Here is a 44,039-nt window from a genome sequence, read left to right as displayed (position 1 = left end):
CCTCGACACCCCCCCCCCCCCCCCCCACCCCCCACCCCCCCCCCCCCCCCCCTCCCCCCCCCACCCCCCCCCCCCCCCCCCCCCCCGGGCGTGTGTGCTCAGGACGGTGTCAGAACGTCAGCTTCCAGCTGTTGATGTAGCCGGTGTCCTGCGCCGCCACATCCTGCACGCGGAGCTTCCACGCTCCGTTCGCCGCTTCGCTCGACGCGTTGACCGTGTACGTCGCGATGACGTTGTCCGCCGAGTCGTTGCTGCTGGAGTTCTTCAGGCGGTACGCCGTGCCGTCGGGGGCGAGCAGGTCGATGACCACGTCACCGCGCCAGGTGTGCCGGACGTCGACGTCCACCTTGAGGGTGGCCGGGGCGTTGCCCGTGCGGCCGGTCACGTTCACCGTCGAGGTCACGGCCGCGCCGTTGTCCGGGATGGTGACGTCCGCGGTGTTCTCGTACGAGTCACCGGGCGGGACGGTGGTGCCCGTGCCGAGGGTCCAGACGGCGTAGGCGATGGCGTCGCTGTTGCGGTCCAGGGCGGTGTCGTTGATGTTCGCCGTGGTGTCGCAGGACGAGTGGTAGCAGCGGTCGAAGGCCTGGCCCGCCGTGCCGCCCCACTTCTGGGCCTGCGCGGAGGTCTTGGTGTAGTCGGCGCCTGAGAAGAGGCCGCCGACCGGGATGCCCACGTTCTTGAAGCTGGCGTGGTCGGAGCGGCCGTCGCCCTCGGTCTCGATCTCCGTGGGGAGGTTCAGGCCCGCGTAGTAGTCCTTGAAGGTCTTCTCGATCGTGGGGTCGTCGTCATAGACGAAGTAGCCCGGGTTCGGGGAGCCGATCATGTCGAAGTTCAGATACCCGGAGACCTTCGAACGCTCTGTGGTGGGGAGGTTGTTGACGTAGTACTTCGAGCCGATCATGCCCAGCTCTTCCGCGCCCCACCAGGCGAATCGCAGATGCTTCGTCGGCTGCAGCTGGGCGCGCGAGACGGCGAGCGCGGTCTCCAGGATGCCGGCCGAGCCCGAGCCGTTGTCGTTGATGCCGGGTCCCGCGGTGACGCTGTCGAGGTGGGCGCCCGACATCAGGACCTTGTTCGGGTCGCCGCCCGGCCAGTCGGCTATGAGGTTGTAGCCGGTGGCGCCGCTGGAGGTGAACTGCTGGACGGTGGTGGTGAATCCGGCGGCGTCCAGCTTGGCCTTCGCGTAGTCGATCGAGGCCTTGTAGCCGGGGCGTCCGTGGGCGCGGTTGCCGCCGTTGGCCGTGGCGATGGACTGGAACTGGGAGAGGTGCGCCTTGACGTTGGCGAGCGGGATGTCGGGGGCCGCGAGTGTCGGCGACGGGGCCGCCAGGGCCGCGGGCGCGGTGGCCGCGATCAGCCCGGCGGCGGCGAGTGCGGCGACGCCCGCGGTGGCCCGTCTCAGGGTGCGGGGCAGGGCAGGTCTGGAGATTCGCATGTGGGGCTCCGTATTCCGAACAGCGAGGGGGACGGAACGTACTGACGCCCTGCGACGCGGATGCCGCAGGGCGCTGGAGCTGCGCTGAGCTTGAGTCAGGTGGGTGGCGCGAAGTGCGTTGCCTGATATTGGGGGTGCGTCGACTCGCCGTCAAGAGAGGAATCCGGTCAGAAACCGGGAAGCAGGGTTCGGATATCGGACGCATGTCGGACGCGTGCCGAACTTCTGTCCGACTTAGGTCGGACTTATGTCGGACGTATGTCGGACATCGTGCTGGGTTCCGCGTGCGGGATCCGGCCGAGCGGCGCGGCTCGGCGGAAACTCAACCGCGCAGCCCAGCCTCCCACTTGCGCCTCTTCAGGACATGGTCGCTGAAGAGGGCCGACATCGGTCGAGCAGCACGCCCACCTCCGGGTCGTACCGGGCGCAGGCACGCACCCGCGCGGACCGGTCGCAGAGGAACAGTTCGGCCCGCTCCGGCTGCCCCGCCCGTCGCAGCGCGGTGACACCGGCGGACCGGACACGCGGCGCATGTGCGGTCCGCAACGGTTCGAGCACGTCGGCGGAGTGAACATCCGCTTCCCGCGCGGTCGCAAGGGCTGCCGTCGCACCTCATGCATGACCGCCCCCGATTCCTCCGGCTGTAGGGAGGCGATCGTAGGGCGGGCAAGCGGTGCGGGGCGCGCGATATACGGGGGGGGCGGAGGCCTACTGTTCCTCGTCCGGCGTCTCGGGGCGCAGCAGCGGGTGCTTCACACCCGGGAACACCGTGGCCCGGATCACCGGCTCGGCGGACGCGCCCTGGATCACCGCCTCGGCGATGCCCCAGGGGCGGTCCGGCAGGTCGACGAGGATCGTGTACGAGTTCGCGCAGCCCATGCACTCGTAGCAGTCCACCCAGGTCTCCACCTCGGTGCGGCTGCCGGGGTAGCGGGCCACGTGGCGGTGGCGGGCGTGGCAGTGGTCGCACTTCTCGCCGGGCTCACAGGTGCCGCCGCAGGGGCACGGCACGTCCAGGGTCTCGGCGGGCTGCCAGCGCTGCGTGACGACGGCCTCGCGGGTGGCGCCCATGTCCTTCATGGCCTTGAGGTTGCGGGCGGCGACGTTGTACGACTCGCCGGTCGACGTCATCCGGTTCCGGATCACGTCCTTGCGTCCGCGGTTCGTCGTCATGCTGGGCCTCCTGGGGTTCACGCAGCCCACCAGGAGGCCCATGAGATCGGTCCCTCTACGGTACCCGCCGTCCGGGCCTTGTCCCGAATCCCGGTCCGCTGTTACTCGATGACGAGCTCGACCTCGATGTTGCCGCGCGTGGCCTTGGAGTACGGGCAGTACGCGTGCGTCGCCTCGACCAGCTTCTGTCCGGTCTCGCCCGCCAGGGAGTCCGGCAGCTCCACGCGCATCACGACCGAGAGCCCGAAGCCCGTGTCGTCCTTGCCGATGGAGACCTCAGCGGTCACCGAGACGTCCTTGACGTCGACCTTCATCTCACGGGAGACCGCCCCCATCGCGCTGGCGAAGCAGGCCGCGTACCCGGCGGCGAAGAGCTGCTCGGGGTTGGTGCCCTGTCCGTCGCCGCCCAGGGCCGGAGGCATGGCGAGCGTGAGGTCGATCTGGCCGTCGGAGCTGACGGCGCGGCCCTCACGGCCGTTGGCGGTGGCGACGGCGGTGTACAGCGCGTTCATGGGATGTCCTCTTCCCTCGGTCGAAGAACGTGAGGAACGGGTTTCGTTCGCTCGAGAGCAATGATTCGCTCGAGAACAATGGTTGCACACGATTTAGTTGTGCACAACTAAATGATGCGTGCCAGGTACCCTGGACCCATGACGTCATCGCCGACCGCCGTACCCCCCGGCACCGACCGACCGGACAAGACCGACCTGCCCGACGCCGACCTCCTGCGCCTCGATCACCAGGTCTGCTTCTCGCTGCATGCCGCCTCGCGCGCCTTCGGCGGCGTCTACCGCGATGCCCTCAAGGACCTGGGGCTCACCTATCCCCAGTACCTGGTCATGCTGGTGCTCTGGGAAGACGGCCCGCAGCCCGTCAAGGCGATAGGCGAGCGGCTGCGCCTCGACTCCGGCACGCTCTCGCCGCTCCTCAAGCGCCTGGAGGCGGCGGGACTCGTGGCGCGTGAGCGCAGCGCCGCCGATGAGCGCTCCGTCACCGTTCAGCTGACGGACGCCGGAGCCGAGCTGCGCGAGCGGGCGCTGCCCGTGCCGCGCCGTATTCTCGCCGCGACCGGTATGACGGTCGAGGAGATTCTCGCCCTGCAAGGACTCCTCGGCCGTCTGACGGGCGCTCTCGACGGGGCTCACTGAGGCACGGTCGAGCCGAGGTCACCGCTTCAGTGATCGCACGTACTTCCCGAACTTCTCCAGGCCGTCGATGTCGCGCGGCCCGCTGATGCCCTCGTTGTAGTCGAGGACGAAGAAGTTGTTCTTCTTCACTGCGGGCAGTTCCTTGGTGTGCGGAGACTTCTTCAGGAAGTCGATCTTCTTCTTGGCGGGCATGTCGCCGTAGTCGAAGATGATGACGACCTCGGGCTCGGCCTTGGCGACGGCCTCCCAGTTCACCTGGGTCCACCGTTCGTCGAGGCCGTCGAAGATGTTCCTGCCGCCGGCGGTCTTGATGATGTCGTTCGGCGGGACCTGGCTGCCCGCCGTGAAGGGCTGGTCGGTGCCGGAGTCGTAGAGGAAGACGGGGACCGGGTCGCCCTTGGGGGCCTTGGACTCGACGGCGGCCACGCGCTTCTTGAGGCCGCCCACGACCTCGTCCGCCTTCTTCTCGACCTGGAAGATCTTGCCCAGGCGTTCAAGGTCCGAGTACAGGGCCTTGAACGGGGTGACCTTCTGCGGGTGGCCGGGATAGTTGAAGCAGCTCTCCGTGTGCATGAAGCTCTGGATGCCGAGCTTGTCCAGGATCTTCGGGGTGATGCCCCGCTGATCGCTGAAGCCCGAGTTCCAGCCCGCGACGACGAAGTCGGACTTGGCCTCCACGACGAGCTCCTTGTTGAGCAGGTCGTCGCTGAGCATCTTCACCTTGGCGTACTCCGACGCCCAAGGGGACTCGCTCACCGGCGGGTTGGCCGGGGGCATCACATAGCCGTGGACGTGCTCGGTCAGGCCCAGGCTGAACATCTTGTCCGCGCTGCCGCCCTCGTAGACCACCGCGCGCCGCGGAGTCCTGTACGTGACCGGCTCACCGCAGCGCTTGACGGTGACCTGCTCGGCCTGCTCGGCCTTCTCGGTCTTTCCGGCCTTTCCGGCTTTCCCGGAGGAGGTCTTGGAGTCCGAGTCGACCTCCGCGCCGCAGCCGCCGAGCAGCAGGGCCGCCGCGAGCGCCGATCCGATGGTGGTACGTGTTCTGGGCATGGCCTGGTGGTGCCTTTCAGAGGGAAGTTCACAGGGGAGTTCACAAGGGAGCCGAGGGGCTCAATGCGTAGAGGAGTTGGGGGTCGCCGGTCAGCGGATGGCTGATCACGCTGGCCTCGACGCCGAAGACCTCGTCGACGAGAGCCGTGGTGAGTACCTCTTCCGGCGTCCCCGCGGCCACCAGCGCGCCCTGGGAGAGCACCCCGATGCGGTCGCACGCGGCCGCCGCGAGATTGAGGTCGTGCAGGACCACGAGGACGGTGAGGCCCGAGCCCTTCAGGAGGGAGAGGAGCTCGATCTGGTGGCGTACGTCGAGGTGGTTGGTCGGCTCGTCGAGGACCAGGATCCGGGGCTCCTGGACCAACGCCCGCGCAAGGCACACGCGTTGGCGTTCTCCGCCCGACAGGGTGAGCACGCCGCGGTCGGCGAGGCGGGTGAGGTCGAGACGGGCCATCGTCCGTGCGCACAGGTCCTGTTCGCGCGCGCTCAGCGCCTGGTTCCCGCGCAGATGGGGCGCGCGGCCCAGGGCGATGACCTCCGCCACGGTGAAGTCGAGGTCCACCGCGCCGTCCTGGGCCATCGCCGCGACGATCCGCGCACTGCGGCGCGGCGTCAGCCGCGAGAGGTCATCGTCGCCCACCCGGACCACGCCGGAGCTCGGACGCAGGGCGCGATAGACGCACTTGAGGGCGGTGGACTTGCCGCTGCCGTTCGGGCCGACCAGGCCCACGATCTGGCCGCTGCCCACCTCGAGGGACAGGTCCCGGACGAGCAGCCTGCCGTCGATCCGCACGGACAGGCCGTCGAGTACGAGTTCCATCTCAACGGCCCCCGAACATATAGCCCTTGCGCCGCATCAGCGCTATGAACACCGGCACCCCGACCAGCGCCGTGATGACTCCGAGCGGCAGCTCGCGCGGCGCCACGAGCGTCCGCGACAAGAGATCGACCCAGACCATGAACACCGCCCCGACCAGCGGCGCGACGGCGAGCACCCGCGCATGCGCGGCGCCGACCACCATGCGTACGAGATGGGGCATGACCAGGCCGACGAAGCTGATCGCGCCACTCACGGCGACCATCACCCCGGTGATCAGCGAGGCGAGCAGGAGCAGACCCTTGCGGTGCCGGTCGGGTCTGATGCCCAGGCTCGTCGCGGTCTCGTCGCCGAGCGCCAGGACATCGAGCGCCCTGCTGTACCGGTGGAGCACGGCGAGACCGAGCAGTACACAGGCGGCGACGACGGGCAGGGCGCCCCAGCTCGCGGCGCCGAAGCCGCCCATCGTCCAGTACAGGATCATGCTGGTCGCCTCGCCGTCCGGCGCGAAGTAGATGATCACGCTCATCACCGCCTGGAAGCCGAGCGCCATGGCCACGCCCGTCAGGACGAGCCGCAGCGGCGAGAGCCCGCCACCGCGGCTCGCCGAGGCGACGTACACGAGAAGGGAGGCGACGAGCGCGCCGATGAACGCCCCCGCCGACACCGCGTAGACGCCGAGCGCCGCGAGTCCGCCCGTGACCGTGACGCCGACCGCGCCGGCCGACGCCCCGGACGAGACGCCCAGGACGAAGGGGTCGGCGAGCGCGTTGCGCACAAGTGCCTGGATGGCGACGCCGACCGCGCTCAGGCCCGCACCCACAAGTGCCGCGAGGAGCACGCGCGGTGTGCGGATCTGCCAGATGATCTGATACGTCGTCACCTCGTCGGCGTCGATGCTCCCGCCGCTCAGTGCCGCCCACAGCAACCGTGCCGTGTCGCCCGGCGTGACCACCGCGGAGCCCAGGCCGATGGCCACGACGACGGAGACGAGAAGGATGAGGAGGAGCGCGGCACAGGTCGCCGCCAGACCCGCGCGGGAGGCGGCAACCCGGCTCCGTACGCCTTTGGGCGGTGGCTCCGGGGGAGGCGCTTCGGACGCCGGGGCAGCGGTGGCCGCAGGGGGCGGAGGCATGGGCGGTCGGGCCTTTCGAGTCTCTACGGGGCAAGTCGCCTCGACGGCAGGTGTGTTGGTACTCCAGGGAGTCGCTATGCGGCGGGCTCCGTCTCCTCCGGCCGATCCCCGTTCGCCGCCGTATCCCCGTCCACCGGCCCCGCCCGCAGCACGAGAACCCCGGCCACGAGCGCCACGACCACCAGCGCCCCGAAGGCCACGGCGATCCCCGGATACCCGGCGAGCCCGAGCCCGAGCCCGCCGAGGCCCGCGCCCACGAAGACCCCGAGGCTCATCCCCGCGGCGTTCACGCTCAGGGCCGCGCCGCGCCGGGTCCCGCAGCGACGGACGAGCAGGCTGATCACGCACGCGGCCACGACGGCGTGGCTTGCCGCGTGCAGGGACGTCATCGCGAGCGCGAGCGGCAGCCAGTGCGTGAAGTAGAAGCCCACGACCGAGACGAGCGCGGCGACCAGGCCGATGGCCAGCAGCCGCTCGGTGCCGATCCGCGGCTCGGCGGAGTTCGTGATCCGTCCCGTGAGGAGGTTGCTCACGAAGAACGACGCGCCGCTGAGCGTCCACACGAACGCGAAGAGCCCGGGGTTCAGCGCGAACCGGTCGTCGTAGTAGGCCGCCAGATAGGAGAGGTACCCCATGAACACGGCGGTGCGCAGCAGGGCGATGAGCAGCAGCGGAACGACACCGGGAATCGCCCCGAGCGCCTTGAACGAGGCTATGTAGCCCAGGCGTTGGGCGTCCTCCTGCTCCTGGACCGGCTTGTCCTTGCCGCGCACGAAGAAGACGGCGGCCAGGAGCAGCGACACCCCGGTCACGGCGAACAGGTCGCCCTGCCAGCCCCAGAACAGCGCGGGCAGCGCGATGACCGGCGCCGCGAGCATCGCCGTCATCGACTGGGTCGCCGTGACGAGCGTGGCCGCGCGCCCGGCGGCCTTGCCGGAGCCGAAGCGGTCGGCGGCGGCCGCGGTGAGCGCCGGGTTGAGCACCGACGTACTGGCGCCGACGAGCAGGCAGAACACGGCGAGCAGGATGAAGTCCCCGCTCGCGCCGAGTGCGGCGGACGCGCCGAGCGCCGCGAGACCGCCCGCCGCGGCCCACTCCTTGCGCACCCGGTCGATCAGCGGGGCGAGCGCGGTGCCCACCAACAGGGCGGCGAGACCGCCGAGTCCGCGCAGGCCACCCAGCGTGGCGACGCTGCTTTCGGCGTCCTTGGCCATGGGCACCAGGTACGTGCTGAAGATGGTGAACGGCAGCAGGCCCACCGCGGACGCGACCAGGACGGGCCACAGTGTGCGGGCCATCCGCAGGTCGCCGGGCAACTCCTCGTCGGCGGCGGAGGGCCGGGAGGGCCCGGGATCCACCGCAGGGCCCTTGGAGTCGACGCTCACGCCGCCTCCCGGTAGCGGTAGAGGGGCGTCTCGTCGGCGCTGAACTGCGAGAACGCGAAGGGTTCGGCGGAGAGTCCGGTGACCCCGGCGGACAGGAACGCGCGGGCCACGGCGCTGCCGCTCTGCGCGTACACCACCAGCGGTACCTCGTGCTCGCGGCAGTGCGCGAGGATCAGGTCGAAGGTGCCGTTGCTCAGCGTCATGCCGGTGGCGACCACGGCGTCGGCTTCCTTCAGGACCTCGGTCATGTCGTCGGTGATCCGGTCGCCCCACTGGGTCGTACGGAGATTCAGGTCGCACGGCAGGCAGACGCCGCCCCGCTCACGTATCGCCGCGACGAGGGGATTGACCACGCCGATCAGCGCCACCTTCGCGCCCGGCTCGATGTCGAGCAGCCCGGCGATGGCGGCGTCGCGGGCCTTCGCCCGTACTTCCGGGGTGCCGGTGGGCAGCGTGACGCGCTCGGCTTCGGCGGCGTCCCGGTGCGGGCTCACCCGCGCGAGATAGGCGTCGAGTGCGGCGATGCGGACGGGCGTGGACTCGGCGCGCAGCAGCTTGTCGAGGGTGTGGCCCGATGCGTTCTCACAGAATTCCGGGGCGAGTTCACCGGCCTCGAAGGAACAGGCGCCGAAGGCTGTGCCGACCCTGAGCAGCAAGTAGTGGTTGTGGTAAGTGACATGGCTGCCGGCGAGGCGGGTGGTGTTGTACAGCCAGAACGCGCTGGTGACGGAGAGGTCCTTGGGGGCGGGGCCGTAGTCGCCCGCCAGGACGGCGTCGATGAGCTCCGCGACGTCGAGGGGCGTGCGCGGCTCGGGGTGTGACATGGGGAGTTCCCTCAGAGTGGTGGAGGAGGTGGTGATGCTGGAGGCGGTGGTGAAGCGGTCAGGGGAGGGCGGGCCAGGAAGTGGTCGACCAGGGATGCCTCAGCTCGTCGAGCGAGGTGATTTCATGCGGCTTCAACGTGCCGATGTCCGGGGCGTCCGCGTGTTTCGCGTAGGCGCTCTCGACATAGCGGTGACCGGTGTCCGCCGCGATGAACACGTACGTACGGGAAGGGGCGCGACGCTGTTCCCAGAGAGTGGTCAGATAGGCGGCTCCGGTGGAGAGACCGGCGAAGATGCCGCTCGTCCTGAGGAGCGAGACCGCGCCGGACACCGCACAGTCGAAATTCACCCAGTGCACGCGGTCGTACGCCTCGTGCCGGACATTCTTGAATTCGATGGCGCTGCCGATCCCGGCGATGATCATGTCCGGGTCGGCGACATGCTCCGAGCCGAAGGTGACGCTGCCGAAGGGCTGCACGCCGACGAGTGACACGTCCCGGCCCGCGTCACGCAGATAGCGGGCGATGGCGCCGGTCGACGCCCCCGATCCGACCCCGCCCACCAGGGCGAGCGGCCCCTCGGGGACCTCGGCGTCGACCGTCTCGGCCACGTCGCGGTAGCCGTGGTAATGAATGGCGTCGTGGTACTGACGCATCCAGTGGTACGACGGATTCGCCTCGAGTATCTCGGCGATGCGCCGCACCCGCAGCTCCTGATCGAGCCGGAGATTCTTCGACGGCCGCACCTGTTCCAGCGTGGCGCCGAGTATGTCGAGCTGGACGCGCAGGGTGTGGTCCACGGTCGTGGAACCCACGATGTGGCACTTCATCCCATAGCGATGACAGGCGAGTGCCAGGGCCTGCGCGTAGATACCGCTGGAACTGTCGATGAGCGTGTCGCCGGGTTTCACGGCACCCGAATCAAGAAGGTGACGGACCGCCCCCAGAGCCGAATAGATCTTCATCGTCTCGAACCGGAGGCAGACCAAGTCCGGCTCCAGGGAGATGAGATCGGGTTTCTTCACCGCTTCGGCTATGTGGTCGTGCATGTCTGCTTCTGCCCCCTGCGTCGTCACCTGGATCGGTCGCCGAGCCGAGAGCATCACACTAGATGAAAATGATTGTCAAGACGGTTAGTGCTGTGGCAGCCTGTGGACCCGGAGGCGTCGGAATGTCGAGAGGAGACCTGTGAGGCTGTCCCAGGAGGTCGGGTCGCGGCCCCGCCCGGTGGGGGGTGCGGGATTGATCGGGACCGAAGTGGTCGCGGGACCGGCCGCAACCGGAGTGGGCGCGGGAGCCGGAACCGGAGTGGGCAGCGCCTTCGGGACCTTCGGTGAGCTGCTTCAGGGCGTACTGCCGGAGGAGGACGGGGACTTCCTGGTCACGCTGCCCGTCGCCCGGTGGACGATGGCCACGTTCCGTCAGGCTCGGCCGCGACTCCGGGGATGTGGTGGTCCGGCCCGCCAGGAAAACCAAGGCGCTGCGACTGGCGCGTACGATCAGCGAGTTGGCGGAGCTGCGGACCGGCGTGCCGACCGGGGGAACCCTCCACGTCAACAGCGTCATCCCCGAGGGCAAGGGCCTGGCGAGCTCGTCCGCCGACCTCGTCGCGACCGCGCGTGCGGTCGGGCAGGCGCTGCGGGTCGACATGCCGCCCTCCCGGATCGAACGGCTGCTCGCCGACATCGAGCCCACGGACGGGGTGCTCTATCCGGCGATCGTCGCCTTCCACCACCGCGCCGTGCGCCTTCGTGGTGTCCTCGGCTCACTCCCGGTCATGGCCGTGGTGGGGATCGACGAGGGTGGTTCGGTCGACACCGTCGACTTCAACCGCATCCCCAAGCCGTTCACCCTGGCCGACCGCCACGCGTACGCGCGCCTGCTCGACCGCCTCACCCGCGCCGTACGCCGACGCGACCTCGCGGAGGTCGGCCGGGTCGCGACCCGCAGTGCGCAGATGAATCAACTCCTGCGCCACAAGTGGTCGTTGGAGCCGATGCGGGAGATCTGTCGAGAGGTGGGAGGTCTGGGCGTCGCCGTCGCGCACAGCGGCACGACGCTGGGCATCCTGCTCGACACCGGCGACCCCTCGTACACGCGGCGCGTCAGTGCGGCGGCGCGGGCGTGCGAAGAGCTGGCGGGCGGGGTGACGGTGTACCGGACGCTGAGTTTCCCCCGAGGGGCCGGAGTCGCGAGCCCGGCCTGATCCGAACGAGAGGCCCTAGAAGAACACCCCGCACCGCAGCAGCACATTCGCGTACGGCGTGGCCTCGCCCGTGCGTACCACCAGGCGGGCCGTCGCCGTGCGGCGCTTGAGCTCCTCGTGCGGGATCAGGGTGAGGGGCGCGACGCGGGACGCCAGGAGTCCGGCCGTCGCCGGGTTCGCCTCCTGGACCTCCGTCGCCGCCGTCCCGCCCTCCGTCACCAGCTCCGCGAGCAGCCCGTCGAGGACCTCGGCGAAGGACGGGACCCCGGCCCTGAAGGCCAGGTCGACGACCCGGGGGCCCGGCGGTACGGGCATGCCCGCGTCGCAGATCAGGACCGTGTCCCCGTGGCCCAACTCGGCCAGGGCGCCGGAGAGATGGCGGTTGAGGATGCCGGTCTTCTTCATGCGGAGGCCGCCTCTTCCGGTACCGGCACCTCACTGGACGTCGGGTACGACTCCTGCGCCCCCTGCCGGGTGACCGACGCCGCCCCGACGCGCACCGCGTACGCCGCTGCCGTCGGGAGGTCGTCGCCCAGACCGAGGCGCCAGGCCAGGGCCGCCGTGAACGCGTCGCCCGCGCCGGTCGTGTCCACCGCGTCGACCTTCGGGCTGGGGACGGAGACGGGGGCGCCGCTGCCGTCCGCCGTCAGCGCTCCGTCCGCGCCCAGGGTGATGACCACCGAGCGGGGGCCGAGGGCGAGCAGCGCCCGCGCCCAGTCCGCGGGGGAGTCCGAGGCGGCGGCGGAGCTCGCGTCATCGCCCAGGATGTAGCGCGCCTCGTGCTCGTTCACCACCAACGGGTCGCATGCCGCGAGGACTTCGGACGGCAGCGGGGCCGGAGGCGAGGGGTTCAGGACGAAACGGGCGGCGGACGGCAGCGTACGTACGAGCTCGATGACCGTTGCGACGGGGATCTCCAGCTGGGTCGAGATCACCCGGGACGCGGCGAGCAGGCTGCCCGCCGCGCGGATGTCCTCGGGGGCCAGCCGGGCGTTGGCGCCCGGCGAGACCACGATGCTGTTGTCGCCCGACGGGTCGACGGTGATCAGCGCGACGCCCGTGGGCGCCCCGCCGACCAGGACGCCGACCGTGTCCGCGCCCGCCGCGCGCTGCGAGTCGAGCAGGAGCCGCCCGTGGGCGTCGTCGCCGACCCGCGCGAGCAGGGCGGTACGGGCGCCCAGACGGGCCGCCGCGACCGACTGGTTGGCGCCCTTGCCACCGGGATGCGTGGCGAGGTCGGAGCCGAGGACCGTCTCGCCGGGGGCGGGGCGGCGCTCGACGCCGATCACCAGGTCGGCGTTGGCCGACCCGACGACCAGGAGGTCGTACGTGGCGTCGTCGTGGTCGTGGTCGCGGTCCTGCATCTGGGGATCCAGCTCCTGTGGTCGTTCATCCGGCGGGTGGGCGTGCGATGGAGTCCGGGGTGCCATGGAATCCGGAGGTGCCATGGAAATCCGGAGGTGCCATGGAGTCCGAAGGCGCCATGGAGTCAGGAGAAGTCGGCCACGTTCTTCTTCGTGACCACCTTCACCGGCACCTTCACCATCGTCTCGACGTCCTTGCCCCGCGCCGCGTTCACCGCGTTCCGCACGGCGATCTTGCCCAGTTCCTTCGGCTGCTGCGCCACGGACGAGTACAGCGTGCCCGCCTCGACCGCCTTGAGCCCGTCGGGGGTTCCGTCGAAGCCCACCACCGAGACCGACTTGCCGGCCTTGCCGCCGAGTGCCTTGGCGGCGCCGAGGGCCATCTCGTCGTTCTCGGCGAAGACGCCGTCGATGCCGGGGTTGGACTGCATGAGGTTCGTCATGACGTCCAGGCCCTTGGTGCGGTCGAAGTCCGCGGGCTGGGAGGCGACGACCTTGATGCCGGGGTACTCCTTGATGCCCTCGGCGAAGCCCTTGCCGCGCTCGCGGCTCGCCGACGTGCCCGCGACGCCCTGCAAGGTGACGATCTTGCCCTTGCCGCCCAGCTTCTCCGCGAGGGTCTTCGCGGCCAGCTTGCCGCCCGCGACGTTGTCGGAGGCGACGAGCGCCGCCGCCTTCGCCTTGTTCACACCGCGGTCGGCGGCGATCACCGGGATGTCCGACTTGTTGGCGCCGCGCACCGCCGGGCCCACCGCGTCCGAGTCGACCGGGTTGACGATGATCGACTTCATGCCTTCACCGGTGAAGTTCTGCAGCTGGTTGGTCTGCTGCGACGCGTCGTTCTGCGCGTCCGTGACGGTGAGGTCGATGCCGGCCTTCTTGGCCTCCGCCTGCGCACCCTCCTTCATCTGTACGAAGAAGGGGTTGTTGAGGGTGGAGAGCGACATGCCGACCTTCGTCGTCGTGCCGGAGGAGGAGTCCTTGTTGAAGAAGGAGACGCCGCCGACGACGGCCGCCACCAGCACGGCCGCGACAGCGAACTTCAGGACCTGCGGCCCCTTCTTCCCGCCACCGGCCGCGGCGCCCGTCGAGGCCCCGGGAGTCGCCCCCGCCTTGCGGCGCAACGTGTCGAGCAGCACGGCGAGGGCGATGACGACGCCGATCACGACCTGCTGCCAGAAGGCTGACACGGAGAGGAGGTTGAGGCCGTTGCGCAGGACCGCCAGGATCAGCGCGCCGATCAGGGTGCCGGACGCCTTGCCGACACCGCCCGCCAGGCTCGCGCCGCCGATGACGACAGCGGCGATCGCGTCCAGCTCGTAACCCTGTGCGGCCTGCGGCTGCGCGGAGACCAGACGGGACGCGAGGACGATGCCCGCGACGGCGGCGAAGAGCCCCGCGAGGCCGTAGATGACGAGCTTCTGCCGCTTGACGCGCAGGCCGGAGAGGCGGGCGGCCTCTTCGTTGCCGCCGATCGCGTACATGGAGCGGCCGATGTACGTACGGGCCAGGATGAGGGCCGTGAGCAGACCCATCGCGATCATCACGATGACCGGGACCGGCAGCCAGCCGCCGATCGTGTCACCGAGGTTGGAGACCGAGTCGGGGAACGGGATCGGGCTGCCCTGCGAGATGACCAGGGAGAGGCCGCGGGCCACCGACAGCATCGCCAACGTCGCGATGAACGGCGGGAGTTTGCCGTAGGAGACGAGCAGTCCGTTGACGAAGCCGCACGCCATGCCGGTGCCGACGGCGAAGACGACCGCGAGCCAGACCGGCAGGCCCTGTGAAGTCGCCGTCCAGGCGAGGACGGTGGCCGAGAGCGCGGCCACCGAGCCGACCGACAGGTCGATGCCCGCCGAGACGATGACGAAGGTGACACCGAACGCGAGGATCGCCGTGACGGCGGCCTGTACGCCCACATTGAGCAGGTTCTGGGTGGTGAGGAAGTCGCCGGAAAGCAGCGACATCGCCACGAGCAGGACGACCAGGGCGCTCAGCGCGCCGTTGTCGAGCAGTACGCGGCGCAGACCGGTGGCGCCACCCGCGTTGCTCTTCAGCGTTTCAGTGGCCACGGGAGGCCTCCCCTTCGGTTGTTCCGTTCTGACCTGCTGCTGATGGTGTGTCTGCCGCCGCTGTGCTGACGGCGAGTGCCATCACCGCGTCCTGCGTCGCCTCGTCCGCCGCGAGTTCGCCCGCGATGCGGCCCTGCGCCATGACGAGCACGCGGTCGCTCATGCCGAGGACCTCGGGCAGATCGCTGGAGATCATCAGGACCGCGTGACCGGAGGCCGTCAGTTCGTTGATGAGCTGGTAGATCTCGACCTTCGCGCCCACGTCGATGCCGCGCGTCGGCTCGTCGAGGATCAGGACTTTCGTATCGGCAAGCAGCCATTTGCCAATGACGACCTTCTGCTGGTTGCCGCCGGACAGCGTGCGCACGTGCTGGCCGATCCCGGCCATCCGCACGCCGAGCTGCTCGGCGATCCTGGCCGCCGCGACACGCTGCCCCTTGAGGTCCACGAGCCCGGAGCGCGTCGCCGAACGCAGCGTCACCAGACCGAGGTTCTCCTGTACGGAGGCGTCGAGCAGGAGCCCCTGGCCCTTGCGGTCCTCCGGTACGAGGCCGATTCCCGCGCCCATCGCGGCGATCACGTCATGCCGGGGCAGCCGCTCACCACGTACGTCCACGGAGCCCGCGTCGTACGGATCGGCGCCGAAGACGGCGCGCGCCACCTCGGTCCTGCCCGCCCCGACGAGTCCCGCGAGGCCGACGACCTCACCTGCCCGCACCTCGAAGCTGACGTCGTGGAAGACGCCGTCGCGGGTGAGGCCGTCGACGGTGAGCAACGCGCCGCCGGTGTCCGGGCGTTCGCGCGGATACTGCTGCTCGATGCTCCGGCCCACCATCAGCCGTACGAGCTCGTCCTCGGCGGTCGACGCGGGCACCTGGTCGACGCTGCGGCCGTCGCGCAGGACGGTCACGCGGTCGCCGAGCGCGGCGATCTCCTCCAGGTGGTGGGTGATGAAGACGACGCCGACGCCGTCCGCGCGCAACTGCCGCACGATCACGAAGAGTTTGTCGACCTCCTCGCTCGTCAGGACGGCCGTCGGCTCGTCCATGATCAGGACGCGGGCCTCCAGGCTCAGCGCCTTGGCGATCTCCACCATCTGGAGCCGTGCGATGCCCAGTTCGCGCACCTTGGCGCGTGGCGACACCTGTACGCCGACCCGCTTCAGGAGCTTCTCGGCGGCCGACTCCATCGCCTTCCGGTCGATCATCCCGAAGCGGCGCGGCTGGCGGCCGAGGAAGATGTTCTCGGCGACGGTGAGGTCGGGGACGAGGTTGAACTCCTGGTAGATCGTGGCGATGCCGAGCCGTTCGGCGTCCTGCGCGCCGTGGATGCGGGCTTCCTTGCCGTCCACGAGGATGCGGCCGCTGTCGGGGCGGTAGGCGCCGGAGAGCATCTTGATGAGCGTGCTCTTGCCCGCGCCGTTCTCACCGAGCAGGACGTGCACCTCGCCGCGGCGGAGGTCGAAGTCGACGGAGTCGAGCGCGACGACGCCGGGGAAGGTCTTGCGCATGCCCTCGATCCGCAGCAGTTCGACCGGCCGCGGCGGTTCGGCCGCGTCGTGGCCGGGTTCCGGGCCGCGGTCGGCGGTGCGCGGCAACTCGTCCGGGTCGCTCACGTGGTGCTCCTCTGGTCGTTGGGGGACTCGCCGCAGGAGCGGCGTACGACGAGACGTGCGGGCAGGGTGACGGACCGGGGGCTTCTGCCCTCGATCCGGTCGACCAGGGCCTGCACGGCGGCTCGCCCCAGATCGCCGGTCGGCTGGGCGATGGCGGTGATCGGCGGATCGGTGTGCACGAACCACGGGATGTCGTCGAAGGCGGCGAGCGCGATGTCGTGCGGGACGCGCAGGCCGCGCGCCCGGATCGCGTCGAGCGCGCCGAGTGCCATGAGGTTGTCGGCGGCGAAGACGGCGTGGGGCGGCTCGGGCAGCGCGAGGAACCGCTCGGTGGCCCGACGCCCGCTGTCGGCCTGGAAGTCGCCTTGCCCGATGTACGCGTCGGGCAGCGGGAGCCCGTAGGCGCCGAGCGCCGTACGGAAGGCGTCGACGCGCTCGCTGCCGGTCGTGGTGGCGGCGGGCCCCGCGATGATCGCGAGCCTGCGGTGGCCGATGGCGTGCAGGTGGGCGACCAGGTCACGGACGGCTTCGCGGCCGTCGGCGCGGACGACGGGGACGTCCACGCCCGGGATCCAGCGGTCCACGAACACCATCGGCGTGCTGGAGCGCGCGGTGTCGAGCATCAGCGGGGAGCCCCCGTCGGTGGGGGAGACCAGGAGCCCGTCGATCCTGCGGTCCAGGAGCGTACGCACATGGTGGTCCTGCAGCTCGGGCCGTTCGTCGGCGTTGCCGATGATCACGCTGTAGCCGAGTTCGCGGGCCGCCTCCTCGACGGAGCGGGCCAGGGCCGTGAAGTACGGGTTCAGTACGTCGCTGATGACCAGGCCGAGCGTGCGGGTCTGGGCGGTGCGCAGTGAGCGGGCGACGGCGTTCGGCCGGTAGCCGAGCCTCTCCGTCGCGGCGATGACGCGGGCCCGGGCCGCCGGGCTGACCGAGGGGTGACTGTTCAGGACGCGCGAGACCGTGGCGACGGACACGCCTGCCTCGGCCGCGACGTCCTTGATGCTCGCCATCGCCGGTCCACCTCCTTGTGGAATCGATTACACGGAGGATTGGAATCGATTACACGGGTGGGTGGCAAGACCCTGGAGGGGCAGCGAGACCAGATTGTGATGCGAGGTGCTCAGGTGAGCGAAGGGGGCGGGAGGGCGTGGAGTGGGCGGGGCGAGCGGAGTGGGCAGAGTGACCGGAGTGGTCGAGAATTCTCCCCGGGCCGCTACCGGATCACTTGAACGGCACCGTCAGCCACGGGCTGGCTGTCCGGATGCGAGACCGGCTCGCGGTGGGCCTGGAACACCGTCGTGCACCGGTCGCCGAACTGCTCCTCGTCGAAAGTTGAGGCAGCAGTGGCAGCGGCCGAGGGCGTGGCCCACGGATGGGGTGAGTTACGACTCCGCCGCCGTGTCCATGGCCCTGCGCTCCAGCTCGGCGAGGCGTGCGTCGGCCGCCGCGCGGCCGTGGTCGGTGTCCTGGAGCGACAGATGCAGGCGCTGGGCGCGCACCGCCTGGGTGTAGTCGCCGATCAGTGCCAACTCATCGCGCAGTACCGCAAGTTGCGCCGGATCGGGACCCGTGTCGTCCAGCTCGCGGATCAGGTAGGCGCGGGCCGCCTCCACCATCCCCTGATCCCGCGCGAGTTCGAGCCAGGTGGACTCCGGTTCGTCGTCGGGGTCGTCCCCGTAGTTGGATTCGTCGAACGAGCGTGCCCACTCCCGGACTTGACCGGCCTCCTTCGGGAGCCCGGCGAGACCGCACCAGGTGTCGTACGTCGTCTCGTGCACCTCGCGCAGCAGTGGCAGGTCCTCGGCCAGGCAGTGCAGCCCCACCAGGACGACGGCGAGCCGCAGTTCGTCGGACATGGAGGCGTCCGCCTCGTGCTTGAGGAGGTGGCGCAGGAGGGTGCGATCCGTGTTCCGCCGGTCGTACTGCGCGGCGCGCAGTACCGCCACTCTGCGCGCCCGGTCCACGGCCACGCCGTCCCAGACCGTGCGATCGCCCGTCCGCAACAGGGCCAGGTCGGTGCGGCCCTTGGCGAGCACCTGTTCCCACAGGGGCGGGCGCGGATGCGGATCGAGGCGCTTGTACGCCAGGTGCTCGACGGCGTTGAGGAGGAGGTGGTCCGGCTCGGTGCGCAGGAGCGCGGTGTGCAGGCGCGCGACGAGCTGTACGGGGGAGCGCTCCGGGAGTCCGAGCGCGGCGCGCAGCTCGGTGCGGTGCGCGTCGAGGTCGGGTACGCAGTCCTCGCGGAAGTCGCCCTCCGTGTCGGCGATCTCGGCGAGTATCCGCGCCTCGCCGTCGGTCGGCGACAGGGCTACGTAGTCCTGCCAGCCGGGCAGGCCGACGAGGATCTCCAGGGTCTCGTCGACGCTGTCCCCGATGATTCCGGCGGAACCCTCGGAGTCGGCGTACAGAACGGACCCGTCCCCGCACACGAAGTACGTGCCGCCGGAATCGTCCCCCGCGATCGGTTCGAGCGGGCCGCCGGACGCGAGGCGGACCTCTTCGACGTGGTCCGCGCGGGACAGGTCGAATGCGAAAGGGAACGCGGCCAGCTCGGCCAGACGCGGGTCCTGTCGCAGCAAGCGGAGTGCACGTTCGGTCATGCTCCGAAAGTAACAGCGGTCACTGACGCCAGACCCGCAACAGGACTAGTCAATTCCATATGCCGTTTCCGATACTTTTCTAGCGGAATGGGAGATTCGTGGAACTTGGATGAGGTGCGGTGAGTCTCTCTTGATGTGAGGGGCGGCCACTGACCAGGCCGCCCAACGGGCCGCACGACAGCGGCCGTTACGTTTGCGCTGATCAACAGCGTGGAGCGACACGGGGGTGCTCATCAACCTCGCGGTGAACCCGCCGGTGACCCACCCCATGCACATCCACCTCGCCGACTTCCAGCTCCTGGGCCGCGACGCGTACGACGTCTCAGGCTTCGACGTCACCGTGGGCGGCACCCTGGCCCCGATCGCCTTCGACCCGAAGAAGGAGATCCCCCTCGCTCCGAACGAGCGGGGCTGGAAGGACGTCTTCCTGGTCCCCGGCGGTCAACTGCTGCGGGTGATGGGCATGTTCGACGGAGCGTACGGCCGCTTCATGTACCACTGCCACCTCCTGGAACACGAGGACATGGGCATGATGCGCCCCTTCGTGGTCATGCCGAAGGAGGCCCTGAAGTTCGACCACGGGGCGGGGCACGGGGGTCATGACGGGCACGGGAGCGGGCACAGCGGGCACAGCGGGCACGAGGGAGGTCACGCGGGCTGACAGAGCCCGCGGACGGCCTGCCCGTTCCGTGGGTCCTCGGCGGCACGCGGGTCCTCGGCGTCACGCGGTCACGGTGTGTGTGGCCGCGTCGGCCGCACACCTGGATGTCACTCGTTCGTGAATCGTCGCGCCGGGTCACGCCGGGTAGGGCTGTGGCCGGAGGCGAGCCATGGAACAGACAGCGTTGCGGCCCAAGCCGATGCCCGGACAGGAGCACGGCAGGGGAGGGAAGTTCGGTACGGAAGGCAAGTTCGGAATCCGTCACAAGTTCGGCATCGGGCGGAAGGCCGGTGCGGGGCGGACACCCGGCACGGGCTGCAGGCCCGGTCCCGGCCACCGTCCGCATGCCGCGCGGCGGCGCGGACGGCGTGTGGCCACTCTGCTCTTCGGAGTGCTCTTCTCGATCGTCCTCGTGCTGTCGGGGGTGGGACTCGGCACGGTGAGCACCACCGTCATCGGCATGAGCAAGCTCGCCGACATGCAGAAGGAGGCGAAGGCCCAGGCGGGCACGGCCGCGCAGGCGCAGGCGGGCGCGGCGGCCAAACCCTCCGCCCCGCCGAAGCCTCCACCGGACCCGTCCCAGAAGACCGACCCGTCCCAGAAGGCCGATGGGAGGACCGGCGCACGCCCCACCCTCGGCGTGGAGGCCGTCGACGCCCCCAGGAGTTCCGGCGCCCTGCTCGTCGGCGTGCACAGCCCAGGGCCCGGCCACAGCGCCGGTCTCGTACGCGGCGACGTACTGCTCGCCTTCGGCAAGACCCGTATCGCATCGGCGAAGGCCCTGGCGGCCGCGGTCGCCGCCGCGGACCCGGGAAGGAACGTCACTGTGACCGTCCGGCACGTGAGCGGGCAGCGGCAGTCCCTGCCGGTGACGCCGGGCTTCGTGACGTGAGGTGGCCCGGCTCGACACGATGCGGCGGGGGCCGCCGTAACCCGGTCGCGCACGCGCGGCGATGCGGGCAGGATCGGCTTCATCGGCAGCGCGCCGTACGCGCAGCAGCGAGCAGCCCTGGAGGCCCCCATGACCGGCACCCCCGCGGGCACCCCCGCGCCCTTCACCGCCGACGACTACAAGGCGCGCATGGACCGCGCCGCGGCCTGTGCGGCGGACGCCGGGCTCGCCGGGCTGCTCGTCGCGCCGGGCCCCGACCTGATCTGGCTCACCGGATACCAGCCGGTCGCCACCGAGCGCCTCACCGTCCTCGTGCTCGCCGCGGGCCAGGAACCGGTGCTCGTGGTGCCCACCCTGGAGGCCCCGGACGCGGAACGCGCGGCGGGCGCGGGCGCGCTCTCCCTGCGCGACTGGACCGACGGCAAGGACCCCTACGCCACGACGGCGCCGCTCCTGGACGTCGACGGCCGCTTCGGGATCAGTGACAACTCCTGGGCCATGCACCTTCTCGGCTTCCAGAACGAGCTGCCGAACACCTCCTACGTGTCCCTCACCGAAGCGCTCCCCATGCTGCGCGCCGTCAAGGACGCCGCGGAACTCGAGCGCCTGACGGCGGCCGGTGCCGCTGCGGACTCAACGTACGAGGAGATCAAGAAGGTTCCCTTCGCGGGCCGCGGGGAGAGCGACGTCGCCGCCGATCTCGCCGAGCTGCTGCGGCGGTTCGGACACTCTCAGGTCGACTTCACCATCGTCGGCTCCGGCCCGAACGGAGCCAACCCGCACCACGAGGTGGGCGATCGCGTCATCGGGGACGGCGACATGGTCGTCCTCGACTTCGGCGGTCTGATGCACGGCTACGGCTCGGACACCTCGCGCACGGTGCACGTGGGCGAGCCCGACGCCGAGGAGCGGGAGGTCCACGCCATCGTGCGCGAGGCGCAGGAGGCGGGCTGCCGCGCGGTGCGGCCCGGCAATACCTGTCAGGACGTCGACAGGGCGGCGCGGGCGGTGATCGCCGATGCCGGGTACGGCGATTACTTCATCCACCGCACCGGGCACGGCATAGGCGTCACCACCCACGAGCCGCCCTACATGATCGAGGGCGAGGAACTGCCGCTCGTGCCCGGGATGTGCTTCTCCGTGGAGCCCGGCATCTATCTGCCGGGCCGCTTCGGAGTGCGCATCGAGGACATCGTGACGGTCACCGACGACGGCGTACGGCGCCTCAACTCGACGCCGCGCGATCTCGCGATCGTCAACTGACGTCCACCGTCGCCCTCACAGCGCTGCCGGTACCGCCCTCACGGCGCTGCCGGTACCGCCCTCATGGTGTCGCCAGCACCGCGCACGACTCGGCGGGCAGCCGCAGCACCCCGTCCGCGCCGGGCGCGGTGACCGGCGTCCACGCCGCGAGCACCCGCGCGCCCCGGCCGCCCAGCGGGACGTCGACCGCCTCCTTGCCGACGTTCACCGCGATCCGCAGATCGCCGCGCCGCACCGCGAACCAGCGCTGCTCCTCGTCGTAGGCGATCCGGAGCGCCGCCAGATCCGGGTCGAGGAGGTCGCCGCGGGAGCGGCGCAGGGCGATCAGTTCGCGGTACCAGGCCAGCACGCGCGCGTGCGGGTCGGTCAGGGGCTCGGCCCAGTCGAGGCAGGACCGGTTCCTGGTCGCCGGGTCCTGCGGATCCGGGATGTCGTCCTCGGCCCAGCCGTGCGCCGCGAACTCCCGGCGCCTGCCCCGGCGTACGGCATCCGCGAGCTCGGGATCGGTGTGGTCCGTGAAGAACTGCCAGGGCGTGGCCGCGCCCCACTCCTCGCCCATGAACAGCATCGGAGTGAACGGTCCGGTGAGGGTCAGCGCGGCCGCGCAGGCGAGCAGGCCGGGGGAGAGAGTGGCGGAGAGCCGGTCCCCTTGTGCGCGGTTGCCGATCTGGTCGTGCGTCTGCGTGTAGCCGAGGAAGCGGTAGGCGGGCGTCCGGGCGGGGTCGACGGGGCGCCCGTGCCGGCGCCCCCGGAAGGTCGAGTACGTACCGTCGTGGAAGAAGCCGCCCGTCAGCGTCTTGGCGAGCGCGGCGAAGGGGGCGCGGGCGAAGTCTTCGTAGTAGCCGTGTGATTCGCCGGTGAGCGCGCAGTGCAGCGCGTGGTGGAAGTCGTCGTTCCACTGCGCGTGCAGGCCGAGCCCGCCCTGCCGGCGCGGGGTGATGACACGCGGATCGCCCTGGTCGGACTCGGCGATGAGCGAGAGCGGCCTGCCGAGCTCGACGGCGAGGTCGTCCACGGCCGCCGACAGTTCCTCCAGGAAGTGGCACGCGCGCGTGTCGCGCAGCGCGTGCACGGCGTCCAGACGCAGGCCGTCGAGGCGGTAGTCGCGCAGCCAGGCGAGCGCGCTGCCGATCAGGTACGCGCGCACCTCGTCCGAGCCGGGCGCGTCGAGGTTGACCGCGGCGCCCCACGGAGTGTGGTGGGTGTCGGTGAAGTAGGGCCCGAACGCGGGCAGATGGTTGCCGGAGGGGCCGAGGTGGTTGTGGACCACGTCGAGCACGACGCCCATGCCGTGTGCGTGCGCGGCGTCGACGAAGCGCTTCAGCGCGTCGGGCCCGCCGTACGGCTCGTGCACGGCCCACAGGGACACGCCCTCGTACCCCCAGCCGTGCCGCCCCGGGAACGGGCAGAGCGGCATCAGCTCCACATGGGTGATGCCCAGCTCGGCGAGGTGACCGAGCCGCCCCGCGGCCGAGTCGAGCGTGCCGTCCGGTGTGTACGTCCCCACGTGCAGCTCGTACAGGACCGCGTCCCGCACTCCGCGCCCCGACCAGGGCGCGCGCCACGCGTACCTGTCGTGGTCGACGACGGCGCTGAGCCCGTCGGGGCCGTCCGGCTGGCGCCGCGAGCGGGGATCGGGCAGCACGGGCCCTCCGTCGAGCGAGAAGCCGTAGCGCGCCCCCTCGGTGGCGTCCGCCTCCGCCGTCCACCACCCGGCCCGACCGGCGGCGCGCTCCAACGCGCGCGTGGTGCCCTCGCACAGCAACGCGACGTGCTCCGCCCCGGGTGCCCACACCTCGAACTCCACCGACAGTTCTCCCTCGTCTGTGATCCGCTGACGGCCATCTGTCCTCGTCCGTACGTCATCCGTGGTCACGCCCGTCCATCGTGCTGCAGAAGTGATCGGCCCGCGGTCGTTCCGCGTTATCCGGACGCCCCGGCCGCATCTGGACACTCCGGCCGCGCTGACAGACAATCACGAGGGTGACGTCGTCCTTCGAGATCCAGATGAACCCCGCGCGGCTGACCGATGCCGAGCGGGACAGGGCGCTGAAGGTGCTCAGGGAGGGCGCTGCCCTCGGCAAGCTCTCGCACGACACGTTCGTGCGGCGCATGGAGCTGGCGCTCGCCGCCCGCCAGCCCGACGAACTCGCCGTGCTCACCGCGGATCTGCGGACCGAGGGACGACTCTCGCGTGTGGTGTTCGGCGCTGTCGGCGCGGTCTCCGGGTTCACGGTCCGGCTGCGCAGGGCCTGGCAGGCCGAGAAGCTGCCGAAGCTGCTCCTGCCGGTGCCGGGGAACCCGTACCCGCTGCGGATCGGCCGCGACCCCGCGAACGGACTCAGGCTCAGCCACGAGACGGTCTCGCGGGTGCACGCCGAGCTGAGCAGGCAGGGCGGCATGTGGGTGCTGCGTGACCTCGGGTCGACCAACGGCACGTCCGTGAACGGCCGCAGGGTGATCGGCGTGGCCGTCGTCCAGGACGGCGATCAGGTCAGCTTCGGGAAGATGGGCTTCCGGCTCTCCGGTTCGTGAGAAGCCGTCAGGGACGTATGTCTGCCGTGCGTGCCGTGTGGTCAGTCGCCCCGCACGCGCGCGTGGTGCGCGGCCGCGACCGTCGTCCGTGACTGGTGCTCGACCTGGTGCTCCACCGGCACCCAACGCGCCCTGAACCGCTCGGCGAACGTGTCGCTCCAGTGCAGCACGAGCCGTTCGAGGCGCGGCGCGGCCCGGTCGCCCGCCGTGTCCAGGACCCGCAGCAGCATCGCGGCGGCCCGCAGCGGAAGGCGGCGCCCGAAGGCGTCGACGCTCCCGATGTACGCCATCGACGTCCCCGCGGGTGGCATCCTGACCCAGTCGTCGGCGAGACCCGGCACCAGGTCGAGCGCCCAGCGCGCCGCGCGCAGCAGCGGCCCCTGTGCCTGCGGGAGCCGTGGCAGCGCCTCGCTGAGAATGTCCTCGACCAGGCGCGCGTCGTGCAGCAGCCGCCGCGCGAAGCCGCGCAGTGCCAGCTCGGGGGCGGGGTGGACGGCCGGATCGTCCACGAGGTCGCTCGCCCACATCGGGACCTCGACGATGGCGGTCAGGCCGCCGTACCGATGGGCGTGGTGCCAGGTGGTGTGCCGGGCGTCCTCGGGCAGGCTCGGATAGGCGGCCGCCGAACCAGGGCCGGGCAGTACATGCACCCCGGGCCCCGAGACCGGCCAGCCCGCGGCGTCCGACGCCCCCGTCTCCACCGGTATGTGCAGCTCCGCCGCCGACTTGGCGAACGGCTCCGCGAGCCCCGGTATGTCCCGCGTCAACTGCACCCAGCTGCCGCCGAGATCGGTTCCGTGCAGCGACACCTGCAAGTAGGGCCGCAGTTCGTCGATGACGCCGGTCAGGGCACGGGTCTCGGGCGGCAGCCGGTCGGGCGGAAGGACGGAGGGGGACCACTCCGGCTGCTCGGGTCCCGCGGGGCGGAAGAAGTGGCGGTGGTAGTCGAACAGGGTGCGCGGCGCGGGCGTGCGGTGCAGGTTCGCGCCGTCCGGGTCGGCGCACAGGAGGAAGTGCCAGGAGGTGTCGGCACGCAGCTGCTCGTCCCGCAGGGTCCACTCCGCGAGGTGGAGCAGCGTCGAACCACCGGTCGGTTCGTTCGCGTGCGCGCCCGCGACGACCAGGACGGCGCGGCGCGAGTGGCCGACGGACAGCAGGTGCAAGGGTCTTCCGGCGCGCGAGGTGCCCACCTGGCGCAGGGAGCACAGCTCGGGGCGGTGTACTGCCAACCTCCGTGCGGACAGTACGAGTTCGGCCACATTGAGATAGCGCTGCGCCGCCAGTTGACTCACCCCCGTCTTGTCCGCTGAAGCAATCCGCAGTACGCCACGCGGTCGGGCACGTGTCAAGCGCGCGGCCCGAGGGATGTCACCTCACGGCGCCTCCGCCCCGCACTGTCACCCGAATGGGTGTACGGGAACTGCGTGAGGCGCTGCGCGGTGATCCCCTGAAACCCCACCTGGTCGCCGACGCTGAGCCTGAACGGGGTTTGCTGTGTCTTTGAGCTCGGCCCCTCGTGGGCACCGTTCGTCACCCGCTCCGCCGGGCCCGTCCGCAAACGCCGGACGGGCCGGGACACCCAGCCTCCTGGCTCCCGGCGTCGAGCACGACCCCTATCCGCTCTACCGCAGCCTCCGCGAGAGCTTCCCCCTCGTCCGTGACGAGCTCCTCGGGGCCTGGCTGCTCAGCCGGTACTCGGATGTGCGGGCCGCGCTCGGTGACGCCCGGCTCGGTCCGCCGGTGACCGGGCTGCCGGGTCCGGGCCACCGGGGGCTCCTGGAGCCCGTCCTGCGGGCCGCGGCCGAGCGCACCGCCCACGTTCTCGCCCGGCGCATATCAGGGCGGCGCGAGGTCGACCTCGTCGCCGAGTTCAGTGCGTGGCTGCCCGCGGCTGCCGCCGTCGCCGCGCTAGGGCTGCCCTGGGAGGACGCCGCGCGGGTGCGGGAGTGGTGCCGTACGGGGTCCGCGCGTGCCGGCGGCGTCCACCCGGAACTCGGCGGGCTGCTGCGCCCCCATGTCGCGCGGCGGCGCGCCCGTCCCGGCGCGGACCTGCTCTCCGCGCTGTGCGGCGCCCGGACGGACGGGCAGGCCCTCTCGGACGACACCGTCACCGCTCTCGCCGGGACACTCCTCACCGGCGGCGGCGAGGCCACCGCCCTCGCGCTGGCCTCCTTCCTCGCCAACCTCCTCGACCACCCCGCCCAGTTGGACCTCGTGCGCGCCCGTCCGGGGCTGATACCCGGCGCCTGGGCGGAGTCCCTGCGCCGTGACCCGCCCACCCCCGTCGTACTGCGCCGCGCGAGTGCGCCGATCGCCCTGGGCGGCACCACACTGCCCACAGGCTCCGTCGTGGCCTGCCTCATCGGCTCGGCGGGGCGCGACCCGTTCCGCTTCGCCGACCCCGACCGCTACGACATCTTCCGCGCGGACCCGGCACACCTCGCGTTCGGCACGGGAACACACTTCTGCCCGGCCGCCACCCTGGCCGGGCTCGCCGCCGAGTGCGGCCTGCGGGCCCTGCTCGACGCCATGCCGGGCCTGCGCCTCGCGCCCGGCTTCAGGCCCTCGCCCCGGGGGATCATGGCGCGGGCGCCACGCCTGCTACTCGTCAGGACCCGCTGAGTCCTGCCCTGTCCGGACCCGCTCCAGAAGCACCACCGGCATCTCCCCGAAAAGCTCCTCCACGCGCGCGTGCCCCGTGAACTCCCGCCCCCGAGTGAGCAGATCCACCCACCGCCCCTGCGGAAGCGCCAGTTCCGTCGCTCGCCAGCCGCCCGCCTCGGCGAGGCGCAAGGAGAGCCGGGTCACCGCCGTGATCACCTCTCCGGAGCGCGCGAAGGCCACGCAGTGCGCCGCGCCGGGGCCGAGCGCCGCAAGGGGCTCGTACGTCGCCGCGTCGCCGAAGAGATCCGGACGGCGCCTGCGCAGCCGCAGCGCGGTCGCCGTGAGGGCCAGCTTCTCCTCGGAGAGGTCCCAGCGGTCACGGTGCTGCTCCAGGTACTCAAGGACATGCGACTGGAACCGCACCGGCCGCCGGTTGTCCGGGTCCACGAGGGCCCGGTACTCGCTCTCCGTGCCCTGGTAGATGTCGGGCACCCCCGGCATCGTCAGCTGGAGCAGCGTGGCCCCCAGGACGTTCGCCCGCACATGGGGCCTGAGGCCGCCCGCGAACTCCGCGACCGTGTAGAGCGGCGGCCCGCAGGGACCCGCCTCCACGAACGCCGTCACGGCCTTCTCGTACGTCTCGTTCTGTTCGGTCCAGCTCGTGTGCAGGCCCGCCTCGCGCACGTGCTTGAGCAGCGCCTTCTGCAGCCGTTCGTCGTAGGGGAAGCCGAAGCCGACGGCCGTCTGCCAGGCAGCCCAGGCCAGTTGCGGGTCCGGCGCGCTGGTGCCGCCCGCGCGCGCGGTCTGCTCGGTCACCTCGACCAGGAGGTCGGCCCACCGCTGTGGGCACTGCGTGAGGACGGCGATGCCCGCCCGCACATCGGCGCTGCGCTTCGTGTCGTGCGTGGTGAGCACCGTGCCCGCGTACGGCCAGTCGCGCTGCACGCGCGCGCAGTAGGTGTGAAAGGCCTCCGGAGTCACCGCGGGGTGCGCGGGGGAGCCGCCCACCTCGGCCGCCGACAGGAGCGGCGCGTGCCGGTAGAACGCCGTGTCCTCGACCGCCTTGGCCCGCAGCGCCGACGAGGTCTGCGCGAACCGTGCGCGGAAGCCGTCGAGCGCGGGCCCGGACCCGAGGCGTCCGAGCACCAGATCCCGTACGACGTCTACCGCCTCGGCCTCCTCCCGCACCGCGAAGGCAGCCCTCGCCTCGGCGGCGGCCCCCACCGTCAGCACCGAAGCCGGTTCGACGCCCCCGGAGACGTACGGCCGGTAGACGGGAAGCCGTACGAGCAGCTCCAGGAGCGCGGTGCGCAGCGCCCACGGCGCGTGGTCGCGCAGCGCCGGGTCCGGGGCGCAGAGCGCGGTCGCCTCGCGCGTGAGGCGGTCGGTCTCGGCGGCGAGCTCATGGGTGAGCACCTTGTACGCGGCGCGTCGTACCGTCGCCCCCCAGTCGCCGCCCCGGTCCACCGCGGGAGCGGTGAACCTGCGGTACTGGCCGAGGAGTTCACCCGCCCCGGCCGGGTCCGTGAAGAGGCCGTCGAGGTGGCGAAGGGCGTCGTACCCGGTGGTGCCCGCGACGGGCCACGCGGCGGGCAGCTGCTCCCCGTCGCTGAGGATCTTCTCGACGACCGTCCAGCGCCCGTGCGTGGCCTCCTGGAGCCGCTGGAGGTACGCCCCCGGGTTCGCGAGCCCGTCCGGGTGGTCGATGCGCAGCCCCTCGACGACGTCTTCCCGCAGCAGTTCGAGGATCTTCGCGTGGGTCGCGTCGAACACCTCGGGGTCTTCGACGCGTACCCCGATGAGGTCGGAAATGGTGAAGAAGCGCCGGTAGTTGAGCTCCGTGCGAGCAAGGCGCCACCACCCGAGGCGGTACCACTGCGCGTCGAGGAGCTGCGGCAACGGCAGCTCCCCGGTGCCTTCGCGGAGGGGGAACGCGTGCTCGTGGTAGCGCAGCACGTCCCCGTCGACCCGCAGGCGCTCCAGCTCGTCCCCGACCCCGCGCCCGAGCACCGGAAGCAGCACCTGCCCGCCGCCCGCCTCCCAGTCGATGTCGAACCAGCGCGCGTAGGGAGAGCCGGGTCCCTCCCTCAGCACCTCCCAGAGGGCGTGGTTGTGGCGCGGCACCGCCGCCATGTGGTTCGGCACGATGTCCACGACGAGGCCGAGACCGTACGTCCGCGCGGTGCGCGACAGGGCCCGCAGCCCCTCCTCGCCGCCCAGCTCGTCCCGTACGCGCGCGTGGTCCACGACGTCGTAGCCGTGCGTCGAGCCGGGGACGGCATCGAGCACCGGCGACAGATGCAGGTGCGAGACTCCCAGCGAGGCCAGATACGGGACGGCCGCCTCGGCGGCCGCGAACGGAAACTCCGGCTGGAGCTGCAGCCGGTAGGTGGCGGTGGGCGGTGGCGGCACCGCGGGCTCCGAGCGCTCAGGCGTCATGCGAACCTACGTACCCGCCTGACGGGCTTTCGTGCCATCGACTCATGCGTGTGGCCGCGTGGGCGTCGTTAGCGTCGGACGATGGCTACCAAGGCACAGGCCGGTCGGTACGAGCCCGGCGCACGGCGACTTCTGGACACCTACCGCGAAGTGATCGGGCACACCGGAGCGCTCCTTCCGGTGATCTCGTTCCTCGGCAGGCTCCCCGTGGCCATGATCCAGTTCGGCAGTGTCCTGCTCGTCACCGAGACCAGCGGATCGCTCGCCACGGGCGGGGTGGTCGCCTGCGCGCTCGCGCTCGGCCAGGTGACCGTGGGCCCCCTGGTCGGCCGCCTCGCCGACCGGCGCGGCCAGCGCACCGTCGTCCTCGGCTTCTCGCTGCTCAACGCCGTGGCGATCGCGGTGTACACGCTCGGAGCCCTCTTCGGGCTGCCCACACCCGCGCTCGTCGTCCTCGCCGTGCTCGCCGGCGCGAGCATCCCGGGGATCGGCCCGCTGGCCCGCGCACGCGCCGTCCCACTGGTCCGCGGGGCGGGCGGTGACGACCGTCTGGTCAACACCGTGCTGTCCCTGGAGAGCACCATGGACGAGCTGTCCTTCGTGCTCGGCCCCGCGCTCGTGGGCCTCGCGGCCGTGGCGGGCCACCCGGCGTACGCCTTCGGGGTGGCCGCGCTCCTGGTCGCCGTCTGCGGCTCCGGCTTCGCGCTGCACCCCACGGGGCGGACGGTGCGGGCCGCTCACACGACGCCACGCGCGCGTGGGGGCCGACAGCGCCTGCCGCGCGAAGTCTTCGTCGTACGCGTCGGGCTCGTCTTCGTCGGCGTCCTGCTCGGCGCCTGTGGAGCGGGCATCACGGCCCTCACCCAGGAGCTGGGCGCTCCGGGCCAGGCGGGCCTCGTCTACGCCGCCATGGGCGTCATGAGCGCCGTCGTGGGGCTCTCCATGGCCGCGCTGCCCGAGCGCTTCGGGCTTCACACGCGCTGGCGCGTGGCGACGGCCGCCGCGGCGCTGCTCTCGCTGCCGCTGGTGTGGACGCACAGCATGACGGGCCTGTACGTCGTGGTGACCGTGTTCGGCGCCGTCTATGCCCCGAACCTGATCACCGGCTTCGCGCTCACCGAGCGCTCCTGCCCGCCGCGACGGCTCGCCGAGGGGATGACGTTCGCCGCGAGCGCCTTCGTCGGCGGCCAGGCGGTCACGCTCGCCGTGGCGGGACGCCTCGCCGAGTCCCACGGCCCCGGCGCGGCGTTCGCGCTCGGCAGCGCGGCCGCCGCCGTCGCGTTCCTGATCGCACTGGCCGCCCGCCCTCCGGCGGACGACCACGCGAACGCCGCGCCCTTGGTCACGCGGGGCGCCGCAGGACGGTGAGGCTCCGGTCGGTGAGTGTCAGGCGCTCGCCTGCCCCCGCCTTCGGCCCCGAGTCCGGTGGCACGCCCTCCGGCAGCGCGGTGTCCACGATCACCTGCCACTGGCGGCCGTGATTGACCGGAATCACGAACTCAAGCGGCTCCGCCGACGCGTTGAACATCATCAGGAACGAGTCGTCGGAGATCCGCTCGCCGCGCGTACCCGGCTCGGAGATCGCGTTGCCGTTCAGGAACACCGTCAGCGCCCGTGCGTGCGACGCGTCCCAGTCCTCCCGCGTCATCTCCTCGCCCTCCGGCGTGAACCAGGCGATGTCCGAGAGATCGTCGTGCGTGCCCTCGACCGGACGGCCGTGGAAGAACCGCCTCCTGCGGAAGACGGGATGGTCGCGCCGCAGCCACGCCATCGCCCGCGTGAACTCCAGCTGGGTGCTCTCACCCTCCGGCCAGCGCACCCAGGCGATCTCGTTGTCCTGGCAGTAGGCGTTGTTGTTGCCTCCTTGCGTCCGGGCGAACTCGTCGCCGTGGCTGAGCATCGGGACGCCCTGGGAGAGCATCAGCGTCGCGATGAAGTTGCGCATCTGCCGCTCGCGCAGCTCCAGGACGGCCGGGTCGTCGGTCTCGCCCTCGGCGCCGCAGTTCCAGGAGCGGTTGTGGCTCTCGCCGTCCTGGTTGTTCTCGCCGTTGGCCTCGTTGCGCTTCTCGTTGTACGAGACGAGGTCGTGCAGCGTGAAACCGTCGTGGCAGGTGGTGAAGTTGATCGACGCCAAGGGGCGCCGGCCGTCGTCCTGGTAGAGGTCGGACGAGCCGGTCAGCCGGGACGCGAACTCCGCGAGGGTGCGCGGTTCGCCCCGCCACATGTCGCGCACCGTGTCGCGGTACATGCCGTTCCACTCGGTCCACAGCGGCGGGAAGTTGCCGACCTGATAGCCGCCCTCGCCGACGTCCCACGGCTCGGCGATCAGCTTCACCTGGCTCACCACGGGGTCCTGCTGCACGAGGTCGAAGAACGACGACAGGCGGTCCACCTCGTGGAACTGCCGGGCGAGCGTCGCCGCCAGATCGAAGCGGAAGCCGTCGACGTGCATCTCGGTGACCCAGTGCCGCAGCGAGTCCATGATCATTTGAAGCACGTGCGGTGACCGCATCAGGAGGGAGTTGCCGGTCCCCGTGGTGTCCATGTAGTAGCGGGAATCGTCCATGAGGCGGTAGTACGAGCCGTTGTCCAGGCCCTTGTAGGAGAGCGTCGGGCCCAGGTGGTTGCCCTCGGCCGTGTGGTTGTAGACGACGTCGAGAATCACCTCGATGTCCGCCTCGTGCAACGCCTTGACGGCCTGCTTGAACTCCAGGACCTGCTCACCGCGGTCGCCCCAGGAGGCGTAGGCGTTGTGGGGCGCGAAGAAGCCGATCGTGTTGTAGCCCCAGTAGTTGTTCAGGCCCATGTCGACCAGACGGTGGTCGTTCACGAACTGGTGCACCGGCATCAGCTCGAGGGCCGTCACGCCCAGTTGCGTGAGGTGATCGATGACGGCCGGATGCGCGAGCGCCGCGTACGAACCGCGTAACTCCTCGGGAAGATCCGGATGTCGCATGGTCAGGCCCTTCACATGGGCCTCGTAGAGCACGGTTTCGTTGTACGGGGTGCGCGGCGGCCGGTCGTCGCCCCAGTCGAAGTACGGATTGACCACCACGGAGGTCATCATGTGGGGCGCCGAGTCCATGTCGTTGCGCTTGTCGGGGGCGCCGAACCGGTAGCCGTACACCTCCTCGCCCCAGTCGATCCGGCCGCTGACCGCCTTGGCGTACGGATCGAGCAGCAGCTTCGCCGAGTTGCAGCGATGCCCCCGCGCGGGTTCGTACGGACCGTGCACACGGAAGCCGTACCGCTGGCCCGGCATCACGCCGGGCAGGTACGCGTGGAGCACGAACGCGTCGGACTCACGCAGCTCGACGGCTGTCTCCGAGCCGTCGTCGTGCAACAAACAGAGCTCTACGCGGTCGGCGGCCTCGGAGAAGACCGCGAAGTTCGTTCCGGCGCCGTCGTACGTGGCACCGAGTGGATACGCCTGCCCTGGCCACACCTGCATGCATATGACTCTTCCACTACCGCCCCCTCGGCTCGGGGTCACATTGGACAGAGTCTCCCCGAAAGTGGGACAACCACGCGGGAGTTGCAGCCGTCTAACCGTCCGACCACATACTCGGTATGCCTCTTTATGGGGCTCGTGGGGGAAAAAAGGGGAGCAAGTGGGAGAGATAGTCAGACGTAACCTGGGCAAGGTGGTGGCGGGCGCGGCAGTCGCGCTGGCCGCTGCCGCTGTGCTGGTGGGCGTCACACTGCCGGGGGCGGGCGAGTCGGGGGGCCGCCAGGCCAACGCGGCGGCCGCGAAGCAGGACGCGATCGCGAAGGACGGCGTCGTCGAGGCCGCACCCGACGAGGGCGAGAAGGGCATCGGCAGCGACCCGCTGACCGATGCGGAGACCGAGCGTGCCGAAAAGGCCTCGGTGACGGGCGCCCTGCGCTCCAGCGCCAGGGACGTCGAGGGAGACCGCGGCCCGCAGCTCCTTTCGACGAACCTCAGCGAGCAGGAGCCCACCGACGCGGGCGCCGCCGCCCCGCGCAGCGCTGAGGTCGTCTACTACGACTACAAGAAGGACGCGGTCATCACCAAGACGGTCAATGTGGAGACCGGCAAGGTGGAGAACACGACCACCACACAGAACGTCCAGCCGCCGCCCAGCCAGGAAGAGCTCGCCGAGGGCGCCCAGCTGCTCATCGCCGACCCGCTCGGCAAGGGCCTGAAGCAGGACTTCAAGCACGCCACGGGCAAGGCGCTGACCGGCCCCGGACAGCTGCAGCTGAGCGGCATGGTCTTCCGCAAGGAGACCGTCGAGCGCGTGCCGTCCGACCTCACCGAGTGCGGCAAGCACCGGTGCCTCCAGGTCGTCACCAAGGTCAAGAGCGGCCCGTGGATCGACACCCGGTCCCTCGTCGTCGACCTGAGCACCCGTTCCGTGGGCCGCCTCGGCTGATTCCGGCCGCCCGCGCACGACACCACACTTCTGTTTCTCCTCGGACGAGGGAGTCCACACCGCAATGCACGTCAACAGACTTTCGCGCGCCCGCAGACGGGCCACCACGGCCCTGGCTGCCCTCGCGCTGATCGGCGGCGCCGCCACCGTCGCCTCGCCCGCGTCGGCCGCCCCTCAGGCGCCCAGCGCCCCCGCGGCGGCGGCCGCCGACTGCAGTGACGCCTACAAGATCGAGCAGACCGTCGACGGCGGTACGACCTGGCGCATGTGCTGGCACTACAACAGCCTCTCCGGCCTGATCCTCGACAAGATCAGCTACCAGCCCAAGGGGGAGACCAAGCCGATACCCGTCCTGACCAGCGCCAGGCTCGCGCAGGTCCACGTCCCCTACGACGACGGCCAGGCCGAGTACGACGACGTCACCGGCACCGACTTCGGCCAGGCCCTGCAGAACCTGAACCCCGGCGAGTGCCCCGGCGGCACCATCAAGACCGTGAAGGTCCCGCAGCGGGGCAACGTGAAGGGCCTGTGCACCACCACGCGCGCGCGTGGGCACGCGTACCGGCTCAACGACGACCAGAGCACCGGCGGCACCGGCAAGGTCTACACGGGCCAGGGCAAGGACCTGCTCGTCTACACGGTGAACAAGGCCTCCTGGTACGAGTACATCACCGAGTGGCGGTTCTCATCGGACGGCACCATCACCTCCCAGGTCGGCGCGACCGGCAGCCTCTCGCCGTACGACTACGACGGCGGCGACAGCGGCGGCTGGCCCATCGGCAAGGGCGACCAGGCCAAGGCCGAGAGCCACGCCCACAACGTCTTCTGGCGGCTCAACTTCGGCCTGGACGGCTCCCCGAAGGCCAAGGTCGAGCAGTACGACTCCAAGGTCACCCCGCCCACCGGCCAGGGCAGCCCCAAGACGAAGACCACCCGCACCAAGGTCACCAAGGAGCTCGCGGGCGACAGCAAGGACATGCGCTGGTGGCGCGTGGTCAGCGGGGCGGGCAAGAACAAGGACGGCCACCCGCGCTCGTACGAGATCGTGCCGGGCCCCAGCAGCAAGCACGCCGGGCGCCCCTTCACCAAGCACGACGTGTACTTCACCGAGTACAAGAAGTGCGAGCAGTACGCGAGCAACAACCCCGGGTGCCCCAATACCGCACCGACCAGCGTCGACAAGTGGGTGAACGGTCAGTCCCTCACCCACCCGGTCACCTGGGTCCACATCGGCTTCCACCACATCGCCCGTGACGAGGACCAGCAGCCGATGCCGGTGCACTGGCAGGGCTTCTCGCTGGCCGCGCGCGACGTGACCGCTATGAGCCCGCTCACTCCGCAGGACCTCGCCGACCAGAACGGCCAGCCCACGCAGGGTCGTTGAGAATCCACCCTTGCCATCCGGCTGCACCGCCCGCCGCTCCCGGAGTACCCTTCCTTGATCGTTGAAGCGGGGGGTGCTCGGGGGAGCGGAAGGGGTGCGCTGGGTGAGCTCGGGAGGGCGGGAACTGTCCCCTGGTGACGAGGGTCACGAGGGGAGTTCCGTGGACGGCCCGCCTGGAGCGGTGTCCCTGGCACGGCCGATGGAGATGGGATCTCAGATCGGACCCGAACTGGACTGGGGCGCCGACGCCTGGCGCGAGGTGCGCACGCGCGCCCAGCGCGCCGGGCGGGCCTACATCTGGCTCAATCTCGTGGAGCAGCGGCTGCGCGCGGTCGTGGCCGCTGTTCTGCGTCCCATCTACGAACCCGTCCACGCCGACGACTGGGTGGTCGCCGCCGCGGGACCCGCCGGACAGGAGTGGGTGCAGCGGGCCGTCGCCGTACGCGAAGTGAGCCGCCGCAAGGGGTACTTGCTCGACCCGGCCGACGACAACGTCCTCAGCTTCCTCACGCTGCCCCAGCTCCGCGAGCTGATGGTGCAGCACTGGCCGTGCTTCGAGCCGTACCTCGACGACCGCAGGGACGTCGAACTGGCCCTGGACGAGCTGGAGGTCACCCGGAACGTCGTCTCCCGCAACCGCGCCCTGTCCACCGCCGTGCTCGCCCAGGCGGAGCGCGCGTCGGCGAAGCTCCTTGACATACTCGGCGCGGGCACCGACACGCCGTCCGCGCGCCGGTTGCCGGTCGACGCCGTCGAGTCCCTGGTCGGCGACCGGTACGCCGACGTGGTGGGTGTCCACTCGGACCGGGTGCGCCTGCTGCGGCAGTTCCCGGCCGAGGACATCTTCGGCGGGGCACGTCGCCTCGACGCGATCGGGATCGGCCTGAACCTCCTGGTCCAGAACTTCTCCGGGCGCCGCCTCGTCCGCCTCGCGGAGTCCGGCTGCCGGGTGCGGCTGCTCTTCCTCAACCCGGCGAGCAGCGCGGTCAAGCGCAGGGAGCGCGAACTGGGTCTGAAGCGGGGCGAGCTGAGCCGCAGTGTCGAGATGAACATCCTGCACATGCGCCGGGTGCGGGCCCGTCTCCGCGATCCGGGCGCCTTCGAGATCCAGGTCTTCGACGAGACGCCGCGCTTCACCGCGTATCTGGTCGACGGGGACGGCGCGGACGGCATCGCGGTCGTCCAGTCGTATCTGCGCAGGACGCGGGGGATGGAGGCGCCGGTGCTCTTGCTGCGCGGCGGCCGTCGGGTGGTCAAGGCGGACGAGCCGGAAGAGAGCGGACTCTTCGAGACGTACCGGGAGGAGTTCGAACTGGCCTGGGCGGACTCGCGGCCGGTGTCCTGAGCCGCCGGAGGGGCTGGCCGATGAGCCGTCCGACGAGCCGTCCGACGAGCCGTCCGACGAGCCGCCCCGGGCGGTAAGCGGAACGCGGGCCGGGGATTGTCAGTGGCGCGTGGGATCGTGGTGGTCAATGGGGGAAAGCACCACAGAGAAGGGGGCGGCCATGGGCTGGCACCGGGAGCTGCTGATCGGGTTCGACCTGGAGACGACCGGGACGGATCCGCACGAAGCGCGCATCGTCACGGGCGCGGTGATCGAGGTCAGGGCGGGCGAGACGCTGGGCCGCAGGGAGTGGCTCGCCGACCCGGGGGTCGAGATCCCGGCGGAGGCCGTGGCGGTGCACGGCATCTCGAACGAACGGGCGGCGGCGGACGGCAGACCGGCCGCTGAGGTCGCCGACGCGATAGCGGCCGTCCTCGTGTCGTACTGGCAGTCGGGCGTCCCGGTCGTCGCCTACAACGCCACCTTCGACCTGACCCTGCTCTCCGCCGAGTTGCGCAGGCACGGCCTGCCGTCGCTGCGCGAGCGCCTGGGCGGCGCGGAACCGGCCCCGGTCATCGACCCGTACACGATCGACCGCTCCGTCGAGCGCTACCGCAAGGGCAAGCGGAACCTCGAAGCGGTCTGCACGGAGTACGGCGTGGTCCTTGAGTCCGCCCACGACGCCACGTCGGACGCCCTGGCCGCGGCCCGCCTGGCCACCGCCATAGCCGACCGCCACCCCAAGCTGGCCGCCTTCGGTCCCGCGGAGCTGCATCGCCGCCAGATCGACTGGTATGCCGAGTGGGCGGCGGACTTCCAGAAGTTCCTCCGGAAGAGGGGGGAGACGGGCGCGGTGGTGGACGGCACGTGGCCACTCCGGGACGCGGCCAGTACTTCAAGGCCGTCCGGCATCAGTTCGAGCCCGTCCGGCGTCTGAGGGCCGGGTCCAGCAGGGCCCTGGTCAGGGGAAGGGGCGGAGCGGGTGATCCTTCAGGGTGACTCTTCAGAACGGAAACCACCGCACACCCGGGTCCCCGTCACGCAGTGAGGCGACACGGCGGCGGAACTCGGTCAGGGCCTTCGGATTGCTGGGGGAATGCTGCGCTACCCACGCACAGCTGGCCGTCTCCCGGGCCCCCCGGAGCACCGCGCACCCCTCCCACTCCCGCACGTCCCAGCCGTACTGTGCGACGAACCCGTCGTAGGCCTCGGCCGCCAGTCCGTACCGATCCCGCGAAAGCGCCATCACCACGAGATCGTGCTCCCGCAGATCGGCGGAGAAGGTCTCCAGATCCACCAGGACCGGACCGTCCGCGCCCACAAGGACGTTCCGGGGGAGGGCGTCGCCGTGGATGGGGCCAGGGGGCAGCCGGGGGGCGAGCGCGGACGCCGCCGCCTCGAACCCGTCCCTGCGCTCCCGCAGATAGTCCGCGTCCTCGACGTCGATCGCGTCACCGGCGAGCCGCAGCCACCGCTCGACTCCACCGAGGAGCTCACGCCGGGGCAGCTCGAACCCGGGCGCGGGAAGCGCGTGCACCAGGCGGAGGAGGGAGGCGAGGTCATGCGGCTCAGCCGGCCGCACAGCCGCGGGCAGCCGGTGCCACACCGTCACCGGATGCCCTTCCACAAGACGGGGCTCGTCCTCGGCCGCCCGCACCGCGGGCACGCCTGACTCCTCCAGCCACCGCGCGACGCGCAACTCCCGCCGCGCACGGTCGAGAAGCTCCGGTGCCGCACGCCCGACCTTGATCACCGACTCACCGTCGCCGAACACCGCGTTCTCGCCGAGCGCGAGCAGCGCCGCGTCCCGACCGAGACCCGCAGCGCTCAGTACGTCCCGTGCCCGCGCCTCGTCCATCCATTGCCTCCCGCACCGCTCGCCGCGTTCGCCACGAACACCGACACAGTCTCCCATTCGCACTGGCCAAGAGGTTGCGAGGCCTGCGTAGCTGCTTGACGTATCCAGATCCCATCAGCACGATGACGGGGGCCGCGTGGGCGGCCAAACCCCGATGAGCCGCCCAAAGGAGCCGATTCCGTGACATTGGCGACCGCGACGAAGCGGTCAGCGAGAGGCGCGTCCGCCCGCAGAGGAGCGGACCACGGCGCCTGGTTCCTGGTGCTCCCCGCGCTGATCCCGATCCTGGTCCTCAGCGTGGGTCCGCTCCTCTACGGCATCATGCTCGCGTTCACCGACTCCCAGTCGGGCCGCACCGAACCGACCCAGTGGGTCGGCGCCCTCAACTTCTCGGACCTGCTGCACGACACGCTGTTCTGGGACTCGTTCCGGATCGGCCTGCTGTGGGCGTTCGGCGTCACCGTGCCGCAGTTCTTCCTCGCGATGGGCCTTGCTCTCCTGCTCAACCAGCCGTTGCGGATGCGCTGGCTTGCGCGGGCGCTGGCGATCATCCCCTGGGCGATGCCCGAGGTGGTCGTCGGCATCATGTGGCGGCTCGTCTACCACCCGGACGCGGGCGTACTGAACGAGACGCTCTCCAACCTCGGCCTGGGGGAGGGCAAGGACTGGCTGACCGGGACGGCCACCGCGCTCTTCGCCGTCATCGTCGTCGGCATCTGGGCCGGTATGCCGCAGACCACCGTCGCGCTGCTCGCCGGGTTGCAGAACACCCCGCGCGAGCTGCACGAAGCCGCCGCGATGGACGGCGCGGGCGCCTGGCGCCGCTTCCGCACCGTCACCTGGCCCGCGATCAAGCCGATCGCCCTGGCCATCACGGCGCTCAACTTCATCTGGAACTTCAATTCCTTCGCCCTGGTCTACGTCCTCACCCAGGGCGGACCCGGCGGCCGCACCCGGCTTCCCATGCTCTTCGCCTACGAAGAGGCCTTCCGCTACGGCCAGTTCGGCTATGCCGCGGCCATGGGCTGCGTGATGGTCGCGGTGATCTCCGTGATCCTCGCCTGCTACCTCGTCGGCCGCCTGAAGGGAGACGACGAGTCATGACGCGTACGAAGAAGTCGACGCGTGCCGCGCAGTACGTGGCTCTCGCCGCCTATCTCGTCTTCCTCGCCTTCCCGTTCCTCTGGCTGATCTCCACGGCCTTCAAGCCCGCGCGGGAACTGGGCAGTCTGCACCCCACCTGGATCCCCAAGGACCCGACCCTGGAGAACTTCCGGCAGGCCTTCGACGAGCAGCCGCTGCTCCAGGCCGCGGGCAACTCCCTGGTCGCGGCGCTCAGCGCGTCCCTGATCGCGGTCGTCATCGCGACCCCCATGGCGTACGTCATGGCGCGGCACCGCAATCGCGTCTCGAAGGCGGCGACGGGCTGGGTGGTGATCAGTCAGGCGTTCCCCTTCGTCCTGATCATCATCCCGCTGTTCCTGATCCTGAAGAATCTGCACCTGATCAACTCGCTGCTCGGCCTGATCATGGTGTACGTGGTGTGGTCGCTGCCCTTCGCGCTGTGGATGCTCGTCGGGTACGTCCGCGCGGTGCCCACCGAGCTCGAGGAGGCGGCGGCGGTCGACGGCGCGAGCAAGGTACGCGCGTTCGTCTCGGTCGTCGCGCCCCTGCTCGCCCCCGGCATCGTCGCCACGGCGATGTTCGCCTTCATCACCGCATGGAACGAGTTCTTCTTCGCACTCGTCCTGCTCAAGACCCCGGAGAAGCAGACCTTGCCGGTCATCCTCAACCGCTTCATCGGCACCGAGGGCGTCGCGGACCTCGGGCCGCTCGCCGCGGCGGCGTTCCTCGCGACCCTCCCCTCGCTCGTCATCTTCGCGATCATCCAGAAGCGGATCACGGGCGGCATGCTGGCGGGGGCGGTGAAGGCCTGATGCGCGCGGCACCACGTATCGCGACCGCCGCCACCGTGGCTCTCGCGCTGCTGCTCACCGGCTGCAGCGGCGACTCGGGTGACGGCGACGGGAAGATCACCCTTCAGTTCCAGTCCCTGGCCTGGCAGAAGGAGTCGGTCGACGCCAACAAGGCGCTCGTCAAGGAGTGGAACGCCACTCACCCCGACGTCGAGGTCGAGTACGTCCAGGGGAGCTGGGACAGCGTCCACGACCAGCTGCTCACCTCCTTCGAGGGCGGCGAGGCACCGGACATCATCCATGACGCGTCGGACGACCTCGCCGACTTCGCGTACGGCGGGTATCTCGCGGACATCGGGAACCTGCTCCCCGAACGCCTCAAGTCCGACATTCCGCAGCGCAGTTGGAAGACGACGACCTTTGACGGAAAGGTCTATGGAGTGCCTTTCCTGCAGGAACCCCGCGTACTGATCGCCAACGCGACGTGGCTGAAGAAGTCGGGTGTCCGGATTCCCACGCCCGAGAAGCCGTGGAGCTGGCAGGAGTTCCGGTCGGTCACCAAGGAACTCGGCGACGGCAAGGACGGGAAGTACGGGGTGGCCTGGCCGCTCAAGGAGCCGGTCTCCGCGACGCTCAACCTCTCGCTCTCCACCGGCGGCCGCATGTTCCACCGGGGTGAGGACGGCAAGGTCGACGTCCGCTTCGACAAGGCCGACGAGATCATGCCGCGTACGGTCCACGACCAGGTCAACATCGACAAGAGCGCGTCGAGCACGACCTTGGGCATGGGCGGGTCCGACACCCTGCCGGGCTTCTTCGGCGGGAAGTACGCGATGGTCCCGCTCGGCTTCTCCTACCGTCAGCAGATCGTCCAGCAGGCGCCCCAGGGCTTCGACTGGCAGGTGCTTCCCGCTCCGGCCGGAGCGGAGGGGCTCGCGCAGGGCGTCAGTCCGCAGACGCTGTCCGTCTCCCAGGACAGCCCGCACAAGAAGGAGGCGGCCGAGTTCATCGACTTCTTCCTTCAGCCGGACAACATGGTGAAACTCGCGCGCGGCGACTGGATGCTGCCGACGGGCGAGCAGGCGCTGAAGGATCCGGCCCTGCACACCGAGAAGAACGACTGGGCCGCGGGCACCGCCCTCGCGAAGGATCTCCGTTCGGCACCCGCGCAGTCGGTGCGCGGCTATGCGGAGTGGAAGGACAAGGTGGCGACACCGGCGCTCCAGGAGTACTACAGCGGGGCGATCGGCCTGGCCGAGCTGCGCAAAAGGCTGGTGAAGGACGGGAACCTGGTGCTCGCGCGGTACCAGCGCTAGCCCCCCCGCTCGGTCCCCCGCTCGGCCCCCGCGTACGGACCCGTACGCGGGGGCCGCCGCTGTCACACCGCGACCGACTCCTCCATCTCCTCTTCCTGCTCCACCTGCTCCACCTGCTCCACCTGCTCCTCCCGAGCCCGCCCGGCATCGGACGACGGAGCCGCCGCCGCACGCTGCCGCCGTTCCCACAGCGCCGCGACGCCCGTGACCGCGAGGCCCACGAGCAGCCAGGCCGCCAGCGTCCAGACGTGCCCGCCGACGCCCTGCCCGCCGAAGTAGAGATGGCCGCGGATGCCCTCGACGAACCCGGCGCCGTTCCAGAAGGCGTGCAGCGAGCCGAAGAAGCCGTTCTGGAGTTCCGGCCTGAAGAGACCGCCGGACGACGTGAAGTTGAGCATGACGAAGAGGACCATCATCGTCAGCGTCGTCCAGCGCTTCAGGAACGTATGCAGTCCGATGCCGATGAAGAGGATGCCGGCCGAGTACAGCCACGCCATGGCCCAGACGCCCCACAGGCCCTGGTGCGCCAGATGGAAGACGGGCCCGGCGAGCGCCGCGCCGATCAGGCTCACGGCGAACGAGACACCGGCGGCGAGCCCCGCACGGGCCCGCATCCGCATCCCGGCCCCGGCGGCGCCGAGCGCCGCCACCGACGCGTACGAGCCGATGCTCACCGCGACGAGCAGGAAGAACAGGCCCTGCCCGGTGGGGTCGTCGGCGACGGTCGGCGCGACATCGCTGACCTTCAGCGGGACGCCCTGCTCGGCCGCGACCGGAGTGAAGATCTTCTCGACCGCCATGGCGCTCATGTCGGAGCCCGCGGTGGCCACGATGACCTCGGGGTTCTTGGCGTCGGGGATGTAGGCCCCCGATATGTCCATCGACTTGAGCTCGTCGACCGCCTGGGCACGGGAGCCGACGGTCCGTACGTCCAGGGCGTCGCCCGCCTTGTCCTTGACCGTCTGCGCGAGAGCCTGGGTCTGCTCGCCCGAGCCGACGACGGCGATCGGCAGGTCGTGCGGCTCAGGCGTGACGAACGCGCCCATGTAGGCGAGACCCATGCCGAGGCACATCAGCAGAGGGGTCAGCAGGTGGAGCAGGACGTGACGGAGCGGTCCGGAGGCGGGTGCCGGGCCGGCGTGTGCCTTGTGGGCGGGCGCCGAGGTGGCGGTCATCGGGTGACCTCTCGCGATAGATCGGTAGCGGGTAGCGGGTAGCGGGTAGCGGGTAGCGGGCAGTCACGAATGGATGGTTGGTATATACATCCAATCTCAGTGTTGTACTGTACAACCATTCGTGGAGAGGGAGAAATCGTGGCCGACCGAGACGGGTCCATCGAGATCATTCAGCGGGAGATGACGGCGTTCGCCCGGCGGGCCCGCGCCACCGCCGCGCGGATGCACCCCGAGCTTTCGCTCGTGTCGTACACGCTCCTGAGCCACCTCGAATTCGAGGGCGGCTGCCGGGCCACTGATCTGGCGGCGCACTACACGCTGGACAAGTCGACGATCAGCAGGCAGGTGGGCGGGCTCGAGAGGAGCGGACTCGTGGAGCGCCGCCTCGACCCGACCGACCACCGGGTGCATGTGCTGCATCTCACTGACCGGGGCAACGAAGTCCTCGCGCAGGTCACCGACGCGCGCCGGGTCGCGTTCCATGAGCGGCTCACGGAGTGGAGCGGGCCGGATCTGGAGAAGTTCGCCGAGTATCTGCTGCGCTACAACGACGCCGGATCCGGGAGCGACGCCGGGAATCTCGAATAAGGCTCACGAGACGTTTCGACTCGCTCGACTCGTCCTTCATCGAGCGGCCCGGCTTCTACCGCGAATGCGTCGAGGGGGCCGGGGATCCGGGCCTAACGGGGCCCGGCTGGCCGGGGTGTGACGCGCTGTGACGCTCCGTGAAGTGTTTCTGTTACGCCCCGGTCATTTTTGTTACGACCCTGTCATTCGATAACGCTCAGGTAACGCAGGGTGGTTCTGGCATAGGTATTGACTCGTCCTGCCTGTTTGACCATTACCCCCGCCAAAAGGTTGCACGCCTGGGTCCTTGTTACTTGAACCAATACCTTCTTAGCGTTAGATGAACGTTCCGCGAACGCCAGGAAGTTGACCCCCATGCGACGAGACATACCGCCCCTCGACGAGGTGCGCCGTATCACCCAGAAGAAGCGCGACGCTTGGTGGACGGTGGTGCTCGTCGATCCGGTCGCCACGCCGCTCGTGCGGTGGACGGCGATGCGGACCCGGATCACGCCCAACCAGATCACCTGGGGCGCGTTCCTGTTGGGGCTCGTCTCGGCGGCGTTCTTCGCGCTGGGTGACTGGCAGTGGCTGGTCGTCGGCGCCGTCGTCTACCACTTCAGCTTCATCCTGGACTGCATGGACGGGAAGGTCGCCCGCCTCACCGGCACCGGTTCGGTGTTCGGCGCGTGGCTCGACTTCGTCTTCGACCGCATTCGTGTCATGGCGTGTGCGGTTGCCCTCATGGGCGGGCAGTTCCACCGCACCGGGGATGCCTTCTACATCTGGGCCGCGGTCGCCGTGGTCGCCCTCGACACGCTGCGTTACATCAACGGGCTCGAGATCTTCAAGATCAGGCACACCATGCGCAAG

Annotated in this window: 38 protein-coding genes and 1 pseudogene (1 of these 39 running past the window's edge); 17 read left to right on the top strand and 22 right to left on the bottom strand. The window is 70.5% G+C overall.

All coding sequences use genetic code 11. From position 1 onward, the window contains the following. Window positions 1–109 precede the first annotated feature (109 nt). The 4 genes from ACZ5CR_RS31980 to ACZ5CR_RS31965 form a co-directional block, all read right to left on the bottom strand. Window positions 110–1,438, bottom strand: a complete 1,329-nt coding sequence (locus ACZ5CR_RS31980; RefSeq protein WP_468863852.1) for a M28 family metallopeptidase — start codon at window positions 1,436–1,438, stop codon at window positions 110–112. A 357-nt stretch (window positions 1,439–1,795) separates the two neighbouring features. Next, window positions 1,796–1,996 (bottom strand): hypothetical protein, encoded by a 201-nt coding sequence (locus ACZ5CR_RS31975; RefSeq protein WP_468863849.1) that lies wholly within the window; start codon window positions 1,994–1,996, stop codon window positions 1,796–1,798. 150 nt (window positions 1,997–2,146) lie between these two features. Further along, a complete protein-coding gene (locus ACZ5CR_RS31970) occupies window positions 2,147–2,611 on the bottom strand; it encodes a hypothetical protein (RefSeq protein WP_468863847.1) in 465 nt (154 codons plus the stop codon). A gap of 101 nt (window positions 2,612–2,712) precedes the next feature. Further along, a complete protein-coding gene (locus ACZ5CR_RS31965; RefSeq protein ID WP_453529132.1) occupies window positions 2,713–3,123 on the bottom strand; it encodes an organic hydroperoxide resistance protein in 411 nt (136 codons plus the stop codon). 138 nt (window positions 3,124–3,261) lie between these two features. Here ACZ5CR_RS31965 and ACZ5CR_RS31960 point away from each other — a divergent pair, with 138 nt between their 5' ends. Beyond that, window positions 3,262–3,759: a MarR family winged helix-turn-helix transcriptional regulator gene (locus tag ACZ5CR_RS31960; RefSeq protein WP_468863845.1), complete on the top strand. Its 498-nt coding sequence runs from the start codon at window positions 3,262–3,264 to the stop codon at window positions 3,757–3,759. Between the two features lie 18 nt (window positions 3,760–3,777). Here the strand turns inward: ACZ5CR_RS31960 and ACZ5CR_RS31955 are convergent, their stop codons facing one another. From ACZ5CR_RS31955 to ACZ5CR_RS31930, 6 genes are all read right to left on the bottom strand, one after another. Continuing rightward, on the bottom strand, window positions 3,778–4,812 hold the full coding sequence (locus ACZ5CR_RS31955; protein WP_468863842.1) for an ABC transporter substrate-binding protein: 1,035 nt from the start codon (window positions 4,810–4,812) through the stop codon (window positions 3,778–3,780). A gap of 40 nt (window positions 4,813–4,852) precedes the next feature. Beyond that, a complete protein-coding gene (locus ACZ5CR_RS31950) occupies window positions 4,853–5,632 on the bottom strand; it encodes an ABC transporter ATP-binding protein (protein WP_468863841.1) in 780 nt (259 codons plus the stop codon). Between the two features lies 1 nt (window position 5,633). Further along, a complete protein-coding gene (locus ACZ5CR_RS31945) occupies window positions 5,634–6,764 on the bottom strand; it encodes a FecCD family ABC transporter permease (protein ID WP_468863839.1) in 1,131 nt (376 codons plus the stop codon). A 74-nt stretch (window positions 6,765–6,838) separates the two neighbouring features. Beyond that, entirely contained in the window at window positions 6,839–8,149 is a 1,311-nt protein-coding gene (locus ACZ5CR_RS31940) for an MFS transporter (RefSeq protein ID WP_468863837.1), read from the bottom strand. Further along, on the bottom strand, window positions 8,146–8,973 hold the full coding sequence (locus tag ACZ5CR_RS31935) for a Rossmann-like domain-containing protein (RefSeq protein WP_468863834.1): 828 nt from the start codon (window positions 8,971–8,973) through the stop codon (window positions 8,146–8,148). Before ACZ5CR_RS31935 ends, ACZ5CR_RS31940 begins: the two co-directional genes overlap by 4 nt. Before the next feature lie 58 nt (window positions 8,974–9,031). Further along, window positions 9,032–10,021 (bottom strand): pyridoxal-phosphate dependent enzyme, encoded by a 990-nt coding sequence (locus tag ACZ5CR_RS31930; protein WP_468863832.1) that lies wholly within the window; start codon window positions 10,019–10,021, stop codon window positions 9,032–9,034. Window positions 10,022–10,479: 458 nt separating this feature from the next. Between ACZ5CR_RS31930 and ACZ5CR_RS31925 the strand changes: the two genes are divergently transcribed. Then, window positions 10,480–11,178 (top strand): GHMP family kinase ATP-binding protein, encoded by a 699-nt coding sequence (locus ACZ5CR_RS31925; protein WP_468863830.1) that lies wholly within the window; start codon window positions 10,480–10,482, stop codon window positions 11,176–11,178. Window positions 11,179–11,193: 15 nt separating this feature from the next. On the opposite strand, the gene rbsD is transcribed toward ACZ5CR_RS31925, so the two are convergent. The 6 genes from rbsD to ACZ5CR_RS31895 all read right to left on the bottom strand — a co-directional run bounded on the left by rbsD (window position 11,194) and on the right by ACZ5CR_RS31895 (window position 18,835). Continuing rightward, complete coding sequence (rbsD, locus tag ACZ5CR_RS31920) at window positions 11,194–11,583, bottom strand: D-ribose pyranase (protein WP_468863828.1); 390 nt, start codon at window positions 11,581–11,583, stop codon at window positions 11,194–11,196. Next, a complete protein-coding gene (locus ACZ5CR_RS31915) occupies window positions 11,580–12,542 on the bottom strand; it encodes a ribokinase (protein ID WP_468863826.1) in 963 nt (320 codons plus the stop codon). The genes rbsD and ACZ5CR_RS31915 overlap by 4 nt, the downstream gene beginning before the upstream one ends. A 125-nt stretch (window positions 12,543–12,667) precedes the next feature. Further along, window positions 12,668–14,617 (bottom strand): ABC transporter permease/substrate-binding protein, encoded by a 1,950-nt coding sequence (locus ACZ5CR_RS31910; protein ID WP_468863824.1) that lies wholly within the window; start codon window positions 14,615–14,617, stop codon window positions 12,668–12,670. Beyond that, window positions 14,607–16,127 (bottom strand): sugar ABC transporter ATP-binding protein, encoded by a 1,521-nt coding sequence (locus ACZ5CR_RS31905; protein WP_468863872.1) that lies wholly within the window; start codon window positions 16,125–16,127, stop codon window positions 14,607–14,609. Before ACZ5CR_RS31905 ends, ACZ5CR_RS31910 begins: the two co-directional genes overlap by 11 nt. Window positions 16,128–16,228: 101 nt before the next feature. After that, entirely contained in the window at window positions 16,229–17,245 is a 1,017-nt protein-coding gene (locus ACZ5CR_RS31900) for a LacI family DNA-binding transcriptional regulator (RefSeq protein ID WP_468863822.1), read from the bottom strand. Window positions 17,246–17,617: 372 nt separating this feature from the next. Next, a complete protein-coding gene (locus tag ACZ5CR_RS31895) occupies window positions 17,618–18,835 on the bottom strand; it encodes a hypothetical protein (protein ID WP_468863820.1) in 1,218 nt (405 codons plus the stop codon). A 232-nt stretch (window positions 18,836–19,067) separates the two neighbouring features. Between ACZ5CR_RS31895 and ACZ5CR_RS31890 the strand changes: the two are divergent. The 3 genes and pseudogenes from ACZ5CR_RS31890 to ACZ5CR_RS31880 all read left to right on the top strand — a co-directional run. Further along, window positions 19,068–19,496: pseudogene (locus ACZ5CR_RS31890) on the top strand (multicopper oxidase domain-containing protein); the annotation flags it as partial. 169 nt (window positions 19,497–19,665) lie between these two features. Next, the gene (locus ACZ5CR_RS31885) at window positions 19,666–20,388 is read left to right on the top strand and encodes a PDZ domain-containing protein (protein ID WP_468863818.1); all 723 of its coding nucleotides are present in this window, start codon (window positions 19,666–19,668) and stop codon (window positions 20,386–20,388) included. 129 nt (window positions 20,389–20,517) lie between these two features. Continuing rightward, window positions 20,518–21,651, top strand: coding sequence for a M24 family metallopeptidase (locus tag ACZ5CR_RS31880; RefSeq protein ID WP_468863816.1), 1,134 nt, complete (start codon window positions 20,518–20,520; stop codon window positions 21,649–21,651). Window positions 21,652–21,712: 61 nt separating this feature from the next. Here ACZ5CR_RS31880 and treZ read toward each other — a convergent pair whose 3' ends face one another. Continuing rightward, window positions 21,713–23,458: a malto-oligosyltrehalose trehalohydrolase gene (gene treZ / locus ACZ5CR_RS31875; protein WP_468863869.1), complete on the bottom strand. Its 1,746-nt coding sequence runs from the start codon at window positions 23,456–23,458 to the stop codon at window positions 21,713–21,715. A gap of 176 nt (window positions 23,459–23,634) precedes the next feature. On the opposite strand from treZ, the gene ACZ5CR_RS31870 reads away from it, so the two are divergent. Further along, complete coding sequence (locus ACZ5CR_RS31870; protein ID WP_468863814.1) at window positions 23,635–24,186, top strand: FHA domain-containing protein; 552 nt, start codon at window positions 23,635–23,637, stop codon at window positions 24,184–24,186. A gap of 41 nt (window positions 24,187–24,227) precedes the next feature. On the opposite strand, the gene ACZ5CR_RS31865 is transcribed toward ACZ5CR_RS31870, so the two are convergent. Next, on the bottom strand, window positions 24,228–25,478 hold the full coding sequence (locus ACZ5CR_RS31865; RefSeq protein WP_468863812.1) for a M14 family zinc carboxypeptidase: 1,251 nt from the start codon (window positions 25,476–25,478) through the stop codon (window positions 24,228–24,230). 208 nt (window positions 25,479–25,686) lie between these two features. On the opposite strand from ACZ5CR_RS31865, the gene ACZ5CR_RS31860 reads away from it, so the two are divergent. Then, on the top strand, window positions 25,687–26,808 hold the full coding sequence (locus ACZ5CR_RS31860; protein ID WP_468863810.1) for a cytochrome P450: 1,122 nt from the start codon (window positions 25,687–25,689) through the stop codon (window positions 26,806–26,808). Here the strand turns inward: ACZ5CR_RS31860 and treY are convergent. Further along, a complete protein-coding gene (gene treY / locus ACZ5CR_RS31855; protein ID WP_468863808.1) occupies window positions 26,788–29,229 on the bottom strand; it encodes a malto-oligosyltrehalose synthase in 2,442 nt (813 codons plus the stop codon). The genes ACZ5CR_RS31860 and treY overlap by 21 nt on opposite strands. A gap of 81 nt (window positions 29,230–29,310) precedes the next feature. Between treY and ACZ5CR_RS31850 the strand changes: the two genes are divergently transcribed. Continuing rightward, a complete protein-coding gene (locus ACZ5CR_RS31850) occupies window positions 29,311–30,597 on the top strand; it encodes an MFS transporter (RefSeq protein ID WP_468863805.1) in 1,287 nt (428 codons plus the stop codon). Here ACZ5CR_RS31850 and glgX read toward each other — a convergent pair. Continuing rightward, window positions 30,572–32,680 (bottom strand): glycogen debranching protein GlgX, encoded by a 2,109-nt coding sequence (gene glgX / locus ACZ5CR_RS31845; RefSeq protein ID WP_468863803.1) that lies wholly within the window; start codon window positions 32,678–32,680, stop codon window positions 30,572–30,574. The genes ACZ5CR_RS31850 and glgX overlap by 26 nt on opposite strands. Window positions 32,681–32,840: 160 nt before the next feature. On the opposite strand from glgX, the gene ACZ5CR_RS31840 reads away from it, so the two are divergent. The 4 genes from ACZ5CR_RS31840 (at window position 32,841) to ACZ5CR_RS31825 (ending at window position 37,271) form a co-directional block, all read left to right on the top strand. Next, on the top strand, window positions 32,841–33,626 hold the full coding sequence (locus ACZ5CR_RS31840; RefSeq protein WP_468863800.1) for a Tat pathway signal sequence domain protein: 786 nt from the start codon (window positions 32,841–32,843) through the stop codon (window positions 33,624–33,626). A gap of 64 nt (window positions 33,627–33,690) precedes the next feature. After that, complete coding sequence (locus tag ACZ5CR_RS31835; protein WP_468863798.1) at window positions 33,691–35,010, top strand: copper amine oxidase; 1,320 nt, start codon at window positions 33,691–33,693, stop codon at window positions 35,008–35,010. Between the two features lie 103 nt (window positions 35,011–35,113). After that, complete coding sequence (locus tag ACZ5CR_RS31830; protein ID WP_468863796.1) at window positions 35,114–36,355, top strand: SAV2148 family HEPN domain-containing protein; 1,242 nt, start codon at window positions 35,114–35,116, stop codon at window positions 36,353–36,355. Window positions 36,356–36,515: 160 nt separating this feature from the next. Next, window positions 36,516–37,271 carry an exonuclease domain-containing protein gene (locus ACZ5CR_RS31825; RefSeq protein ID WP_468863794.1) on the top strand — a complete coding sequence of 252 codons (756 nt, stop codon included), beginning with the start codon at window positions 36,516–36,518 and terminating at the stop codon, window positions 37,269–37,271. Window positions 37,272–37,337: 66 nt separating this feature from the next. Here ACZ5CR_RS31825 and ACZ5CR_RS31820 read toward each other — a convergent pair whose 3' ends face one another. Next, a complete protein-coding gene (locus tag ACZ5CR_RS31820) occupies window positions 37,338–38,192 on the bottom strand; it encodes a phosphotransferase enzyme family protein (RefSeq protein ID WP_468863792.1) in 855 nt (284 codons plus the stop codon). A 180-nt stretch (window positions 38,193–38,372) separates the two neighbouring features. Here ACZ5CR_RS31820 and ACZ5CR_RS31815 point away from each other — a divergent pair, with 180 nt between their 5' ends. From ACZ5CR_RS31815 to ACZ5CR_RS31805, 3 genes are read left to right on the top strand one after another with little or no spacing between them, the layout of a single operon-like run. Then, window positions 38,373–39,296, top strand: coding sequence for a carbohydrate ABC transporter permease (locus ACZ5CR_RS31815; RefSeq protein WP_468863790.1), 924 nt, complete (start codon window positions 38,373–38,375; stop codon window positions 39,294–39,296). Next, the gene (locus ACZ5CR_RS31810; protein ID WP_468863788.1) at window positions 39,293–40,129 is read left to right on the top strand and encodes a carbohydrate ABC transporter permease; all 837 of its coding nucleotides are present in this window, start codon (window positions 39,293–39,295) and stop codon (window positions 40,127–40,129) included. The genes ACZ5CR_RS31815 and ACZ5CR_RS31810 overlap by 4 nt, the downstream gene beginning before the upstream one ends. After that, window positions 40,129–41,424 (top strand): ABC transporter substrate-binding protein, encoded by a 1,296-nt coding sequence (locus tag ACZ5CR_RS31805; protein ID WP_468863786.1) that lies wholly within the window; start codon window positions 40,129–40,131, stop codon window positions 41,422–41,424. The genes ACZ5CR_RS31810 and ACZ5CR_RS31805 overlap by 1 nt, the downstream gene beginning before the upstream one ends. A gap of 62 nt (window positions 41,425–41,486) precedes the next feature. On the opposite strand, the gene ACZ5CR_RS31800 is transcribed toward ACZ5CR_RS31805, so the two are convergent. After that, window positions 41,487–42,599 (bottom strand): ABC-2 transporter permease, encoded by a 1,113-nt coding sequence (locus tag ACZ5CR_RS31800; protein ID WP_468863784.1) that lies wholly within the window; start codon window positions 42,597–42,599, stop codon window positions 41,487–41,489. 180 nt (window positions 42,600–42,779) lie between these two features. Between ACZ5CR_RS31800 and ACZ5CR_RS31795 the strand changes: the two genes are divergently transcribed. Both ACZ5CR_RS31795 and ACZ5CR_RS31790 read left to right on the top strand, forming a co-directional pair. Continuing rightward, entirely contained in the window at window positions 42,780–43,187 is a 408-nt protein-coding gene (locus ACZ5CR_RS31795; RefSeq protein ID WP_468863867.1) for a MarR family winged helix-turn-helix transcriptional regulator, read from the top strand. A gap of 354 nt (window positions 43,188–43,541) precedes the next feature. Next, window positions 43,542–44,039, top strand: partial view of a CDP-alcohol phosphatidyltransferase family protein gene (locus tag ACZ5CR_RS31790; protein ID WP_468863782.1) — the 5' end (the start) only. 576 nt of this gene lie beyond the right edge of the window; the window shows 498 of its 1,074 coding nt (coding positions 1–498); it begins with the start codon at window positions 43,542–43,544; its stop codon lies beyond the right edge, outside the window.

It is taken from the genome of Streptomyces sp. NPDC031274, assembly GCF_055570235.1.
The sequence above is the reverse complement of the archived record's forward strand: the minus strand, read 5'-3'. Positions and strand labels throughout refer to the sequence as shown.

Coding starts and splice junctions, on each gene's coding strand:
- ACZ5CR_RS31980 (WP_468863852.1), bottom strand. CDS start 1,438: ATGCGAATCTCCAGACCTGCCCTGCCCCGCACCCTGAGACGGGCCACC.
- ACZ5CR_RS31970 (WP_468863847.1), bottom strand. CDS start 2,611: ATGACGACGAACCGCGGACGCAAGGACGTGATCCGGAACCGGATGACG.
- ACZ5CR_RS31965 (WP_453529132.1), bottom strand. CDS start 3,123: ATGAACGCGCTGTACACCGCCGTCGCCACCGCCAACGGCCGTGAGGGC.
- ACZ5CR_RS31960 (WP_468863845.1), top strand. CDS start 3,262: ATGACGTCATCGCCGACCGCCGTACCCCCCGGCACCGACCGACCGGAC.
- ACZ5CR_RS31955 (WP_468863842.1), bottom strand. CDS start 4,812: ATGCCCAGAACACGTACCACCATCGGATCGGCGCTCGCGGCGGCCCTG.
- ACZ5CR_RS31950 (WP_468863841.1), bottom strand. CDS start 5,632: ATGGAACTCGTACTCGACGGCCTGTCCGTGCGGATCGACGGCAGGCTG.
- ACZ5CR_RS31945 (WP_468863839.1), bottom strand. CDS start 6,764: ATGCCTCCGCCCCCTGCGGCCACCGCTGCCCCGGCGTCCGAAGCGCCT.
- ACZ5CR_RS31935 (WP_468863834.1), bottom strand. CDS start 8,973: ATGTCACACCCCGAGCCGCGCACGCCCCTCGACGTCGCGGAGCTCATC.
- ACZ5CR_RS31930 (WP_468863832.1), bottom strand. CDS start 10,021: ATGCACGACCACATAGCCGAAGCGGTGAAGAAACCCGATCTCATCTCC.
- rbsD (WP_468863828.1), bottom strand. CDS start 11,583: ATGAAGAAGACCGGCATCCTCAACCGCCATCTCTCCGGCGCCCTGGCC.
- ACZ5CR_RS31915 (WP_468863826.1), bottom strand. CDS start 12,542: ATGCAGGACCGCGACCACGACCACGACGACGCCACGTACGACCTCCTG.
- ACZ5CR_RS31905 (WP_468863872.1), bottom strand. CDS start 16,127: ATGCGCAAGACCTTCCCCGGCGTCGTCGCGCTCGACTCCGTCGACTTC.
- ACZ5CR_RS31900 (WP_468863822.1), bottom strand. CDS start 17,245: ATGGCGAGCATCAAGGACGTCGCGGCCGAGGCAGGCGTGTCCGTCGCC.
- ACZ5CR_RS31895 (WP_468863820.1), bottom strand. CDS start 18,835: ATGACCGAACGTGCACTCCGCTTGCTGCGACAGGACCCGCGTCTGGCC.
- ACZ5CR_RS31885 (WP_468863818.1), top strand. CDS start 19,666: ATGGAACAGACAGCGTTGCGGCCCAAGCCGATGCCCGGACAGGAGCAC.
- ACZ5CR_RS31880 (WP_468863816.1), top strand. CDS start 20,518: ATGACCGGCACCCCCGCGGGCACCCCCGCGCCCTTCACCGCCGACGAC.
- treY (WP_468863808.1), bottom strand. CDS start 29,229: ATGACGCCTGAGCGCTCGGAGCCCGCGGTGCCGCCACCGCCCACCGCC.
- ACZ5CR_RS31850 (WP_468863805.1), top strand. CDS start 29,311: ATGGCTACCAAGGCACAGGCCGGTCGGTACGAGCCCGGCGCACGGCGA.
- glgX (WP_468863803.1), bottom strand. CDS start 32,680: ATGCAGGTGTGGCCAGGGCAGGCGTATCCACTCGGTGCCACGTACGAC.
- ACZ5CR_RS31835 (WP_468863798.1), top strand. CDS start 33,691: ATGCACGTCAACAGACTTTCGCGCGCCCGCAGACGGGCCACCACGGCC.
- ACZ5CR_RS31825 (WP_468863794.1), top strand. CDS start 36,516: ATGGGCTGGCACCGGGAGCTGCTGATCGGGTTCGACCTGGAGACGACC.
- ACZ5CR_RS31820 (WP_468863792.1), bottom strand. CDS start 38,192: ATGGACGAGGCGCGGGCACGGGACGTACTGAGCGCTGCGGGTCTCGGT.
- ACZ5CR_RS31810 (WP_468863788.1), top strand. CDS start 39,293: ATGACGCGTACGAAGAAGTCGACGCGTGCCGCGCAGTACGTGGCTCTC.
- ACZ5CR_RS31805 (WP_468863786.1), top strand. CDS start 40,129: ATGCGCGCGGCACCACGTATCGCGACCGCCGCCACCGTGGCTCTCGCG.
- ACZ5CR_RS31800 (WP_468863784.1), bottom strand. CDS start 42,599: ATGACCGCCACCTCGGCGCCCGCCCACAAGGCACACGCCGGCCCGGCA.
- ACZ5CR_RS31795 (WP_468863867.1), top strand. CDS start 42,780: ATGACGGCGTTCGCCCGGCGGGCCCGCGCCACCGCCGCGCGGATGCAC.